The organism is Streptomyces sp. NPDC018000, assembly GCF_044328025.1.
GTDB lineage: Bacteria > Actinomycetota > Actinomycetes > Streptomycetales > Streptomycetaceae > Streptomyces.
Window position 1 is genome coordinate 1 of record NZ_JBIRGM010000013.1, and the last position, 56257, is coordinate 56257.

The window sequence follows — 56257 nt, forward strand, 5'->3', positions numbered from 1 at the left end:
GCCGTCGCCATGGAGAGCGCCACCGCCCCCGCGACAAGGATGATCGGAATCTGCCGGGACACCGCACCGGTCACTTTCTCGACCTTCATACCCGCAACCACCAGACCCACGACCTTGTGCCCGTGATCGAAGATGGGAGCGGTCGCCTGCACCTCGTGGCCGAGCGGGTCCTTGACGCTCTCGACGTACACATGGCCGGCCAGCGCCGGCCCGATGGTGGCGACGACCTTCTTGCCGATCAGCTCCGGCCGGGGATGTGTGTAGCGGATCCCGTGTGTATCCGTCACCACGATGAAGTCGACGCCGACCGCCTTCCGCCCGGCCTCGGTGAGCGGCTGGAGCACCTTGGAAGGATCAGGGGTCTTCAGCGCGGCCAGGACACCAGGTGCGTGCGCGAACGTCTGCGCGACGGCGACCGATCGGTGTCTGGCCTCCGCGTTGCTGTCGCGCTGGGACTGCAGTACGAGCGCCAGCACCGCGGCCGTCACGAGCAGCACCACCACAGCCACCTGCAAGGCGAAGACCTGCCCTGCAAGGCTCTGGGGGTATTTGCCCGTGAGTGACCGAACCGGTGCGTTCCGGAATCGGCCGAAACGTGTCGCCACATTGCCCTTTGTAACACCGTATGCACGAAGATGCGTTCGGCGAGGCCGGCAGTGCCCCTTCGGACGGGAACACGCGCCCGGGCAGCTCGGACAAGTACCGCCGGTCTGCGGACTCAGAGCCTGTCGGGTGACCTTCGTCCGCCCCGGTCAGAGGCCACCCGGCAGACTCTCAGGCCTCACCGCCGGTCTGCGGGACCTCGCAGGCACCGTCGGCGTCGCACACCGCGGCGTCCCCGCCGATCGCGGTCAGCGGCCGGTCCTTCCACGCCTGTTCGAGCGCCTGGGCGAAGACCTCGGCGGGCTGGCCGCCGGAGATCCCGTACCGCCGGTCGAAGACGAAGAACGGCACCGCGTTGGCCCCCAGCTCGGACGCCTCGCGCTCATCGGCCCGCACCTCGGCGGCGTACGCCTCCGCGTCGGCGAGGACGGCGCGCGCCTCGCCGGCGTCGAGCCCGGCCTCGACGGCCAGCTCGATCAGCACGTCAGCGTCGAAGACGGACCGCTCCTCGGCGAAGTTCGCCCGGTAGGCGAGGCCCAGCAGCTCGTCCTGGCGGCCGCGGGCCTTGGCCAGGTGGAGCAGCCGGTGGATGTCGAAGGTGTTGCCGTGGTCGCGGCCCTCGGTGAGGTAGCCGAGCCCCTCGGCCTGCGCGTTGGCCGCGACGTTCGCCTCCATGGCCTGCGCCTCTTCGCGGGTGCGCCCGTACTTCCGCGCCAGCATGTCGATCACCTGCACGGTGTCATCCTTGGCATGCGTGGGGTCGAGCTCGAAGGACCGGTGTACGACCTCGACCTCGTCGCGGTGGGCGAACCCCGCCAGGCCCTTCTCGAAGCGGGCCTTGCCTATGTAGCACCAGGGGCAGGCGATGTCGCTCCAGATCTCGACGCGCATGTCTCTCCTTCTCTCCGTGTACTCGTACGAACGGCTCGGGCAACACGGAGGCACCCTCCGCTGCCGTGCACAACACGGGAACGGACGCCCTCATTCCCCGGCCAAGGCAGCGTGGCAGGCCTCTATTGCCTCTGGGCCGGTGGTCGCACGAGGCCGGCCAGTCCGTCGATCAGGGGGCCTGGTTCGAGGGACGGGTCGAGCGCTCGCTGGAGCAGGTATCCGTCGATGGCTGCGGTGATGGTGACGGCGGCTGCTGTGGGCTCGGCTGCGCCGAGCTCGGTGAGCTATTCGAGCAGCAGAAAATGCACCGCTCCGACGCCTTCCCCGGCCTCACCGCCGAAGCCGTTCTGCGCAACCCGCCGTACGGTGCCCGCGACTGGGGCCACGAGGAGCTGGCGTACGCCCCCGCCGGCCGTACGGACCTGAGCAGCACACATGTTCCGTGGATAATCCATCGATTTTCGGCCGCTTCGGTGCGGCGATGGAACGTGATGGCTGTCCGGAGCTGGTGGCAGCCATGACTCCCGGGCGAGTGGCCCGCAGTGCCGCCATGGGGCCCGCCTACTGCTCCCCCGGGGCCTGTTCGCCGAACAGTTGGGCGGGGATGACGGCCGGGCCGGTCAGCTCGACCACCACGGTCGGATACCAGGCATAACAGGCCAACAGCACCGGCTGCCGGCGGGAATTTTTGGCGCACGATGTGCCATCGCGCGGTGCGGCGTACCACTAGATTGTTTGCGGCACCACGAGACCGACCATGACCTGCCCTCTTTCGTTCACCGACTGGAAAATTGGCAGCCAGTCACCATGCATGGAATTCCTGGTGAACACCGAGTCCAGGCAGGCCGTGATCCGCACCACCGCGGCCGGCAGGGCTGACAACGCCGGACGGCCGCGGCGTTCGCAGTACTTCCTGATCCGATCCGGTTGTCCGGGGACACCCCCCAATGCGGCCGGCCGAGAGTATGAGGCACGTTCTGTGAAGGTTCGTACGAGGCGGTCGAGCACCCTGATCGCCGGTGGATTGGCAGTGGTGTTGCTGACGGGTTGCGGCTCCCAGCACCAGATCTGGCCCTTCGGGTCCAAGGAGCAGATGGTCGTCGGGATGTCCGACGGCATCCTCGCGACGGATCCGGCCGCGGGGTACGACCCGGGGTCCTGGCTGCTGTTCAACAACGTCTTCCAGTCCCTGTTGAGCTTCCCGCCCGGGAGTTCCACCCCTGTGCCGGAGGCCGCCGAGGAGTGCCATTTCTCGGACGGCAGCAAGACCTACACCTGCACCCTGCGCGACGGGTTGAAGTTCAGCAACGGCAACAGCCTCACATCGGCGGACGTCAAATACTCCTTCGACCGGGCGATCGGAATCAACGACCCGGCGGGCCCGGCGCCGCTCCTCTCCACCATCTCGTCGATCAGCACCCCGAGCGAGAAGACCGTCGTCTTCCACCTCAAGGTGCCCGATGCGATATTTCCCAGCAAGATCGCATCGGGTGCCGGTTCCATCGTGGACCGTCATGTCTATCCCAAGAACAGGCTGCTCAAGGGTGGCAAGACGGTTGGTTCCGGCCCCTACCAGCTGGACTCCATCGACAAGTCGAAGGCGGTCTTCTCGGTCTACTCCGGCTATCACGGAACCGCTGAGGTGAAGAACTCCGGCGTGACACTGAAACTCTTCCAGGGCGACCAGCAGGCCCTCAAGTCCTCCCTGGAGAAGGGTGAGGTCGACATCGCATACCGTGGCCTCACCGCCAAGGCGATAGCCGCCCTGGACACCTCGCCCACCGCGGGGAAGGACGGCATCGACGTAGTCCAGGGGAGCAGCGCCGAGGTCCAGCACATGGTCTTCAATATGGCCGATCCCGTGGTCGGCAAGCTCGCCGTGCGCAAGGCCATCGCATATCTGGTCGACCGCAACTCCCTGTTGAGCGAGGTCTACCAGTCCACGGCGACGCCGCTCTACTCGGTCGTCCCGGTCGGCATCACCGGCCACGGCACCTCCTTCTTCGACATGTACGGCGACGGCGCGCAGCCGCGAAAGGCGAGGAATGTCCTGAGGGACGCCGGTATCACCAGCAAGGTGCGACTCACTCTCTGGTCCACCCCGAGTCGTTACGGACCCGCTACCGACGACGAACTGCGGGCCATCGCCGATCAGCTGAACAAGAGCGGACTCTTCGACGCCAGGATGAAAACCGTCCCGTTCGACCAGTACGAGAAGGACATCGCCGACGGCAAGTACGGCGTCTATGTCAAGGGCTGGGTGCCGGACTATCCCGACCCCGACAATTTCACCCAGCCTTTCTTCGGCAAGGGCAACGTCCTGTCGAACAATTACGAGAACAGTGAGATAACCGAACGGATCATCCCGCAGACCTCGTCCATGACCGACCGCGCGAACACCCGGCAGAATTTCATCAAGTTGCAGGACATCGTGGCGCGCGAGCTGCCGCTCCTGCCGCTCTGGCAGGGCACACAGTACGCAGTCGCCCGCGAGAACGTCCGGGGCCTGCAGAAATGCCTGGACACATCGACTGTCTTCCGGTTCTGGGAACTCACCACCGCGTATTAGCCCGCACGTTTCACTTGCGGCGGTGCCCGAGGCAATCACCAGCAGGGGGGCCGCCCGACGCCCGCTCGCATCGCGGAGACCTCTGCCCAGACCGTCTTGCCCGACGGCGGGTACGGATGTACGCCCCAGTCCGCCGCAAGGGCATCGACGATGACCAGCCCCCGGCCTCCTTCAACGGCTTCCCGGGACGCGGAGGGGAGGCGTTCGCCGCACGGATCCGTGACCTCGATCCGCAGCCGTCCGCTCGGGAGGAGGGCGAGCCCGAGGCGAAATCCCCGCCCGTCCAGCCGCCCATGCATGACCGCGTTCGCCGCCAGTTCGGCGACGACGAGCGCGACCGCGTCGGTGCGCTCGCCGTCGCGCGGCCAGCCCCATGCCACCAACTGCTCCACGGCGAGCAGCCGGGCCAGGCGGGCTCCACGGCGGGTCGCACTGAACAGTTGGGTGAACTGTTGTGCGGGGGTCGGCTGTTGGGGAGTTTCGATCTGTACGGATTCACTCGTCACGCCACTCAGCGTGGCCAAGTGACCGTACGCTGACCAGCAACGACAGCGGTACGTAGCGTGCGCGTACCGGTACGCACGGCGACCGGTACCGGTTGTCCGCCGTGACGTGACGGCGCACGCGGTCGGCCCATGGAACGAAAGCGGGCAGCAATGGAGCTGGACGGTGCGATCGGTGGCGACGACGACTCGGAGGAGGCCGCAGACCTGTTCCGCGTGATCGGCCGCCAGGTCCGGCTGTTGCGGGAGCGAGCCTGCCTCACCCAGCGGGAGTTGGGCGACCGGCTTGGGTACAGCGAGGACCTGATCCGGTCGCTGGAACGGGGGCGCAGGACACCGCAGCCGGAATTCCTGGACGCGGCGGACGACCTGCTGGAGGCGGGCGGACTGCTGCGGGCGGCGAAGGAGGACGTGGCACGGGCGAAGGCACGGGCGCGGGTGAGGCATCCGGCGTGGTTCCGGAATTATGCGAAGTTGGAGGCGGACGCGGTCGAGATCAACTTCTTCAGCACGCTGACCTTCCCTGGACTTCTGCAAACGGAGGCCTACGCGAGGACGACTTTTATGTCGCGTCAGCCCCCGCTCGACGAAGCCACGATCGAGCAGCGCGTCACTGCCCGGCTCGCGCGTCAAGAAGTTTTTACCGCGTGGCCATCTCCCATGGTCAGCGCAGTTATTGACGAGTCCGTGCTCCGCAGGTCCGTGGGCGGAGGCGACGTACGCCAAGGGCAACTGAAGCACTTGCAGCACCTCGCGCGGCTGCGGAGCACCACAATCCAGGTACTTCCGATGGACTGCGAAGACCACACCGCGCTGGAGGGCCCATTCATCCTGCTCACTCCCAAAGGACGACAGCAACTCGCCTACGTTGAGGTTCAGAGCGTGAACAGACTGATCACCGACGCGGAGGAGGTACGTACCCTGGCCGCACGATACGGAAGTGTTCGCGGCCAGGCCCTCAGCCCCCACGAGTCCCTGGCGATGATTGAGAAGTTGCTGGGAGAGCGATGAACACGGAACGCAACGTGGCCCCTGGGCTCAACTGGTCCAAGAGCAGCTACAGCGCCGGCGACGGCGGCGAGTGTGTGGAGATCGCTGCCACCGAACACGCGATCCTCGTCCGCGACTCGAAGGACACCTCCCGCCCCCACCTGACACTCGGCCCCACCGGCTGGACGCACTTCGTGCGGTACGCGGCCGGGGCCTGAGCCAAACCACCAGACGCCCGCAAACGAACACCCTCGCCCTCCGGACCGGAGAGCGAGGGTGACGGTGCAGGCGCCCGAGCGTTCAGCTGCCGTCGCGCAGGTCGGCAACTCCCGTCGTGCGGAAGACGATCCGGTCGAAGGCCGCCTCGCAGCCCTCGCCCGTCGGTGACTGGACCAGGAAGCCGACCGACGCCTCGGCCGCCTGCTCCGGCTCGCCGAGGGCGAAGACGCGGACGAAGGTCCACTTCTCGCCGTCGGCCGAGGCGTGGAAGGCGAACGCGTTGCCCGTGCGGCTGAGGCGGAGCCAGCAGCTGTCGCCGTCCACGACGAAGGAGTTGACGTCGTCGGAGTGGCCGCGGGTGACGACCGTGCAGATGGTGGGACGGTCCGGGGAGAGTTCCAGGCAGATCTTGGCCCACTCCCGTTCCGAGACGTGGAGATAGAGCACCCCGGCATCGAAGGCCGCGGCGAAGCCGACCTTCACCCGGGCGATCAGCTGGAAGTCGCCCCGGGGGGCGGGGCCGAGGAGGCGGGGTGCGTCGCTCACGGAGTCGAGGTCGTCGCCGCCCGGCGGTACGAACCGGTCCTGGCGGGCGCCCGCCCGGCCGGTCAATGCGCCGTCCTCGTACGTCCAGTCGCCCTCGGGGCCGAACGGGTGCAGTTCAAAGGGGAGTTCGGGAAGGCGCTGGCTCATGCGCGGCGGCCGTCCACTCGGCGGGGCAGGTTCAGGGGGTTGTCCTCGCGGAGCTCCGGCGGGAGCAGGGCCTCGGGGGTCGTCTGGTAGGTGATGGGGCGCAGCCAGCGTTCGATCGCGGTGGCGCCGACCGAGGTGGAGGTGGAGGTGGTGGCCGGGTAGGGGCCGCCGTGGTGCTGGGCGGGGGCGACGGCGACGCCGGTCGGCCAGCCGTTGACGAGGACCCGGCCGGCCAGCGGGGTGAGGGCCGCGAGGAGTCCGGGGGCGTCGGCGTCGGCGCCGTCCGTGGCGGTCTGGAGGGTGGCGGTGAGGTTGCCGGGGAGCCGGGAGAGGACGGCGGTGATCTCGTCCTCGCAGGCGTAGCGGGCGACGACGGTGACGGGGCCGAAGCACTCCTCCAGGAGCGCGTCGTGCGGGCCCTCGGTGGTGAGGAGGTGTGCCGGTACGGTCAGGAAGCCGGCCGCGACGGTGTGGTCGCCGCCCGCGCCGGGGGTGACCGGGGCCTCCACGTCGGGGAGTTCGGCCCGTGTCCGTACGCCTGCGAGGAAGGCGTCGCGCATCCGGTGGTCGAGCAGGACCCCGGCTTCGGTGTCGCTGACCGTCTCGGTCAGGGACTTCAGCAGCCGGTCGCCGGTCTCACCGGCCGGGACCAGGACGAAGCCGGGCTTGGTGCAGAACTGGCCCGCGCCCATGGTCATCGAGCCCCCGAGCCCGGCGCCGATCTGCTCGCCGCGCTCGGCGGCGGCCGCCTCGGTGACGACGACGGGGTTGAGGGAGCCCAGCTCGCCGTGGAAGGGGATGGGGGCGGGGCGGGCCGCCGCCGCGTCGAACAGGGCGCGGCCGCCGCGTACCGAGCCGGTGAAGCCTGCGGCGGCGACGAGCGGGTGCTTGATCAGCTCGATGCCCGCCTCGAAGCCGTGGACCAGGATCAGTACGTCCTCGGGCAGTCCGACCTGGGCCGCCGCCCGGCGCAGTACGGAGGCGCACAGTTCGGAGGTGGCCGGGTGGTCGGGGTGCGCCTTGACGACGACCGGGCAGCCGGCGGCCAGTGCGCTCGCGGTGTCGCCGCCGGGGACGGAGAAGGCGAGCGGGAAGTTGCTGGCCGCGTACACGGCGACGACCCCGAGCGGGATCTTGTAGCGGCGCAGGTCGGGCCAGGGCGGGGTCCTGGTGGCGTCCTCGTGGTCGATGTGGATGTCGAGGAAGGCGCCCTCGTCGACGACCTCCGCGAAGGCCCGCAACTGGCCTGCGGTGCGGGCGAGTTCGCCGGTGAGGCGGGCCGGGCCGAGTGCGGTCTCCGCGTCGGCGGCCTCGATGACGTGCTGCCCGGCCTCGGTCAGCAGATCGGCCGCGGTACGCAGGAAGGCGGCGCGCACGGTGCGGTCGGCGAGCGAGTCGCGCACCGCGTGGGCGGCCCGGACCGCACGGTCGACTTCCTGCGCTGTAGCCTCCACCGCAACCTGCTCACGCGGGTTCCCGGTGCGGGGGTCGACGCTCCAGACTGGTGCTGCTGCCACCGTGATTCCTTCCGCTCCACTGCCACACATCAGACATTGTTCGGTATTCTGAACAGAGTTCCTCATCGTGAATATAAAGCGACTCTATTTCCGGACCTTCAGTGTTGGCAAGAAGTCGCAGGATTCGTCAGTGGGCTGGAAGGGGCGTAGGGCGATGGCTGCTGCCGAGCCTGGTGGAGCACAGGTCAAGTCCGCGGTGCGGACGGTGGAACTGCTCGAATACTTCGCCGGGCGGCCCGGCATGCACTCCCTCGCGGCGGTGCAGGAGGCCGTCGGCTATCCCAAGTCGAGCCTCTACATGCTGCTGCGCACCCTCGTGGAGCTGGGCTGGGTGGAGACCGACGCGACAGGCACGCGGTACGGGATCGGTGTACGGGCCCTGCTGGTCGGCACCTCGTACATCGACGGCGACGAGGTCGTCGCGGCCGCCTGCCCGACCCTGGACCGGCTCTGTGACGACACGACGGAGACCATCCACCTGGCCCGCCTCGACGGGACGAACGTGGTGTACCTGGCCACCCGGCAGTCCCAGCACCATCTGCGCCCCTTCACCCGCGTCGGCCGCCGGCTGCCCGCCCACTCCACCTCGCTCGGCAAAGCGCTGCTGGCCACCCACAGCGACGAGCAGGTCCGCGAGATGCTCCCCGAGACGCTGCCCGCGCTGACCGAGCGCACCATCACCGACCGCGAGAAGCTCATCGAGGAGCTGCACCTGATCCGCGAGCAGGGGTACGCGGTGGACCGCCAGGAGAACACCCTCGGGCTGTGCTGCTTCGGCGTCGCCATCCCGTACCGCACCCCTGCCCGCGACGCCATCAGCTGCTCCGTTCCGGTCGCCCGGCTCACGCCCGCGCACGAGCAGATGGTGAAGGACGCGCTGTTCGACGCGCGGGACCGGCTGACGCTCGCCACCCGGAGGCTCTGATCATGCACATCGCCCTGCGCGAGGTTCGCGACAGCGATCTCTCATTGTTCTTCGCGTTCATGTCCGACCCGGAGTCGGTCATGACGGCCGCGTTCACGAGCGAGGACCCCACCGACCGGCACGCGTTCGACACCCACTGGCGATGGATCCTGGCCAACGACTCCATAGTGATGCGGACGGTGGTCGTGGACGGTGAGGTGGTCGGCAACACCGGAGCGTACGGGCCGCCGGACGATCGCCAGGTCACCTACTGGATCGACAGGGCGCACTGGGGCCGCGGGCTCGCGACGGCCGCACTGCGGGCGCTGCTCGACGTCGTCCCGGAACGCCCGCTGCACGCACGGGCCGCGGCGGACAACACCGGTTCGCGCCGGGTGCTGGAGAAGTGCGGGTTCGCCGTCACCGGTAAGGACCACGGCTTCTCGCACGCCCGCGGCGAGGAGACCGACGAGCTGCTGTTCACCCTGCCGGGGTGACCCGGGGCAGCGCCCCGGGCCGTCCCGGCCACCCCGGCACGGACGGACCGATCATGAGAAATCGGTGAGAAACAGCACAACCGGGAACACCGCACGGCACCCCGCTCGTCCCCCAACGGGATGAACAAAACGATCAGGCACACCTCGGTCTTCTGTCTGCTCCTGATCCTCGCCCTGCTGTTGCGGGCGACCTGGTTGCAGGCATACCAGGCAGAAGCGCTCGCAGACGACGAACACAACCGGCGGAACACCATCGCGCAGTACGCGCAGCCGCTCGGCGACATCATCGTGGCCGGAAACCCGGTCACCGGATCGAAGAAGACGGAGGACAGCGACCTCGCGTACAAGCGCACCTACACGCAGGGCGAGCTCTACGCACCCGTCACCGGCTACAGCTCGCAGGCGTACGGTGCCACTCAGCTCGAAGGGATCTACAGCCATGTGCTGGACGGCACCGACGACCGGCTGAAGAATCCGATGGACGTGCTGACGAACCAGCAGGCCTCCCCCGGCAACGTTCTGACGACGATCGACCCCGATGTGCAGAAGGCGGGGTACGAGGCGCTCGGCGACGACAAGGGCGCGGCGGTCGCGATCGACCCGGAGACCGGGCGGATCCTGAGCGTGGTCTCCACCCCGTCGTACGACCCGTCGACGATCAGCGGGACGACGGACGGCGACGCCTGGAACAAGCTGCTCGACGACAAGGACAAGCCGCTGGTCAACCGTGCGCTGCGGCAGCCGCTGGCACCGGGTTCGACGTTCAAGCTGGTGGTGGCGTCCGCGGCGCTGGAGGACGGTCTGTACAGCTCCGTCGACGAGCGCACGGACAGCCCCAACCCGTACACCCTGCCCAACACCAGCACTGTCCTGACGAACGAGAACCCCTCGGCCCCGTGCGAGAACGCCACGCTGCGCACCGCACTCCAGTACTCCTGCAACAACGTCTTCGCGAAGGTCGCCGCCGACCTCGGCCAGGACAAGCTCAGGGCGATGGCGGAGAAGTTCGGCTTCAACGAGGAGAAGCTCGATGTGCCGGTCCGGGCCTCCGAGAGCGTCTACCCGTCCGGCATGGACAAGCCGCAGACGGCCCTCACGGGCATCGGCCAGTTCGAGGTCACCGCGACGCCGCTGCAGGTCGCCATGGTCTCGGCCACCCTCGCCAACGGCGGCGAACTGGCCGCACCGCACATGGTGTCCGAGGTGACGGACTCCGAGGGCAATACCTTGAAGGACTTCGCGGACGGGGACACGAAGCGGGTCGTCTCACAGTCCACCGCCGAGCAGCTGCGCAGCGCGATGGTGACCGTCGTCGAAGAGGGAACCGGAACCAACGCCCAGATCACCGGTGCCGAGGTGGGCGGCAAGACGGGTACCGCACAGAACGGCGTGGACAACAGCAAGACCCCGTACGCCTGGTTCACCTCGTACGCGAAGGACAACTCCACCGGCAAGCAGGTCGCGGTGGCGGTGGTCGTCGAGGACTCGGGCGCGGCCCGCTCGGAGGTCGGCGGCAACAGTCTGGCGGCGCCGATCGCCCAGAAGATGATGAAGGCGGCGATCAAGGACTGAGAAGGGCAGGCGCGGAGGCCGGGACTCCGGCCCATGACCTCCGCGCCGCCCACCCCCGCCTCGTCGCGACCGTCATAACTCCTGGAGCACGCGGCGTCCCGGCCGCGCCAAAAGTGCGTCAAGCGGAATAAAGGTAAGGGAACGGCAAAGCCCGGTCGTTCGTTACTCCGTGCATGACCGCTATGACCCCCGGCTCGAACATCCCTCTCTCCGCCGCCCGCGTGGCAGTGGACGTCTCCGCACCGGTGCGGCTCGACGTTTCGGGCCTGCTGCTCACCGCAGACGGCAAGGTGCGCTCCGACGACGACTTCATCTTCTACAACCAGCCCGCCGGCCCCGGCGTGACCTATCGCTCCGGCGGCGGCACGGCGCCGGACGCGATCGTGGTGGACACCACCGCGGTCCCGTCCGGCATCGAGAAGATCGTCGTCACGGCGAGCCCTGATGCGGCGGGCCAGACCTTCCAGGGCATCGAACCCACCGCGACCGTGCGCAACGCCGACGACGGCAGTGTGCTCGCCACCTTCACCCCGCCCCAGCTGGGCACCGAGACGGCGCTCGTGGTCATCGAGGTCTATCTCCGCAACGGCGCCTGGAAGGCCCGCGCGGTCGGCCAGGGCTATGCGAACGGACTGGCCGGTATCGCCACGGACTTCGGTGTCTCGGTCGAGGAGGAGCCCGCCGCCGCGCCCGTCGCACCCACGATGCCCGCCCCCGCGCCCGTCGCACCCTCGATGCCCGCCGCCCCGGTGGACCCGCGGATCGCCGCGCCTCCGGCCCCGCCCGCCCCGCCCGCCGCCGCGCCCGCACCCGCCGCCTCCGGCAAGGTCAACCTCGACAAGGGCCGGGTCAGTCTCCAGAAGAACCAGACGGTCTCCCTGGTCAAGGGCGGCCGACCGCTGCTCTCCCAGGTCAAGATGGGCCTCGGCTGGGAGCCCGCGTTCCGCGGCAAGGACATCGACCTCGACGCATCGGTGATCGCCTACGGCCCCAACCGGAACCACCTGGACAGCTGCTACTTCGGCAAGCTCTCCATCCTCAAAGGCGCGATCAAGCACTCCGGCGACAACCTCACGGGCGAGGGCGCGGGTGACGACGAGGTGATCGTCGTCGACCTGGGCCGGATCCCGGCGGAGGCGACCGGCCTGGTCTTCACGGTCAACTCATTCACGGGCCAGAAGTTCACGGACGTGGCCAAGGCCTACTGCCGGCTGATCGACGCCACCACCGGCGAGGAGCTGGTCCGCTTCGACCTTACGGGCGCCGAGCCGCAGACCGGCGTGATGATGGCCAAGCTGATCAAGCAGTTCTCGGGCGAGTGGGAGATGACGGCCATGGGCGACTTCGTGAAGTCGCGCACCGTCCGAGGCATGGTGAAGCCCGCCGCCCAGGCGCTGTAACTCTGCAAAGGCTCCCGACACGGCTTCAGGGGCACCTGCGCATGCCAGGTGCCCCTGAAGCGAAAGAGCGTGACGGGGACGCGGACGCTGCGCGTGCTCGCCGCCTCTTTCAGAGCTTGGTCAGCTTGGAGTACGGGCTCAGGATCCTCCCCTGCCGCCCCGAGAAGTCAATGAGCACTGCGTCGTTGTCGCCCTCGACCGCAAGGACGCGACCGAGTCCGAACTGGTCGTGCGACACCCTGTCGCCCACATCGAACAATTCGACCGGTGGAGCCGCCTGGGCCGGGCGGTTGAAGGGACTGGAAGGCAGGTGGCGCCGGGATCCGGCTGACTGTTTCATCACCTTGAGTATGCGGCCTGGGAACGCCCGACGCCATGCCCGTCCACTCCTGGGGGCTCACTGACACCGGATTCGTGATCAGCGATCCCAGGGCCAGTAGGCATCCCGGCCCGCTTCCAGCAGCGGCACCATACGGAACGCCGCGTCCGAAAAACCCCCGAAAGTGTGGCGATTGCCGCCTCCTGACGGGGGTGCAGCACGGTGTCAGTGGCGGTTCGGCTGACGCTTCCACGGGCCGGTGATGGCGAGCATGATGCCCGGCGTCTGGATGTTGGCGTACAGCGTCCTGCCATCGGGCGAGAACGTGACACCGGTGAACTCGCTGTACTCAGGCTCCTGTTCGCTGCCGATGTTCAGCTCGTTGCGGGCGATCGGGTACGTGCGGCCGCTGTCGGTCGCCCCGAACAGGTGCTGGATGCCGTTGCCGTCCTCGGCGATGACCAGACCGCCGTACGGCGAGACGGTGATGTTGTCCGGGCCGTCGAAGGCTCCGTCCTTCGACGGGTCGGCGTTCACGCCGAGGAGCACCTTCAGCGTCAGCGTGCGGCGCTTCGGGTCGTAGAACCAGACCTGGCCGTCGTGCTGGGCGGGGCTCTCCCCGCGGGCGAACGAGGAGACGATGTACGCGCCGCCGTCGCCCCACCACATGCCTTCGAGCTTGCGTGCGCGGGTGACCTCGCCGTTTGCGAACTGCTTGCGCACCGAGACGGTCTTCGCGTCACGGTCGGGGACGTCGGCCCAGTCCACGCCGTACACCGTGCCGGTCTTCGTGGCGCGGGACAGGTCGTCGACGAACTTGCCGTTGCTGTCGAAGCACTTGGCGGCCTGGAGGACACCGGCGTCGTCGGCGAGCGCGCGCAGCCGGCCGCGGCCGTGCCGGAAGCCGTGCGGCGGAACCCAGCGGTAGAGCAGTCCGTTGGGGCCCGCGGCGTCCTCGGTGAGGTAGGCGTGGCCGCGCTTGGGGTCGATGACGACGGCCTCGTGGGCATACCGGCCGAGCGCCTTGATCGGGCGCGGGTCGCGGTTGGCGCGCTTGTCGTACGGGTCGACCTCGAAGACGTAGCCGTGGTCCTTGAGCAGACCGTTCTTGCCGGCCTTGTCCTCGGTCTCCTCGCAGGTGAGCCAGGTGCCCCAAGGGGTGGAGCCACCCGCGCAGTTGGTGGACGTACCGGCGATGCCGACCCACTCGGCGGTACGGCCGTCGCGGCGGGTCTCCACGACGGTGCAGCCGCCGGCCGCGACCGGGTCGTAGACGAGGCCCTCGGCCAGCGGCACCGGGTACTCCCAGTCGGCGCGGGTGCCGCTCAGCTCATGGTTGTTGACGAGCAACGTGACGCCGCGCGGGCCCTCGAAGGTGGCCGTACCGTCGTGGTTGGAGGGGGTGCACTCGCCGGACTCCAGCTTGGTGACACCACTGTGGGTGATGACCTTGTAGGAGAAACCGGCGGGCAGCGCGAGGAGGCCCTTGGGGTCATCGATCAGCGGCCCGTAACCGAGGTCGTGGCTGTGACCGTGCCCGTGGTCGTGGTCGTCGTGGCCGTGCTTCGAGTCCTCTGCGGCCAGAGCACCGGGCGCGGTCGCCAGCGCTGCGACGGTACCGGTCAGGGCGATGCCGGCACCGGTGAGGGCGGACTGTCGGGTGAATTCCCTGCGCGTGATGGGCATCACGTACTCCTGGAGCAACTGGGCGGGTTGTTGGCGCGCCCACAGTCGCGCCCCTGTGCCAACACCAGTTGAACTACGGACGACGGCGAGGGGCATCCTTCCTGTGCAGTTGCCCGGAATGGATGCCACGCCCGTCCGTGCTGTCCGCCGCGGACTGCCCTGCTCACACGGCCCGCGCGAGCAGGCAGCCCCACAGGCTCTCAGGCCCTCGTCCGCGACCGCGCCTTGAACGCCGCCTTGCGGGCCTCCTTGGCCTTCTTCTTGTCGCTGTGCAGCCGCCCCATCGCTTCGAGGACGTCCGCCGTCGCCGGGTGCTCCACCCGCCACGCCTCGTCGAAGAAGCCGTTGTGCCGACCTGCCAGGTCCTCGACCAGGCCCTGGAGCTCGTCCAGGTCGCCATCGGCCTCCAGCTGGGCCGCCATCGTGTCGATGGCGAGCCAGAAGATCATCGGCTCCGGCGGTGCGGGTACGTCCGCCGCGCCCAGCTCCGCAAGCCAGACCCGCGCGAGACCGCCCAGCTCGGGGTCGTCCAGCACCGCGCGTACTGCGGGCTCCGCCTCCGCGCCGACCAGGGCGAGCGCCTGCTGGCAGTGAAGGCGGCGCAGAGGCGCCTGCTGGTCCGCGCCGCGTGCCGCCGCGAGGAGTTCGGCCGCGGCGCCGTCCTCGCCACGCCGGGCGAGCCACAGTTCGACCTCGCTGCGGGCCGCCGTCTCGGGGTAGTAAGCGATGCCGCCGAGGAGCACGTCGGCACCCTTGTCCGCGAGGTCGCCGATCGCCGGGGCGTCCACCCCGGCCTCCAGCATCCGGGCCCTGATGCCGTACAGGCCCAGGGGGGTCAGTTTCACCATTCCGTACCGGGTGATGTCCTCGTCGTCGGCCGGCGGGGCGGCGTCCTCGCCCGCCTCGGCCAGCAACGCCTCGTCCACCGGGCGGTATTCGACGATCCCGATGGGTTCGAGAACCCGGAACTGGTCGTCGAGACGCATCATCGCCTCGGACACCTGCTCAAGGATGTCGTCGGTGGGCTCAACCATGTCGTCGGGCACGATCACCGACGCGGCGAGCGCGGGCAGCGGTACGGCCGCCACGTCCGTGCCGATGTCGCCTGCGGTGAGCAGATACAGATTGCCGAGGACCCCGTCGAGGAATTCCGCCTCGGCATCCGGGTCCCAGTCCAGGGATTCGAAGTCGATCGAGCCGTCCTCGCCGACGAGATCGGCGAGGTCCTCGAAGAACGGCGCGGTGGCGTCCGCGTGGACGGCCTCCAGGCCGTCGAGCCAGATCGAAAGGACATCCTGCGGCGAGCCGCCGGTGATCAGTGCCAGGTTCTCACCGGCAGCGACGGTCCCCTCCGCATCCTCCCCCGCGGCCTCCTCCGGGTCCTCGACGTCGACGAGCCCCGCGTCGACCGCGAGCCGCCACGCCTCGCTCGCCTCCGCCGCACCGTCCTCGTCCGCCGTGAGGCCGAGGTGCTCGGCCGCCGCGGGCAACTGTTCCTCGACGAGCTCGCCACCGGCGCCGACCCGGGTCTCCGGGCCGGCCCAGCCGGCGAGCCGGACAGCGCGGGCGAGCAGCGGCGCGGCGAGCGCGTCCCGTGCCAGCTCGGCCTCGGTGTGCAGCCGTACGGGCGGCAGGGTGGGGCGCTCTGCGGACATCAGGTGGTTCTCCTCGGGGACGTACGGGGCGTACGGGTTCAGACGGCCCAAGCGTAGACGCATTTCGTCCGATGCCACCCGGTTCAGTAACGGACAGCGGCATTCCGCCCGGGGAACCTTGACAACTTCCTTGCCCACACCGGGGATTGACGCGCATAGACCTTTACACCCGGGTATGCGGCCGCTCAAGCGCATGTGGACCGCGCTGCGGGCCGGGACCAGCGTCGGACGCCTTTGCCAGGTTCGATCACGCCGGAGCGCGGAGCCCCCTCAACAGTTGAGCATTTCTTTCGCTTCGCTCCAAGAAGAACTAAGTAGACCTTCACAGTCCGGTCGATGGACACTTCAGGGATGACAGCACCCGCAGCTCCCTTCGGCCGCGCGCTCTGCGCGATGATCACTCCGTTCACCGCTTCCGGCGCGCTGGACCTGGACGCCGCCCGAAAGCATGCCGCTTCTCTGGTCGCCGACGGCTGCGACGGTCTGGTGCTCAGCGGTACCACCGGCGAGTCCCCGACCACCACCGACGCCGAGAAGACCGCACTGCTGCGGACGGTCAGGGCGGCGGTCGGCGACGGCGTGCCGATCGTCGCCGGGGTCGGCAGCCCGGACACCCGGCACACCGTGGCTCTCGCCCAGCAGGCCGAACAGGCCGGCGCGGACGGCCTGTTGGTGGTGACGCCGTACTACAGCAGACCGCCGCAGGCCGCCGTCGAGGCGCACTTCCGGTCCGTCGCCGATGCGACCGGCCTTCCGCTGATGCTGTACGACATCCCCGGCCGCACCGGCACCCGCATCGAGCCGGAGACCCTGCTGCGGCTCGCGGAGCACCCACGCATCGTGGCCGTGAAGGACTGCGCGTACGACCTGCTCGGCTCCACGAAGGTGATCGGTGCGACCTCGCTGGCGTACTACTCGGGCTGCGAGGAGCTGAACCTGCCGTTGTACGCGGTGGGCGCGGTGGGCTACGTCAGCACGGTCGCCAATGTCGCGCCCCGGCAGCTGCGGGCGGTCCTGGACGCCTTCGACGCCGGGGACACCGCCGGGGCCGCCCGGCTCAACCAGCTGCTCGTCCCCTTCGCCGACCTGATGATGGCGTCCGGGCTGCCCGGTACGGTCACGGCGAAGGCGCTGCTCGACGCGGGACCGGTCCGGGAACCGCTGCAGCCCGCCGGGCGCGAGACGGCCGACGGGCTGCGCAGGGCGTACGAGGAACTCCTCGCCGCTACCAGCACTAGTGCCGCAACCGGCACTAGTTGTGGCTGTGCAGGACGTCGTTGAGGCCGCCCCAGACCGCGTTGTTCGGGCGGGCCTCGACGGCGCCGGTGACCGAGTTGCGGCGGAAGAGGATGTTCGAGGCGCCGGAGAGCTCACGGGCCTTGACGATCTGGCCGTCCGGCAGCGTGATGCGGCTGCCGGCCGTGATGTAGAGCCCGGCCTCGACGACGCACTCGTCGCCGAGCGCGATCCCGACGCCGGCCTCGGCGCCGATCAGGCAGCGCTCACCGATGACGATGCGCTCCTTGCCGCCGCCGGAGAGAGTGCCCATGGTGGAGGCGCCGCCGCCGATGTCGGAGCCGTCGCCGATCACGACACCTGCGGAGATCCGGCCCTCGACCATGGAGGTGCCGAGGGTGCCCGCGTTGAAGTTGACGAAGCCCTCGTGCATGACGGTGGTACCGGAGGCAAGGTGCGCGCCGAGCCTGACCCGGTCGGCATCGGCGATCCGGACCCCCTTCGGCGCGACGTAGTCCGTCATCCGGGGGAACTTGTCGACCGAGGTGACCTGGAGGTGCAGGCCCTCGGCGCGGGCGTTCAGCCGCACCTTCTCCACGTCGTCGACGGCGACCGGGCCGAGCGAGGTCCAGGCGACGTTGGTGAGGAGGCCGAAGAGCCCGTCCAGGTTCTGGCCGTGCGGCTGGACGAGGCGGTGCGAGAGGAGGTGCAGGCGCAGGTACGCGTCGTGCGCGTCGAGCGGCTTGTCGTCGAGCGAGGCGATGACCGTACGTACGGCGACGATCTCGACCCCGCGGCGGGCGTCCACGCCGATAGCCTTGGCCGCACCCTCACCGAGGAGGTTGGCGGCCTGGTCGGGGGTGAGCCGTTCGGTTCCGGCCGAGCCGGGTTCTGCGGTGAGCTCGGGGGCGGGGAACCATGTGTCGAGAACGGAACCGTCGCCGGCGATGGTGGCGAGGCCGGCGGCGACGGCGCCGGTGGTGCGAGCAGGAGTCGTGTCGGTCATGACACGAACCTAACCGGCGAGGCACCGCCGGAGCCAACCGGTCTCGCCGGACGGTCGCGCGCTGTTCCCGGGAGCCCACGACCACCAGGTCAGCCGGACCGCGCCTGCCGCGAAGAACCTCATTCGCAGCACCCTCCCGATTGGGTTCCCGTTGGGAACTAACCATGACACCATGTCCTGCAGGTCGGTCTCGGCCTCGCCCACGACTGGCAGTGGGAGTCCGGCCAAGGAGGAGTCCATGCCCCAGCGCACCAGCCTGGCCGACGCCGACTGCGCGATTGCCCAGGCGCTCGATGTGGTCGGCGACTGGTGGACCTTGCTGATCGTGCGGGACACGGCGCGCGGGGTGCACCGCTTCGACGCGCTCCAGGAAGAGCTGGGCGTGTCCCGCAAGGTGCTGACCGAGCGGCTGCGACTGCTGGTCGACGCGGGGGTGCTGTCCCGGGAGCCGTACCAGGACCGGCCGCCTCGGTACGAGTACCGGCTCACCCGGCGTGGACGCGCGCTGCTGCCCGCACTGATCGCGCTCCAGGACTGGGGCGACACCTGGGTGATGGGAGAAGGGGAGATGACGGCAACGGCCACGGAGGCGTCGAAGGAGGCGGCCCGGGTTCACGCCTTGGTGGGAACCCGCCTGCCCGAGCTTCAACTGCTGGACTTCGACGGCGTGTTGCGCGACCCGGTCGCCGACACCTCGCACACCGTCCTGTACTGCTTCCCCAGCGCCTACGCCCGCCGGGACGCCTATCCGCCGGGCTGGGCCGAGACCCCGGGGGCCAGCGGATGCACCCTCGAATCCCGTACGTATCGCGACCAGTCGGCCGGGTTCACGGCGGCGGGCGCGACCCTGCACGGGGTTTCCACCCAACGCCCGGACGAGCAGCGGGCGTTCGCGGACGCGGAGCGGCTGCGCTTCCCGCTGCTGTCCGACGCGGGGCTGGAGCTGACTGCGGCGCTGCGACTGCCGACGTTCCGTGCGGCGGGGACCAGCCGGCTGAAGCGGCTGACGCTGGTGGTGGACCGGGACCGGACGATCCGCGAGGCGCTGTACCCGATCACGGACATCGAGGCGAGCGTGCAGGCGGCGCTGACGACGATCCGAAAGGCAAGCCCGTCCGGCGATTGAGGGGCGTTCGAGCCGGAGCCGTCAGCCGGCGACGCGCCCCAACATCTCCCGCGCGTATGCCTCGTCGTACTCCCCTCCGGTGAGCAGCACTTGCAGACAGATCCCGTCCATGAGTGCGATCAGTGCCCGCGCCGTGGCCGGATCGGTCCGCCGGGACAGCAGTTCGGCCGTGCCGTCGGTCCATTCGGCGGCGACGGTCCGCAGTGCGGGTCTGCGGAGGGCTGCGAGGTACAGCTCGTACTCCAGCTCGGCCCGCCCGCGCCCGCCGGAGAAGTACTCACCCAGCAGCCTGGCCAGTTCCTCGGCGAGGTCGGAGGCCGGGTCGGTCAGGATCCCGCTCTCCCGCATGATCTCGGCGAAGTTCTCGTTCGACCGGCGCAGGGCCGCGATCAACAGCTCGTCCAGCGAGGCGAAGTGATACGTCGTCGAGCCGAGCGGTACATCGGCCTCGGCCGCGACGGAGCGGTGACTGAGCCCCGCGATGCCCTTGGTACCGACCACCCGGATCGCGGCATCGATGATGCGGCCGCGCCGATCGGGGTCGTAACGGCGTGTCATCAGCGGGCACCTCCCAGATTCAGCACCACCACCCCTGCGATGACCAGCGCTATGCCCGCCAGCTTGACCAGGTTGGCGGACTCCCCCATGAAGAGGATGCCGATGGCGGCGACCGCGGCGGTGCCGATCCCGGCCCAGATGGCATAGGCGGTGCCCATCGGCAGCGTCTTCAGCGTCTGGGCGAGCAGCGTGAAGGCTGTGAGATAGCCCGCGACGGTGATGAGCGAGGGCCAGAGACGCGTGAAGCCCTCGCTGTACTTCATGGCCGTCGTACCGGCCACCTCCGCCGCTATCGCCGCGGCGAGCAGTCCATATCCCATGTGTACGAGGGTACGCATGGCTGCTCGCACGACAGTACGGCAGCTTTGCGTCACCCGGGACGTTACGGTGTCCCGACCAGCACACAGGACGACAACACACAACGGAGCAGCAGTGTCGCAGTACGCAGGGTGGGGCGGCGGTCCTCCGTACGGCGGAGCACCGTACGGAGGAGCACCGTACGGAGGGCCACCGGGATGGGGCGGCTGGATGCCGCCGCCGAAGCCCGGAGTGATACCGCTGGCACCCCTGAAGCTCGGGGACATACTCGGCGGCGCCTTGAGCACGATCGGACGATACTGGAAGCAGCTGTTCGGCGTCGGCCTGGCCGTGTACGGCGGGGCGCTGATCACCGTGGGTGCGACGGCCCTGATCGGGTACTTTGCGGTCGGTGACCGTCTGCACCGGATCCTCTCTCTCAGCGCCGAGGAGGACCCGTCGTCGAAGGACCTCTCACCGCTACTGATCGCCCTCGGCACCGTCTGGCTGGTAGCCGCGGTCGCATTCGTGATCAGCACAGCCATGATGTACGCGACCGTTGCCGCGGTCCTGCAGGAGGCCGTACTGGGCAGGCCGACCACTTTCTCCGTCATCTGGCGCCGGGCCTGGGCCCGCGTACCGGCACTGACCGGAACGGTGGCCCTCACGGCTCTGATCGCAGTGATCCCCGTGGCACTGGCGGTGATCGGCTTCTTCGCCTTCGTGATCGGCGCGTTCACGCTGGCTCACGGGTCAAGCGTCGTGCTGTGGACCTCGCTCGGCTTTCTGGGCGCCCTGGTCACCGCTCCTCTGGCGGCGTGGCTCTGGGTGAAATTCAGTCTGGCCCCCTCGGCCGTGGTTTTCGAGGGCCAGCGCCCGATGGCGGCGCTGCGTCGCTCGTCGCAGCTGGTGCGCGGCGACTGGTGGCGGATCTCCGGGATCAGCCTGCTGGCCTATGGCATGGCGGCCGCGACGAACTACATCATCCAGGTCCCGTTCTCGTTCCTCGGAATGTTCTCCGGCTTCATCGGTGGCTCGCCCCTGGACGACGACCCGAACCCCACGGCGATCGCCTTCGCCATGAGCGGCTATGTGGTGATCCTCTTTCTGAGCCAGCTCATCGGCCAGTTCGTCTCGGCAACGTTCCCGCAGCTGGTGACCGGACTCCTCTACGTCGACCGGCGCATGCGTACGGAGAACCTGGGACCGGTCCTCGCCGAGGCGGCAGCCGTACCGCCGCAGTACAACCCCTAAGGGCTGTCCCGCGCCTCCCTCAGTCGATGAGCCCGAGTAACAGTCGATGAGCGAATAACACCGCTGAACGGCCCCCGGCAGAAGCCGGGGGCCGTTCAGCGGTGCAGATGGCTCAGACGTTGAAGCCGAGCGCGCGCAGCTGCTCGCGCCCGTCGTCCGTGATCTTGTCCGGGCCCCACGGCGGCATCCAGACCCAGTTGATCCGCAGCTCGTTGACGATACCGTCGGTCGCGGACTTCGCCTGGTCCTCGATGACATCGGTCAGCGGGCAGGCCGCGGACGTCAGGGTCATGTCGATGGTGGCGATGTTGGCGTCGTCGACGTGGATGCCGTAGATCAGGCCCAGGTTGACGACGTCGATGCCCAGTTCGGGGTCGACGACGTCATACAGGGCCTCGCGGACCTCCTCCTCGGAGGCCGGCTTGGTCGCCGGGCCCTCGCTGGATGTCACCGTGTTCTCGCTCATGCCGTCTTCCCTTCGGACAGCGCTTTCGCCGTCGCGTCCTTCCACGCCATCCAGCTCAGTAGCGCGCATTTGACCCGGGCCGGGTACTTCGAGACACCGGCGAACGCGACGGCGTCCTCCAGTACCTCCTCCATCGCATCGTCCGGCTCCAGCTGGCCCTTCGACTGCATCAGTTCCAGGAAGGTCTCCTGGATCTTCTGCGCCTCGCCCAGCTCCTTGCCGACCAGCAGGTCGTTCAGCACGGACGCGCTGGCCTGGCTGATGGAGCAGCCCTGACCCTCGTAAGACACATCGGCGATGGTCTCGCCGTCGTACTTCACCCGGAGAGTGATCTCGTCGCCGCACGTCGGGTTGACGTGGTGCACCTCGGCGTCGCCGTCCCGCAGGCCGCGCCCGTGGGGGTGCTTGTAGTGGTCCAGGATCACTTCCTGGTACATGGAATCAAGCTTCACCAGTCAACCCTCAGCCGCTGTGCCTATTAACCGAAAAAGTTCCGTACGTGTTCCAGACCGTCCACCAGGGCGTCGACCTCGGCGGGCGTGGAGTACAGGTAGAACGACGCTCGCGTCGTCGCAGGAATTCCGTACCGCAGACAGACCGGCCGTGCGCAGTGGTGTCCGACCCGGACCGCGATGCCCTGCTCGTCGAGTACCTGGCCCACGTCGTGGGGATGGATGTCGCCGAGCGTGAAGGAGATCGTGGCGCCGCGGTCCTCGGCCGTGGCAGGACCGATGATCCTGAGGTCCGGGACCTCCAGGAGCCGCTTCACCGCGTACTCGGTGATCGCGTGCTCGTGCTGGTAGATCTTCTCCATGCCGATAGCCGAGAGGTAGTCCACGGCCGCGCCGAGGCCGACGGCCTGGGCGATCGGCGGCGTACCGGCCTCGAACTTGTGCGGCGCGGGGGCGTACGTCGACGAGTGCATCGACACGGTCTCGATCATCTCGCCGCCGCCGAGGAACGGCGGCAGGTCCTCCAGGAGCTCCTGCCGGCCCCAGAGCACGCCGATGCCGGTCGGTCCGACCATCTTGTGACCGGTGAAGGCCACGAAGTCGGCCTGCAGCGCCTGCACGTCGAGCACCATGTGCGGGGCGGCCTGCGAAGCATCGACGCAGACCAGCGCGCCGACCTGCTGGGCACGGCGGATGATCTTCTCGACCGGGTTGATCGTGCCCATGATGTTCGAGACCAGGGTGAAGGAGACGATCTTCGTCTTCTCCGTGATGATCTCGTCGATGTTGGACAGGTCGAGGCGGCCGTCGTCGGTGATGCCGAACCACTTCAGCTTCGCGCCGGTGCGCTGCGAGAGCAGCTGCCACGGCACGATGTTGGAGTGGTGCTCCATCTCCGTGATGACGATCTCGGTCTCGTGGTCCACCCGGTAGGGCTCATCGGCCCAGCCGAGCATGTTGGCCACGAGGTTGAGCGACTCGGAGGCGTTCTTGGTGAATATCACCTCGTTGCGGCTGGGCGCGTTGATGAAGGCGGCGATCTTGTCGCGGGCGCCCTCGTACAGCGCCGTGGCCTCCTCGGCGAGCACATGCACGCCACGGTGCACGTTGGCGTTGTGCCGCTCGTAGTACCCGTTCAGGGCGTCCAGAACCTGGCGCGGCTTCTGCGAGGTCGCCGCGTTGTCCAGATAAACGATCTTCTTCCCGTCGTGGACCGTCCGATCCAGCAGGGGGAAGTCCTTGCGGATCGCCTCGGTGTCGAGGAGGCCCGGCAGCTGTGTCACGCGGAAGCGCCACCCTTCACATATGCCTCGTAGCCCTCGTTCTCCAGCTTGTCGGCGAGCTCGGCGCCGCCGGACTCGGCAATGCGGCCGTTGGCGAAGACGTGCACGAAGTCGGGCTTGATGTAGCGGAGGATCCGCGTGTAGTGCGTGATCAGCAGGGTGCCGACCTCGCCGGTCTCGCGGACCCGGTTGACACCCTCGGAGACGATACGCAGGGCGTCGACGTCCAGACCGGAGTCGGTCTCGTCGAGGATCGCGACCTTCGGCTTGAGGAGCTCCAGCTGAAGGATCTCGTGGCGCTTCTTCTCACCACCGGAGAAACCCTCGTTGACGTTGCGCTCGGCGAACGCCGGGTCCATCTGGAGCCGGCCCATCGTCTCCTTGACCTCCTTCACCCAGGTACGCAGCTTGGGTGCCTCGCCGCGGACGGCGGTGGCGGAGGTACGCAGGAAGTTGGAGACCGAGACACCGGGGATCTCGACCGGGTACTGCATCGCGAGGAACAGACCGGCGCGGGCGCGCTCGTCGACGGTCATCTCCAGGACGTCTTCGCCGTCCAGAGTCACCGAACCGCGGGTGATCGTGTACTTGGGGTGACCGGCGAGGGAGTACGCAAGGGTGGACTTGCCGGACCCGTTGGGGCCCATGATGGCGTGGGTCTCGCCCTGCTTCACGGTCAGGTCGACGCCCTTGAGGATCTCCTTCGTGGCGTTGTCGGCCTCGACGGAGACGTGCAGGTCGCGGATTTCAAGCGTTGCCATGGGTGACTCAGGACTCCTGGGTGACGGAGACGAGCACATCGTCCCCTTCGATCTTGACGGGGTATACGGGGACGGGGCGCGTCGCGGGAAGGCCGGACGGCTTGCCGGTGCGGAGGTCGAAGCTGGAGCCGTGCAGCCAGCACTCGATCATGCAGTCCTCGACCTCTCCCTCGGACAGTGAGACGTTCGCGTGCGAGCAGATGTCGTTGATCGCGAACACCTCGCCCTCGGTACGGACGACGGACACCGGGATGCCGTCGAGCTCCACCCGCTTCGGGGTGTCGTCCTCCAGCTCACTCAGCGCGCAGGCTTTGACGAAGGCCATCAGACGGAAGCCTTCAGCTCGGTCTCGATCTTGTCGAGCAGCCGCGCCTCGACGTCCGGCAGACCGATCTGCTGGACGAGCTCGGCGAAGAAGCCGCGCACGACGAGCCGGCGGGCCTCCTCGGCCGGGATGCCGCGGGACATCAGGTAGAAGAGCTGCTCGTCGTCGAAGCGGCCGGTCGCGGAGGCGTGGCCGGCGCCGACGATCTCGCCGGTCTCGATCTCCAGGTTCGGTACCGAGTCGACCCGCGCGCCGTCCGTCAGGACGAGGTTGCGGTTCATCTCGTAGGTGTCGGTGCCCTCGGCCCTGGCCTGGATGAGTACGTCACCGATCCACACCGCATGTGCGCCGTCGCCCTGGAGCGCGCCCTTGTAGGCGGCGTTGGACTTGCAGTGCGGGGTGTTGTGGTCGACCAGGAGGCGGTGCTCCTGGTGCTGGCCCTTGTCGGTGAAGTACAGGCCGAAGAGCTCGGCCTCACCGCCGGTGCCCGCGTAACTGACGCGCGGGTGGAGACGGACGAGGTCACCGCCGAAGGTGACGACGATCGACTTGAACGAGGCGTCCCGGCCGACCAGCGCGTTGTGCTGGCCGACGTGGACTGCGGCCTCGTCCCAGTCCTGCACGGAGACGACGGTGAGCTTCGCGCCGTCACCGAGGACGTAGTCCACGTTGGCTGCGAGCACCGTGTCACCGGTGTGGTCGATGACGACGACGGCCTCGGCGAAGGCTCCGAGCTCGACAACCTGGTGGCCGTAGGCCACGCCGCCCTCGCCGTGCACCGAGATGCGGATCGGCTCGGTGAGCACGGCCTCCTTGGCGACCGTGACGACGGACGCCTGCTCGAAGGACGAGTACGCCTGGGCGGCTACGCGGTCCACCGGGGTTCCGGCCTTCCCGAGCCGGGAGTCGTCGCGGCCGACGGTCTCGACCGTGACGCCCTCGGGGGCCTCGATCGCGACCTTCACACCGCCACCGGTGACAAGGGCCGTGCCGTCGTGCAGCCCGCGCAGCCGCTCCAGCGGCGTGAACCGCCACTCCTCCTCACGGCCGTGCGGGACCGGGAAGTCCGCGACGTCGAAGGACGGGGGCGCGCTCATGCGCGTGGCGACGGTCGACTCGGCGGCCACCGCGATGGACCCGGTGGTGGTGGACCCCGCCGGAATGTTCTGAGCCTCAGCCATGGCTGTCGTAGTGCTCGCTTTCTCTGTGAAAAGTCGGGGGATTCGGTCGTCAGGCCGTGCTGGGCCGTGTCAGCCGACCGAGCCCTCCATCTGCAGCTCGATCAGCCGGTTGAGCTCGAGGGCGTACTCCATCGGCAGCTCCTTCGCGATCGGCTCGACGAAGCCGCGCACGATCATCGCCATCGCCTCGAACTCCGTCAGGCCACGGCTCATCAGGTAGAAGAGCTGGTCCTCGGAGACCTTGGAGACGGTCGCCTCGTGACCCATCGACACGTCGTCCTCGCGGACATCGACGTACGGGTAGGTGTCGGAACGCGAGATCGTGTCGACCAGCAGCGCGTCACAGAGCACGTTGGACTTCGCGCCCGGCGCGCCCTCACCGATCTCGATCAGACCGCGGTAGGAGGTGCGGCCACCGCCGCGCGCCACCGACTTGGAGACGATGTTGGAGGAGGTGTTCGGCGCCATGTGGACCATCTTGGCGCCGGCGTCCTGGTGCTGGCCCTCGCCCGCGAAGGCGATGGACAGAGTCTCGCCCTTGGCGTGCTCGCCCATCAGGTAGACGGCCGGGTACTTCATGGTGACCTTGGAGCCGATGTTGCCGTCGACCCACTCCATGGTCGCGCCCTCATAGGCCACGGCGCGCTTGGTGACCAGGTTGTAGACGTTGTTCGACCAGTTCTGGATCGTCGTGTAGCGGCAGCGGCCGCCCTTCTTCACGATGATCTCGACGACCGCGGAGTGCAGCGAGTCGGAGGAGTAGATCGGGGCGGTGCAGCCCTCGACGTAGTGGACGTAGGCGTCCTCGTCGACGATGATCAGCGTCCGCTCGAACTGGCCCATGTTCTCCGTGTTGATACGGAAGTAGGCCTGCAGCGGGATGTCGACGTGGACACCCTTGGGCACGTAGATGAACGACCCACCGGACCACACGGCCGAGTTCAGCGAGGCGAACTTGTTGTCGCCGACCGGGATGACGGTGCCGAAGTACTCCTTGAAGAGCTCCGGGTGCTCCTTCAGCGCGGTGTCGGTGTCGAGGAAGATGACGCCCTGCTCCTCCAGGTCCTCACGGATCTGGTGGTAGACGACCTCGGACTCGTACTGCGCGGCGACACCGGCGACCAGGCGCTGCTTCTCCGCCTCCGGGATGCCGAGCTTGTCGTAGGTGTTCTTGATGTCCTCGGGCAGGTCCTCCCAGGACTCCGCCTGCTTCTCCGTGGACCGCACGAAGTACTTGATGTTGCCGAACTCGATGCCCGACAGGTCGGAGCCCCAGTTCGGCATGGGCTTCTTGTCGAAGAGTCGCAGGCCCTTGAGGCGCAGCTTCAGCATCCACTCGGGCTCGTTCTTCTTCGCCGAGATGTCGCGGACGACATCCTCGGAGAGCCCGCGCTTGGCTGCGGCGCCTGCCGCGTCGGAGTCGGCCCAGCCGAATTCGTACGTGCCCAGACCTTCGAGCTCAGGGTGGGCAGTCTCCGTAGGGAGCGTCATGCGGGGTTCCTCCCGGCCGTGCTTGCAGATGCTGAATGGGTGGTCTTCGGTGCTGAGTGGCCGCTGCGCGGAATGTACGTCGTGCACACACCGTCACCGTGGGCGATGGTGGCCAGACGCTGCACATGCGTCCCGAGGAGGCTGGAGAAGAACTCCGTCTCCGCCTCGCACAGCTGCGGATACTGCTCGGCGACATGGGCGACCGGGCAGTGGTGCTGGCACAGCTGCTCGCCCTGCTGCGGGCCGGGCGCACTACGCGCCATGGCAGCGTACCCGTCTGCGGACAAGGCCTTGGCCAGCGCCTCGGTGCGCTGCTCGGGGCCTGAGGCCTCGATCGCCGCACGGTACGCCTCGGACTGGGCCGCGATCCTGGCCCGGGCGAAAGCGACGACCGCTTCGTCACCCGAGGTCTCGGCGATCCAGCGCAGCGCGTCCGCGGCGAGCTTGTCGTAGGACTGGTCGAAGGCGTCCCGCCCGCAGTCGGTGAGGACGAACACCTTGGCCGGGCGGCCTCTGGTCCGCGCCCCGTACACCCGCTGCTCGCGGGCCTCGACGACGCCGTCGGAGACGAGGGCGTCGAGATGGCGGCGGACCGCGGCCTGGGTGAGGCCGAGGCGCTGCGCCAGTTCGGCGACGGTGGACGGGCCGTGGTCCAGGATGGAGCGCGCGACCCGGTTGCGCGTCGAGCGCTCGCCGGTCGCGAGTTCCTCCAGCTGTGATCCCCGCCTGACCTCGCCGTATTTCACAACGCCATTGTTGCGTAATTCATCGGGCTCTGACAACCACGGTCCGAAACGATCTACGGTGCAGTTCGTCACTTAGGGTCACCTAATTCAGCCCCGGAAGACGGCCCCTTTCCGCCCCTGCCTAGACTTACCGGCCATGAAGAGCGAGCCCGCCCACCCCCCGTCGAGCCGCTCCGCGACGCACCTCGCTGTCGAGGTCCGCGGCCTGGTGAAGCGGTACGGCTCCAAGACCGCTGTGGACGGCCTCGACCTGTGTGTACGCACCGGCGCGGTCACCGCCGTCCTCGGTCCCAACGGCGCCGGCAAGACCACCACCATAGAAACCTGCGAGGGCTACCGCCGCCCGGATGACGGGACGGTGCGGGTCCTCGGCCTCGACCCGGTCGCCGACGCCGCGAAGCTCCGCCCCCGTATCGGTGTGATGCTCCAGTCGGGCGGCGTCTACTCCGGTGCACGCGCCGACGAGATGCTCCGCCACATGGCGAAACTCCACGCCGATCCGCTGGATGTCGACGCCCTCATCGAGCGCCTCGGCCTCGGCAGCTGCGGCCGTACGACCTACCGCCGGCTCTCCGGCGGCCAGCAGCAGAGGCTCGCCCTGGCGATGGCCGTCGTCGGCCGCCCCGAGCTGGTCTTCCTGGACGAGCCGACCGCCGGCCTCGACCCGCAGGCCCGCCGCTCCACCTGGGATCTCGTACGGGAGCTGCGCGCCGACGGCGTATCGGTCGTCATCACCACACACTTCATGGACGAGGCCGAGAAACTCGCCGACGACGTCGCCGTCATCGACGCGGGCAAGGTCATCGCCCAGGGCAGCCCCGAGACGCTCTGCCGCGGCGGCGCCGAGAACACCCTGCGCTTCACCGGCCACCCCGGTCTCGACCTCGGCTCCCTCCTGAAGGCGCTGCCCGACGGCACGGAAGCTGCCGAGGTCGCTCCCGGCATGTACCGCATCACCGGCGACATCGACCCGCAGCTGCTGGCCACCGTCACCTCCTGGTGTGCACAGCACGGAGTGATGCCGTCCGGCATCTCCGTGGAGCGTCACACCCTGGAGGATGTCTTCCTGGAACTGACCGGCAAGGAGCTGCGCGCATGAGCGCCGGTACGTACACCCCGCAGCCGGGTGCCGCCCCCCTGGCCCGCATGATCACCGCGCAGACCGCACTGGAGACGCGGATGCTGCTGCGCAACGGCGAGCAGCTGCTGCTGACGGTGATCATCCCGACGCTGCTGCTGGTGCTGTTCAGCGCGGTCGACATCGTGGACACGGGGGCGGGCAAGTCCGTCGACTTCCTGACGCCGGGCATTCTCGCGCTCGCCGTGATGTCGACGGCCTTCACGGGCCAGGCCATCGCCACCGGTTTCGAGCGGCGGTACGGGGTGCTCAAGCGGCTCGGTGCCTCGCCGCTGCCCCGCTGGGCGCTGATGACCGCCAAGACGCTTGCGGTACTGGTCACCGAGGTGCTGCAGGTGGTGCTGCTCACGGTGATCGCGTTCGCGCTGGGCTGGTCGCCGCACGGCAACCCTTTCGCCGTCCTGATGCTGCTCGTGCTCGGGACCGCGGCCTTCTCCGGGCTCGGGCTGCTGATGGCCGGGACGCTGAAGGCGGAGGCGACGCTCGCCGCGGCCAATCTGGTCTTTCTCCTGCTGCTGGTCGGCGGCGGGGTCATCGTGCCGCTGGACAAGTTCCCGGACGCGGTGCAGTCGGTGCTGGGGCTGCTGCCGATCGCGGCGCTGTCCGACGGCCTGCGCGATGTGCTCCAGCACGGCGCGTCGATGCCATGGAGCGACCTCGGCATCCTCGTGGTGTGGGCGGTGCTCGGGCTGGGCGCGGCGGCCAAGCTCTTCCGCTGGGAGTAACGACCTGGGGGCCGACCGGTCCGAACGCACGCGTCCATCGACGGTTCGGGGTAACTCGTCCCCCTCGTGAAAGCTTGCACAAGCCGCCGCCTACGATGGTGCGCGTGCCCAAGCTGACCCGAGCCGAAATCGCTCAAGCCGCGCGGAACCCGCTCTCCTTCATCGCCGACCGGTGGACTCCGTCCCCCCGCACGGTCCGCCGTGCGGCCATGTCGGCCGTCGTCATGGCCGTGCTCATCGTCGTGACCGGCGGCGCGGTACGGCTGACCGGATCCGGACTCGGCTGTCCGACCTGGCCCAAGTGCACGGAAGAGAGCCTGACGGCGACACGCGAGATGGGCATCCACGGCGCCATCGAGTTCGGCAACCGGATGCTGACGTACGTCCTGTGCGCGGCGGTCGGGTGGGCGATCATCGCCGCCCGGTCCGCGAAGCCCTGGCGCCGCAGCCTCACCCGGCTCGGCTGGGCGCAGTTCTGGGTGGTCATGGGCAACGCGGTGCTCGGTGGCATCGTGGTGCTGGTCGGCCTCAACCCCTACACCGTCGCCGCGCACTTCCTGCTCACCACGGCGCTGCTCACCGTCGCGCTGGTGACCTGGCAGCGGGTCCGTGAGGGCGACGTGGCGCCCCGTCCGCTGGTGGGCAAGGCGGTCTCCCAGCTGGCCTGGCTGCTCGCGGTCGCCGCGGGGCTGCTGATCACGGTCGGCACGGTCGTCACGGGCGCCGGACGGCACGCGGGCGACTCCAGCGACGTCCCCCGCATTCCGGTCGACTGGAAGCTGGTCTCGCAGCTGCACGCCGATCTGGCCTGGGTCGTGGTGGCGCTGGCCGTCGCGCTCTGGTTCGTACTGAAGGCCGTGGACGCACCGGTCGGCCCTCTCCACCGGGCCCGTGATCTCTTCCTGGTGCTGATGGGGCAGGGCGTGATCGGTTACGTCCAGTACTTCACGAACACCCCCGAGATCCTCGTCGGCCTGCACATGCTCGGCTCATGCCTGGTGTGGATCGCGGTCGTGCGGGTGCTGCTGTCGCTGCGGGAGCGCCCGGTCGCCGTCGCCGCGGTGCCCGGCCCCGCCGCCGAGCAGCCGGAGCCGGCCGCGGCGGGCTGAGCCGAGCCCGGGGAGAACCCCCGGGCACCCGCCGGCTGCCCCGCGCATACGCCGATCGCCGGCCGGGCCCGACTTCGGGCCCGGCCGGCGATCGGCGTATGCGCGGGTACGCAGGGACGAGGGTCCGTCCGGTCAGGCCCTGTTGGACGGGCCGCCCACCTGGATGCCCGCCATCCGCGTCCACTCGTAGGGACCCGTGTGGACCTTCGCGGCGAACTCGCCGTCGAAGGATTCGTGCATCGTGATCCCGGCCTTCCGAGTGGCGCTCTCGGCGATCGCGTAAGACGGGGCGACCAGATCGCCCCAATCGCCGTCCTCGCCCACGAGAACGATGCGGGTTCCCATCTGCCCGATGTAGGCGAGCTGTCCTTCCGCGCCGCCGTGCGCCTTGGAGAAGGCGCCGATCTGCTTGGCGAGCTTCGCCGCCCTGCGCTCCGCGCGGGCCACCTGCTTGCCGCTCTCAACCTGGGTCTCTGCCGTCTCTGCCATGCTCAGGATGCTACCGACGGGTAGGCCAACGTGCGACGGGCGGGGCACGTGGCATGAACCACGTACCCCGCCCGACGGCAGGAGTCGATGAGGCAGAACTGCCTCAGGCAGCGGGACTACCTCAGGAAGGGGTCGACCGCCACAGCGACGAAGAGCAGCGAGACATAGGTGATCGACCAGTGGAACAGCCGCATCTCCTTGAGCTTTCCGCCGGTCACCCCAGCCTTGGCCCGGCCGAGCAGGGCGTGTGCCTCCCAGAGCCAGAGGCCGCCGGTCAGCAGCGCCACCACCGTGTAGAACCAGCCGGTGTAGCCGAGCGGGGTGAGCAGCAGCGAGACGGCGACCATCACCCAGCTGTAGACGACGATCTGGCGGGCCACCACCCGGTTGGAGGCGATGACCGGCAGCATCGGGACACCGACGCGGGCGTAGTCGTCCTTCACCTTCATGGACAGCGGCCAGTAGTGCGGCGGCGTCCAGAAGAACATCACGGCGAAGAGGATGATCGCGGCCCAGGACATCGAGTTGGTCACGGAGGACCAGCCGATGAGGACCGGCATGCAGCCGGCGATACCGCCCCATACGATGTTCTGCGAGGTGCGGCGCTTCAGCAGCATCGTGTAGCCGACCACGTAGAACAGCAGCGCGCCGAGCGCGAGCGCGGCAGACAGCCAGTTGACGAGCAGTCCGAACCAGACGGTCGAGATCACCGCGAGGGCGAACCCGAAGGCCAGGCACTCACGCGGGCTCACCATGCCGGTGACCAGCGGACGCTGCGACGTACGGTCCATCAACGCGTCGATGTCGCGGTCGATGTACATGTTCAGTGCATTGGCACCACCTGCGGAGAGGTATCCCCCGATGGTGGTGGTGAGCACGAGCCACAGGTCGGGCACACCCTGAGCGGCAAGGAACATCACCGGAACAGTGGTGATCAGCAACAGCTCGATGATCCGAGGCTTGGTCAGCGCCACGAATGCCTTGACACGGGCCCCGAACGGGCGATGGCCCCCTGGACTGGGAGTCAAGGCGACCCCTGCGGGTCGGGACTCGACGGCCGTCACGCACACCCCTGACAGAGAAATCCCAGCAAGCTCCGGGCGTGAAGGCCCAGTAAAGACTTGCGCGAACCAGACCACTGTAGACGTTGGGGACAGGCCGCCCTTCGCGGGGGTGGGGTCGTGTTGAAGTGGCGTGGAAGCACAGCGTCCGGCTCGTCGGAGCGACTTGGGAGCGAGAGTCACCCTCCCGTGGGTGGCGCACGAACAAAAGCGGCACACAAGTAAAGGGACACGCTCATCAGAGGGCGCATAAGTAAGGGGAGGCGCTCATCGGAGGGCCCAGAAGTGAGTCGTCGCGCTCATACGGGAGGCGAACTCCCCAGGCCGCCTGCACCCTGGAAAGCAGCCGGAAAATGGTTGTTCCGACGAGGGTAGGCTCGACAACGCCCGGTGCGGTCACAGTCACCGGTTTACAACAGTGGAGAGGAGCCCTGACTCAGGGTGAGCACCAAGCCGACCACCACAGACCTCCAGTGGACCGAATTGGACCAGCGGGCCGTGGACACTGTCCGCGTCCTTGCCGCCGACGCCGTACAGAAGGTCGGAAACGGCCACCCTGGCACGGCGATGAGCCTGGCTCCCGCCGCGTACACCCTCTTCCAGAAGGTGATGCGGCACGACCCCGCCGACGCCGATTGGACCGGTCGCGACCGGTTCGTGCTCTCTGCGGGTCACAGCAGCCTGACCCTCTACATCCAGCTCTACCTGGCGGGGTACGGCCTGGAGCTCGATGACCTCAAGGCTTTCCGTACCTGGGGCTCGAAGACCCCCGGTCACCCGGAGTACGGCCACACCAACGGCGTCGAGACGACCACGGGCCCGCTGGGCCAGGGCGTCGCCAATGCGGTGGGCATGGCGATGGCCGCCCGCTACGAACGCGGCCTGTTCGACCCGGAGGCGGCCCCCGGCACCTCTCCGTTCGACCACATGGTCTGGGTCATCGCCGGCGACGGCTGCCTCCAGGAGGGCATCTCCGCGGAGGCGTCCTCGCTGGCCGGCCATCAGAAGCTCGGCAACCTGGTCCTGCTGTGGGACGACAACCACATCTCCATCGAGGGCGACACGGAGACCGCGGTCTCCGAGGACACCCTGAAGCGGTACGAGGCGTACGGCTGGCACGTCCAGCGCGTCGACCAGCTGCCCAGCGGCGACCTGGACCCGGCGGGTCTGTACAAGGCGCTGCAGGCCGCCAAGGCCGAGACCGAGCGCCCCTCGTTCATCGCGGCCCGCTCGATCATCGCCTGGCCCGCCCCGAACGCCCAGAACACCGAGGCCTCGCACGGCTCGGCGCTCGGCGACGAAGAGGTCGCCGCGACGAAGAAGGTCCTCGGCTTCGACCCGGAGAAGTCCTTCGAGGTCTCCGACGAGGTCATCTCCCACACCCGCGAGGCGCTGGACCGCGGCCGCGAGGCCAGGGCCGAGTGGGAGAAGGCGCTCGCAGCCTGGCGCACCGCCAACCCGGAGCGCGCCGACGAGTTCGACCGGATCTCCGCCGGCGAGCTGCCCGCAGGCTGGGAGGACCGGCTTCCGGTCTTCGAGCCGGGCAGGAGCGTCGCCACCCGCGCCGCCTCCGGCAAGGTGCTCCAGCAGCTCGGCGAGGTCATCCCCGAGCTGTGGGGCGGCTCCGCCGACCTCGCGGGCTCGAACAACACCACGATCGACAAGACGTCGTCGTTCCTCCCGGCGGGCAACCCGTTGCCCAGCGCGGACCCGTACGGCCGCACGATCCACTTCGGTATCCGCGAGCACGCGATGGCCGCCGCCATGAACGGCATCGCGCTGCACGGCCACACCCGCATCTACGGCGGCACCTTCCTGGTGTTCTCCGACTACATGCGCAACGCCGTGCGCCTCTCCGCGCTGATGCACCTGCCGGTGACGTACGTGTGGACGCACGACTCGATCGGTCTCGGCGAGGACGGCCCGACCCACCAGCCGGTGGAGCACCTGGCCTCGCTGCGCGCCATCCCGGGCCTGAACATCGTCCGCCCGGCCGACGCCAACGAGACCTCCATCGCCTGGCGCGAGATCCTGCGCCGCTACACCAAGGTGTTCGGCAAGGGCACCCCGCACGGTCTGGCGCTGACCCGCCAGGGCGTCCCGACCTACGAGGCGAACGAGGACGCGGCCAAGGGCGGCTACGTGCTCTTCGAGGCCGAAGGCGGCGACGCCCAGGTCCTCCTGATCGGTACGGGCTCCGAGGTGCACCTCGCCGTCGAGGCACGCGAGGAGCTGCAGGCCGCCGGCATCCCGACCCGTGTGGTGTCGATGCCGTCGGTCGAGTGGTTCGAGGAGCAGGACCAGGCTTACAAGGACAGCGTTCTGCCGCCTTCCGTGAAGGCCCGGGTCGCGGTCGAGGCCGGTATCGCCCTGACCTGGCACCGGTACGTCGGTGACGCCGGCCGGATCGTCTCGCTGGAGCACTTCGGTGCCTCGGCCGACGCCAAGGTCCTCTTCCGCCAGTTCGGCTTCACGGGCGAGCACGTCGCCGCCGCCGCGCGGGAATCTCTCGCCGCCGCCGCACGCTGACGCCGTTATACGACTAGTAGGAGATGCAATTCTCATGACAGACGCACTCAAGCGCCTCTCCGACGAGGGCGTGGCGATCTGGCTCGATGACCTGTCGCGCAAGCGGATCACTTCGGGCAACCTGACCGAGCTGATCGACGAGCAACACGTCGTGGGCGTCACCACCAACCCGTCGATCTTCCAGAAGGCGATCTCGCACGGGGATGGTTACGAGCAGCAGCTCACCGACCTCGCCACCCGCAAGGTCACCGTCGACGAGGCCATCCGTATGATCACGACGGCCGATGTACGGGATGCCGCGGACATCCTGCGTCCTGTCTTCGACGCCACGGACGGCCAGGACGGCCGGGTCTCCATCGAGGTCGACCCGCGCCTGGCCCACCACAGCGCTGCCACCGTCGCCGAGGCCAAGCAGCTGGCCTGGCTGGTGGACCGGCCCAACACGCTCATCAAGATCCCGGCGACGAAGGCCGGTCTCCCGGCGATCACCGAGGTCATCGGCAAGGGCATCAGCGTCAATGTCACGCTGATCTTCTCGCTGGAGCGCTACCGCGAGGTCATGGACGCCTACCTGGCGGGCCTGGAGAAGGCGAAGGCCGCGGGCCTGGACCTGTCCAAGATCCACTCGGTGGCCTCGTTCTTCGTGTCCCGCGTGGACACCGAGATCGACAAGCGGCTCGACGCGGTCGGCACCGACGAGGCCGAGGCGCTCAAGGGCAAGGCGGCGCTCGCCAATGCCCGGCTCGCCTACCAGGCGTACGAGGAGGTGTTCGGCTCCGCCGACGGATCGACACAGCCGTCGGACCGCTGGGCCGCCCTGGACAAGGCGCACGCCAACAAGCAGCGTCCACTGTGGGCCTCGACCGGTGTCAAGAACCCCGCATACAAGGACACCCTGTACGTCGACGACCTGGTCGCCCCCGGCACGGTGAACACCATGCCCGAGGCCACCCTGGACGCCACGGCGGACCACGGACAGATCACGGGCGACACCATCGCCGGCACCTACGAGCAGGCCCGCGCCGAGCTCGACGCCGTCGCGAAGCTCGGGATCTCCTACGACGACGTCGTCCAGCTCCTCGAGGACGAGGGTGTCGAGAAGTTCGAGGCGTCCTGGATCGACCTGCTCAACTCGACCGAGGCAGAGCTCAAGCGCCTCGCTCCTTCGGAGGGCTGACCACCTTGTCTGGTGTTCCCGGAGCCAACCCGCTTCGTGACCCGCAGGATCGACGGCTCCCGCGCATCGCGGGACCGTCGGGCCTGGTCATCTTTGGGGTCACGGGTGATTTGTCCCGTAAAAAGCTGATGCCCGCCGTCTACGACCTGGCCAATCGCGGCTTGCTGCCGCCGGGCTTCTCACTCATCGGCTTCGCGCGCCGCGAGTGGCACGACGAGGACTTCACAGAGGAGGTCCACGACGCCGTCAAGCAGCACGCGCGTACGCCGTTCCGTGAAGAGGTCTGGCAGCAGCTCATCCAGGGGATGCGCTTCGTCCAGGGCAACTTCGACGACGACGACGCCTTCGAGACGCTGAAGGCCACGATCCAGGACCTCGACAAGGCACAGGGCACGGGCGGCAACTTCGCCTTCTACCTGTCCGTGCCGCCGAAGTTCTTCCCCAAGGTCGTCCAGCAGCTCAAGAAGCACGGTCTTGCCGATCAGAAGGAGGGCTCCTGGCGGCGTGCCGTCATCGAGAAGCCCTTCGGCCATGATCTGAAGAGCGCGCAGGAGCTCAACCAGCTCGTGCACGATGTGTTCCCGCCCAACGAGGTCTTCCGGATCGACCACTACCTGGGCAAGGAGACGGTCCAGAACATCCTGGCGCTGCGGTTCGCCAACACGATGTTCGAGCCGATCTGGAACAGGTCGTACGTCGACCACGTCCAGATCACGATGGCCGAGGACATCGGCATCGGCGGCCGGGCCGGCTACTACGACGGCATCGGCGCCGCCCGTGACGTCATCCAGAACCACCTGCTCCAGCTGCTGGCACTGACCGCCATGGAGGAGCCCGGTTCCTTCCACCCGAAGGCCCTGGTCGCCGAGAAGCTCAAGGTGCTCACGGCGGTGGAGCTGCCGGAGGACCTGGGCAAGCACACGGTGCGCGGCCAGTACGTGCACGCGTGGCAGGGCGGCGAGGAGGTGCCCGGCTACCTGGAAGAGGACGGCATCGACCCCAAGTCGACGACCGACACCTACGCCGCGATCAAGCTGACGATCAACAACCGCCGCTGGGCGGGCGTGCCGTTCTACCTCCGTACCGGAAAGCGGCTCGGTCGCCGGGTCACGGAGATCGCGGTCGTCTTCAAGCGCGCTCCGTATCTGCCCTTCGAGTCCGGTGCGACCAAGGAGCTGGGCGGCAACGCCCTGGTCATCCGGGTCCAGCCGGACGAGGGCGTCACCGTGCGGTTCGGCTCCAAGGTGCCCGGCACCTCCATGGAGGTCCGGGACGTCACGATGGACTTCGCCTACGGCGAGTCCTTCACGGAGTCCAGCCCGGAGGCGTACGAGCGGCTCATTCTCGATGTGCTGCTCGGCGACGCCAACCTCTTCCCGCGGCACCAGGAGGTCGAGCTCTCCTGGAACATCCTCGACCCGATCGAGGCGTACTGGGACAAGCACGGCAAGCCCGCGCAGTACCCGGCGGGCACCTGGGGTCCCGCCGAGGCGGACGAGATGCTTGCACGAGACGGACGGAGCTGGCGCCGGCCATGAAGATCGATCTCACGGAGACCACTTCCAGCAAGATCAACCAGGCGCTGGTGTCGGCCCGCCGTGCCATCGGCACTCCGGCCATCGGCATGGTGCTGACCCTGGTGATCGTCACCGACGAGGAGAACGCGTACGACGCTCTCAAGTCGGCCGGCGACGCCTCGCGCGAGCATCCCTCGCGGATCATCGCGGTGATCAAGCGGGTCAGCCGCTCGCCGCGCAGCCGCCGGGATGCCCGGCTCGACGCCGAGGTGCGGGTCGGCTCCGACGCGGGCACCGGCGAGACCGTCGTCCTGCGTCTCCACGGCGAGCTGGCCAACCACGCCCAGTCGGTGGTCCTGCCGCTGCTGCTGCCGGACGCCCCGGTCGTGGTCTGGTGGCCCGAGGATGCGCCCGACGACCCGGCGAAGGACCCGCTGGGCGCGCTCGCCCAGCGCAGGATCACGGACGCGTACTCGGCGGAGCACCCGAGCGACGAACTCGCGGTGCGCGGCCGGTCGTACACCCCGGGCGACACCGATCTGGCCTGGACCCGCATCACGCCCTGGCGCTCGATGCTGGCGGCGGCGCTCGACCAGCAGCACGTCGAGGTCGTCTCGGCGACGGTCGAGGGCGAGTCGGAGAACCCGAGCTGTGAGCTGCTCGCCATGTGGCTGGCGGACCGGCTCAAGGTTCCGGTGGAGCGCACCCTGTCCGACGGCCCCGGTCTGACGGCCGTGCGGATGGAGACCAAGAACGGCGTCATCGTCCTGCACCGGCCGGACGGTTCGCTGGCCACGCTCTCGATGCAGGGCCAGCCGGATCGAGCGGTGGCGCTGAAGCGGCGGGACACCGCCGAGTTGCTCGCCGAGGAGCTGCGGCGCCTGGACCCGGACAACACCTACGAGGCGACGGTGAAGTTCGGCGTGGAGAAGCTCGGCGGACGGGCGGAGCCGAAGCCGGCCGAGCCCGCTGCCGCCCCTGCCGCCCCCGCCGCCGGGAAGAAGACCGCGGCCAAGAAGGCGGCGAAGTGAGCGCCCCTCAACTTGTCGTGCACCGCGACAAGGAGCTGATGGCGCTGGCCGCCGCGGCCCGGCTGATCACGAAGATCGTGGACGCCCAGGCCGCACGCGGTCACGCCTCGGTGGTGCTCACCGGCGGGCGCAACGGCAACGGCCTGCTGGCCGCGCTCGCCGACGCGCCCGCCAGGGACGCGATCGACTGGTCGCGGCTCGACCTGTGGTGGGGCGACGAGCGCTTCCTGCCGGAGGGCGATCCGGAACGCAATGTCACGCAGGCCCGCGAGGCCCTGCTGGACTCGGTGCCGCTTACCCCGTCCCGGGTGCACGCGATGCCCGCTTCGGACGGACCCTGGGGCAACGACGCCGACGCGGCAGCGGCCGCGTACGCCGATGAACTGGCCGCGGCGGCAGGCCCGGAGGACCACGGTCCGGTGCCGACGTTCGATGTGCTGATGCTGGGCGTCGGCCCGGACACGCATGTCGCGTCGCTCTTTCCGGAACTGCCCGCGGTACGGGAGACCGAGCGCACCGTCGTCGGTGTGCACGGCGCCCCCAAGCCGCCGCCCACCCGCGTCTCGCTCACGCTGCCCGCGATCCGGGCGGCGCGCGAGGTGTGGCTGCTCGCCGCGGGCGAGGACAAGGCGGAGGCCGCGGAGATCGCGCTCTCGGGCGCCGGAGAGATCCAGGCCCCGGCGGCCGGAGCGTACGGACGCAGCCGCACCCTGTGGCTGCTGGACGCGGCGGCGGCCTCGCGACTGCCGCGAGCACTGTATCCGCCGGCCTCTCCCTGAACAGTCGTCAGTACCGTTGTACGCAGGCCCGGTTCGCTCTTCGGAGCGGCCGGGCCTGCGGCGTGAACAGCTCGGCCCATGGCGCGTATCGGACGCACGGCTGACCCGGCCCTGTTCTCCCGAAGCTGCCGCGAAGTGACAAGTAGCTCTCTGTAGCGGATCTGGGGTGTGCTTGTCAGCGTTTTCGATCTTCTGGGTTCATCGGGGGCCGTGCTCAGCGACCTTGGTCCGGTCATGACGACCGGAAGGAGCCCGGGGTGCGCCAGGAGTGGGAGCCGGAGGACCTGATCGAGGTCTGGACGCTGCTGGAGGAGGACCAGGAGCGGCTGCGGAACAAGTCGGGGGCGAACCGGTTGGGGTTCGCGCTGCTGCTGAAGTTCTTCGAGGTGGAGGCCGGTTCCCGGAGAACGCTGAGGAAATCCCGGCGCCGGCGGTGGCGTACGTCGCCCAGCAGGTGAAGGTGTCGGCGGAGGAGTGGGCCGCGTACGACTGGGCGGGGCGGGCGATCAAGCGGCACCGGGTGGAGATCCGGGGCGCGTTCGGGTTCCGCGAGTGCACGGAGGCGGACCAGGCCCAGCTCGCCGAGTGGCTGGCGGTGGAGCTGTGCGGGATGGAGCTGTTGAGGGACCGCTTGGCGGAGGCGGTGGTGGCCCGCTGCCGCAAGAACCGGCTGGAGCCGCCGACGCCGGGGCGTATCGCACGGCTGGTGGGGTCGGCGGTCAGCACCTTCGAGGAACGGTTCTGCGCGACCACGGTGGGTCGGCTGTCCGCAGCGACACGGTCCCGGCTGGACGATCTGATCGACGAGGACGCCGGCGCGAATGAGGACAGCGCGGGCGGCGGGGGCACGTTCTTCACCGAGTTGAAGGCCGACCCGGGCGCGCTGGGGCTGGACAGCCTCCTGGCGGAGGTGAACAAGCTCCAGCGGGTGCGGGCGCTGGAACTGCCGCCGGAGCTGTTCGGGGACGTTTCGGAGAAGCTGGTCGCCGCCTGGCGGGCACGGGCGTCGAAGGAGTACCCCTCGGACCTGCGAGCGGCGGCGGGCCCCGTGCGCTACACGCTGCTGTCCACGCTGTGCCATGTGCGGGAGACGGAGATCACCGATTCGCTGGTGGAGCTGTTCATCCAGCTCGTGCAGAAGATCAACACGCGGGCGGAGAAGAAGGTCGAGGGCGAGTTCAACAAGGAGATGAAGCGGGTCCGGGGCAAGGAGGGCATCCTGCTGCGATTGGCTGAGGCGGCCGTGGCGGATCCGGGCGGCACGGTCCGCAAGGTGATCTATCCGGTGGCCGGGGAGTCCACGCTGAAGGCGCTGGCGGCGGAGGCGGCGGCGAACGAGGCACGCTACCGGGCCCGGGTGCGTACGGTGCTGCGCTCGTCGTACTCCAATCACTGGCGGCGGATGCTCTCGCCGCTGCTGGGCGCGTTGGAGCTGAAGTGCAACAACACCGCCTACCGGCCGGTGATGGACGCCATCGACCTGCTCAAGCGGTACCTGGACCAGCCCATCGCCAAGGAAGGCGCGTTCTTCGACGAGGCGGAGAAGATCCCACTCGCGGGGGTGGTGCGCGAGGAATGGCGCAAGGCGGTGGTGGACGAGCGCGGCCGGGTCGAGCGCATCCCGTACGAGCTGTGCGTGCTCGTCTCGCTGCGGGACGCGCTGCGGCGGCGGGAGATCTGGGTGTCGGGGGCGAACCGGTGGCGGAACCCGGAGGACGATCTGCCGCCGGACTTCGAGGACAACCGCGATGTGCACTACGACGCGATCCGCCAGCCGCAGGACCCGGAGAAGTTCATCGGGGCCTTGGAAAAGCGGCTTCGCGAGGCTCTGACCCGCTTCGACACCGCGCTGGAGCTGGGCACCACGGGCGGGGTGGGCGTCGTGCGCCGGCACGGCGAGCCGTGGATCAAGGTCTCGCCGCTGGGCAAGCAGGAGGAGCCGGAGAACCTGGTCGCTTTGAAGGCTGAAATTGAACGCCGTTGGGGCACCATCGACCTGATCGACATCCTCAAGGAGGCCGAGTTCGCCACCGGTTTCACCGGCGAGTTCGCCTCGGTCGCCACGCGGGAGGCGGTCCCGAAGGCGGTGTTGCGGCGCCGGCTGCTGCTGGTGCTGTTCGCGCTGGGGACGAACATGGGGATCAAGCGGGTCGCGGTCACCGGCAAGCACGGCGAGAGCGAGGCCGTTCTGCGCCGGGTACGGCACCTGTTCGTCAACCGGGCCAACCTGCGCTCGGCGCTGGTGCGGCTGGTCAACGCCACCTTCGCCGCCCGCGATCAGACTTGGTGGGGCGAGGGCACCGCGTGTGCCGCGGACAGCAAGAAGTTCGGTTCTTGGTCGAGCAACTTCATGACCGAGTGGCACCAGCGGTACCGCGGCCCCGGGGTGATGATCTACTGGCACGTCGAGAAGAAGTCGCTGTGCGTCTACAGCCAGCTCAAATCCTGCTCGGCTTCTGAGGTCGCCGCGATGATCGAGGGCGTGTTGCGGCACTGCACGGACGTGGAGATCGACCGGCAGTACACCGACACGCACGGCGCCTCCATCGTCGGGTTCGCCTTCACCCACATGCTCGGCTTCAACCTGCTCCCGAGGCTGAAGAACGTCGGCTCCGCGCGGCTGTACCGGCCGGCGGCCGGAGAGGACGAGAAGTGGCCGCACCTGGCGCCGGTGCTGTCGACCAAGACGATCGACTGGGACCTGATCCGCCAGCAGTACGACCAGATCGTGAAGTACACCACCGCCCTGCGCCTGGGCACCGCCGAGGCCGAGCAGGTCCTGCGCCGCTTCACCCGAGGCGGTCCCAAGCACCCCACCTACCGGGCGATCGAGGAACTCGGGCGGGCGGTACGTACGGCGTTCATCTGCGACTACCTCGCGGACGCCGGCCTGCGCCGCGAGATTAACGACGGCCTCCAGGTCGTGGAGAACTGGAACTCCGCCAACCACGACCTGTTCTACGGCAAGGACGGCGACCTGACCGGCTCCGACAAGGAATCCCAGGAGGTCTCCATGCTCGCCCTGCACCTGCTCCAGTCCGCGCTGGTGCACGTCAACACTCTGCTCCTCCAGGACATCCTGAGCGAGGAGAAGTGGCAGAAGCGACTCACCGACGCCGACCGACGGGCCCTGTCCCCGCTGTTCTGGACCCACGTGAACCCCTACGGCCGGTTCGAGCTGGACATGAACTCCCACCTCGACCTCGCCGCCGCGGTGGCCACGCTGCCGAGCCCCCGCACTCCGTCCGAGGCGGAAACCGCACGGTCGGCGGCAGCCGGTGCGGCCAGGTCGGCAACCTGAAGACCACAGGCCCGGCGGCGCCGGCGGGCGGCTGGCGTTGACTCGTGCTACGGGGCTGTGAGGGTGTCGAGCCGGGCGGCGAGATGGGGGTGCGCGGCGATTAGGTGGGGGTGGGCGGCGGTCAGGGGGGCGATGAGGTCGGCGGGATCGTCGTGGGCGAGGGCCGCGTGGAGTTCGCTGAGCGAGCGGCGGGCCGCGGCGGGCAGGTCGGTGAGTGCGGTGATCTGTCCGGCGAGACGGCGCAGGTCGGCGGCGTTGCGGCGGGCCCAGACGGCGGTGGTGCGGTCGGCGGCACGGGCCTGGCGGGTGGCCGTCACGCGCTGTTCGCCGGTGGTCCCGGCAGGGCCGGGGCGGCCGCGGAGGTAGCGGCGCTCGGCGGCCTGGCGGCTGGCGACGCCGAGGGGCGGGGCGAGGTCGGCCCAGCTGGCGCCCGCGTCGCGGGCGGTTTCGATCAGGCCGGTCTCCCATCCGGCGAGCTGCTCGCGGACCTGCCGCAACAGCATCAGTGAGGCCAGGGCCTGCTCCGGGCCCGGCCCGGCATCGAGAGCGTTCGGGGCCTCCTGCTGGGCTTCGCGCAAGGCGTCGTCTATGGCGTTGAGGGCCGCCACGGCGGCGAGGAACGACGCCGGGCTGTGGGCGTCGGTGCCGGTCGTGGACGGCTGGTCGGCCGGGGTCACGGCCACCTCCCGGGGGTGGTCATCGAGCTGACGACATCATGTTTGTCATCCATTGGATGACATGTTACAACGGTGTCAGTGAGGCGCATTGGCAGTAACTGCCTGAACCTGCTGGAGGTGTTTTCACGATGTTGATGCGCACTGACCCCTTCCGTGAGCTGGACCGGCTGACGCAGCAACTGCTGGGCCCGGGGACCTGGTCGAGGCCGTCGGCGATGCCGATGGACGCCTACCGCGAGGGCGACGAGTACGTGGTGGCCTTCGACCTCCCCGGTGTCACCGCAGACGCGATCGACATCGACGTCGAGCGGAACATGCTCACCGTCAAGGCCGAGCGCCGACCGGTGGCGAAGGCCGACGACGCGCAGATGGAACTGTCCGAGCGGCCGCTGGGCGTCTTCTCCCGCCAGATCGTGCTCGCCGACACCCTCGACACCGAGCACATCCGGGCCGACTACGACGCCGGCGTGCTCACCCTGCGCATCCCGATCGCCGAGCGCGCCAAGCCCCGCAAGATCTCCATCGGCGTCGGGACCGGCCACAAGGAGATCTCCGGCTGACACCGGCCGGACCAGTGCGGAGGACGGGCACCTGATCTCCCCCTCCATCCCGCCCTCCGCACCCCGTGGGCAGTTTGAAGAACAAGAAGGGGGTGGCGGCCGAGATGACTCTGCGACGCGAAGCGTTCCTCGACCAGGTCAAGGAACGCGGCAAGTACGGCACTGTAGAGGAAGCCGAACGCGCGGCCCGCGTGGTGCTCGCCCTGCTCGGCGCACACCTGGTCGGCGAAGTCCGCGCCCAGCTCGCGGCACGCCTGCCGGAGGAATTCTCCCTGATCCTGCTCAACCCGCTGCAAAGCGCCGAACCGCTGCCGCCGGAGCGGTTCGTGCGGGCGACCGCGGCCTGGATCGAGGGCGCCACCAAGCAGACCGCGACCTGGGACGTCAGCGCCGTGCTGTCCACCGTCGCCGACACCGCCGGCGACGGCCTCCTCAAGGAGATCCTGCTCCAGCTCCCCACCGGCTACGACCTGCTCTTCGGCCACCCCCAGCCCACCTGACCGCCGGTGCCGCACACCGGCACCATCCAACCCTTGCTTGACGAAAGGCATGCACCACAGTGATCACCGACGTGCGCATACCGCTTGAGCCCCAGCAACCGTACGGGACGGCGTATGAGCAGATCCTGGAGAAGGTCCGCTACGAAGGCGCCTACCCCACCCGCGAGCGAGCAGACGAAGCCGTCCGCCTGGTCCTTTCGGGGCTGGGACGCCAGCTGGCCGGCGACGAACGCGTCGAGCTGGCCGCCTGCCTGCCCCTGGAGGCCGCACGTGTCCTGACCGCACAGATCCCAGACCTCCAGCCGCTGACCGGCTGGGCCTTCGTCAAGGACCTCGCCGCACGCTCCGGCGCCTCCCTGGCCACCACCCGCTGGGACACCGGCTCCGTCTTCGCCGCCGTCGCCGCCCACGCCGGCCCCAACCTCGTCACCCGCATCCTCCACCAGCTCCCCACCGGTTACGCCCTGCTGTTCGGCCAAGCCGAACTCAACCCGGCCTCGTAAAACGGGCACCAGGCGCCCGGAGCCGCAACAGGGCCCACCCCGGTCCACCGGGCCGGCTCGCTTGGTGAAGTCCCCCGATCCGCGCGATCGGGGGACTTCCGCCTTTGCTGCTCACCGTCCCGGCCCGTCGGCCGCTCCTCGTTCGCGCCCCCGGACGAGCCGGGCGCACTGATGCACGAGCCCGGGAAAGATCGCTCACTGCCGCCCAACCGACGTCTGACGGTGCGTGATGACCGTCGCGCACCGTGATTCTCATAAACGATCCTTTGCGCGAGCAAGATCAACAGCAAACCACCGAACCTTCGCCGGACCCGGATTCGTTCTCAGAACCCGTTCTCACTCAAAAGTGGGACGGACCCCCTTCTGAGACTTGCATTGTGCGAAAATCCGGGGCCATGACGGACCCTCAGCACCCTTCCCCGACCGACCGGTCGGACGTGGACGACGTCGAACAGCACGCCTGTCCGAAGTGTGACGCGCAGCCCGGCTCGCCGTGCCGCTCGCGCGGTGGCGCGGTCGCCTCCGCCTACCACACCCGCCGATTCACGATGGTGCCCCGGCTGAAGAAGGCGTTGCGGGTGCCGACCAAAGCCGACCGCGGACCGGGCCGGCCGTGGCGGCCGGGCACCCCGCCGCCGGCACCGATCGACCCGGACCTGCCGAGCGCGGACATCCGCATCGGGTACGCACGCTGCTCGACCCTCGGGCAGGAACTCAACTCCCAGTCGACGCGCTCAGCAAGCACGGCATCCCGAGGGGCGAAATCTTCAGCGAGAAGATCAGCACCCGGGTGCGGGTTCGCCCCAAGTTCGAGGAGGCACTGAGGACGGCGCGAGGGGTCAAGGCGCACGCCCCGCACTGCCGGGTCATCTTCACCGTCTACGAGATGAAGCGGCTCGGCCGGGACGCCGCCGAGCTGACGGCGCTCGCCAACCACCTCACCGCGCACGGCCTGGTGCTGGAGATGCTGGCCGGACCCCTGCCCGGCATCTACGACCCCACCGGTCCGGGGAAGCTGCTCTTCGCGTTCTTCGCAGCGATGGCGGAGACCGAGCGGGAGAACATCCGGGAGTCGACCCTGGAAGGGCTCGACACCGCGGCCCGCAAGAGCAAGCACGGCGGCCGGCCGCCAGTCATCACCGAGGACATGCTGCACACCGTGCTCCGCAGGCGGGCGAACGGCGAATCCGTCGAGCAGATCCAGCCCGACCTGATCATCCCTACGGGCAAGCGCAAGGGGCAGAGCCCGTCCGTCGCCAGCATCTACCGTGCACTCGCCGAGCACGAAAAACGGGTGGCGTACCCCGAAGCTATCGAACAGGCCCGCGCCGACTTCGCCGCCCTCACCGGCAGCGAGGTGCCTGAACCTCGCGCAGAAGCCAAGGCCCTAACGACACGCTGAGCTACTTGTGACTTCGCGGCAGCTTCGGGAGAACAGGGCCGACCCGTCGCCGTCACCGGGCCTGCGGGGTGCGCTCCAGGAAGGGCTCCAGCAAGCCGGGGACGGCCTCGGACGCGAAGTCGAGGCCCTCGCTCACGTCCGCGTCGTGCGCCGTGTAGGCGCCCGCTCCGGCGGCCGTCGTCGCGGTGAGGCTGAGCACCCCGGACCGCCGCTGGAAGTACGTCTGCTTGACCGTCCAGCCGATGACACCGGCCCGTTCCAGCGCGGCGGTCGAGCGCCGGACCGTGCCGGACCGGACCACCAGGTAGTCGCCGCTGATGGCGTGTCCCAGACCGCGGTACGCGTCCCGGGCGAGGAACACCCCGACGGGCAGCCCCACGACGGCGCAGGCGAGCGCGATCCGGAGCAGGACGGGTGTCAGCAGCACACCCAGAAGGGTCAGGACGAGCACGCAGGCGGAGACGGCCCACAACGCCCGGCGCAGTCGGCGGCCGCCGGCCGCGAGGGGGTGCCCGGTCAGCGGGGCGCCGGTCGGGGACGTGGTCTCGCGCAGGACTTCGGCGGCGACCGTGTCGGCGACGGGCCGGGGGGCGGCGGGCAGCAGGGTTTTGTGGTCACCGTGCTGCTCCTCGTAGTCCTTGGCCAGTCCGGTGGTGATCGCGTCGACCCGGGCGGCGCCGAACAGCCGGATGCCGAGCGGTTCGACGAGCTCCACGCCGCGCAGCCGCTCCTCCTCGATGGAGACGGACCGGGAGGTCAGCAGGCCGCGTTGGATGCGCAGGGTGCCGCCGGGTTCGCGTTCCAGCCGGTAGCGCCACCACATCTCGACCCACAGGCCGAGCGCGCCGACAACGCCGGCGGCCACCGCGGCGACGGCAAGGATCAGGATCACGGCGAGCAGTGAGGTGTCCCGGAACCGGTCGCCGATCCAGTCGATCACCTGCCCCTGGGCCCCGAACCAGTCGCTGACCTGCATCACCGCGCCGGCCGCCGCACCGCCGAGCGCGGGGGCGACGAACGAGACGGGTGCGTAGCGGATCCAGCGCGGGTCGAGGGCGACGAGCTCGCCCTCGCGATGGCTGCCCAGGGTGCCGGTGTCCGCACGTTCCAGCAGTTCACGGCGGAGCCGTTCGCCCTCGGGCCTGGGGACCGGGTCGAGTTCCAGGGTGGATTCGTCACCGGAGTGCTCGCCGGTGCCGATCCGAACGGCGACCAGGCCGAGGATCCGTTGCAGCAGATGGGCGGTGAGGTCGACGCTGCGGATGCGTTCCCGGGCCAGCGATCGCTTCTTGAGCAGCAGCAGCCCGGTGTGGAGCTCGACCCGTTCGGCGCCGATGCGGTAGCGGGTGCGGCGCCACCGTATGTAGTCGCCGGCCGCGGCGCAGCCGATCAGCACAACCGAGCCGGCCAGCACCCAGCCGACCGCGTGCCCGAACCCGAGCCGCCTGGAGAGAGCGAGTGTGGTGGGCGCGGCCGCACCGGCTGCCACCCCGGCCGTGACGAGTGCGCTGACAAGGACCGTACGCCGGTCCAGCCGCCGCCAGTCGGCAGCGGTGGCCGCCTTGTGGCCGGTGATGCCGCTCCGGCCCTCGTCGTCCGGGGAAACGGCCGCCTCGGGGCTCATGTGGCATCCCCGGGGGTGTCCTGGGTGATCCGGGTCAGCCGCTCGGCCAGCTCGGCCGCCAGTTCGTGGCCCAGTCCCTCGATCCGCACCGCGCCCTTGGACGATGCGGTGGTCACGGTGACCGTGGCGAGCCGGTAGAGCTGTTCGAGCGGTCCGCGCACGGTGTCCACGGTCTGGATCCGGGACATCGGGGCGATCCGCCACTCCTGCCTCAGGACGCCGGTTCTGACGTACACCGCTTGGTCGGTGACCTCCCAGCGATGGGTTCGGAACCACAAGCGGGGGAAGAGGGCGGCGCAGCCGACGCCGAGGACCGCGAGGATCGCGGCGGGCAGCAGCAGCCAGAAACGGGCCGGCTCGATGAACGCGCCCAGCGCTGCCAGCACGACCACCGGCGCGGCGGTCAGCAGCAGCCACTGGGCCCGCCACCAGCCGACGGCTCTCGGGTCCAGTGTGTTGTTCGGCGGCCTCAGCCGCACCGCCCGCTCCCCCGTGGTCATCGGCTCAGCGCCCTCTGCGGGCGCGGTACGCCCGGACGAGCGCGGCGGTCGAGCTGTCCAGCTGCTCGCCCTCCTCCGCCGAGGCGGCGGCTGATGCGGACGTCTCGGTCAGCACCGGCTCGATCTTCTTGGCGAGGACCTTGCCCAGTTCGACGCCCCACTGGTCGAAGGAGTCGATGTTCCAGATGGCGCCCTGGACGAAGACCTTGTGCTCGTACAGCGCGATCAGCTGACCGAGGACGGACGGGGTCAGTCTGTCGGCCAGGATCGTCGTCGTCGGGTGGTTGCCCTGGAAGGTCTTGTGCGGCACCAGCTCCTCGGCGACGCCCTCGGCGCGGACCTCGTCCGGCGTCTTGCCGAAGGCCAGCGCCTGGGTCTGGGCGAAGAAGTTGGCCATCAGCAGATCGTGCTGGGCGACCAGACCGGGCAGCAGGTCGGCGACCGGCTCGGCGAAGCCGATGAAGTCGGCCGGGATGACCTTGGTGCCCTGGTGGATCAGCTGGTAATAGGCGTGCTGCCCATTGGTGCCGGGGGTGCCCCAGACGACCGGTCCGGTCTGCCAGTCGACCGGATTGCCGTCCCGGTCCACGGACTTGCCGTTGGACTCCATGTCCAGCTGCTGCAAGTACGCGGTGAACTTGGACAGATAGTGGCTGTACGGCAGCACGGCATGCGACTGCGCGTCGAAGAACGCGCCGTACCAGACGCCCAACAGGCCCAGCAGCAGCGAAGCATTGTCCTCGGCGGGGGCGGTGCGGAAGTGCTCGTCGACGAGGTGGAAGCCGTCGAGCATCTCGCGGAACCGCTCCGGGCCGATGGCGATCATCAGCGAGAGTCCGATGGCGGAGTCGTACGAGTAGCGGCCGCCGACCCAGTCCCAGAACTCGAACATGTTGGCGGTGTCGATGCCGAAGTCCGCAACCTTCTCGGCGTTCGTGGACAGCGCCACGAAATGCTTGGCGACCGCTTCCTGACCGGCCTTCAGGCCGGTCAGCAGCCACTCGCGGGAGGAGGTGGCATTGGTGATGGTCTCGATCGTGGTGAAGGTCTTCGACGCGATGATGAAGAGCGTCTCGGCCGGGTCGAGATCGCGCACGGCCTCGTGGAGGTCGGCGCCGTCGACGTTCGACACGAAGCGGACGGTGAGCGAGCGGTCCGTGAAGGAGCGCAGCGCCTCGTACGCCATGGCGGGGCCGAGGTCGGAGCCGCCGATGCCGATGTTGACGATGTTCTTGATGCGCTTGCCGGTGTGACCGGTCCACTCCCCCGACCTGATGCGGTCGGAGAAGGCGGCCATCTTGTCGAGTACGGCGTGCACGGCGGGCACCACGTTCTCACCGTCGACCTCGATCACCGCATCGCGCGGGGCTCGCAGCGCGGTGTGCAGGACTGCGCGGTCCTCGGTGGTGTTGATCTTCTCGCCGCGGAACATCGCGTCCCGCAGCTCGGCCACGCCGGTGGCCCCGGCGAGCTCGCGCAGCAGCCGGAGCGTCTCGTCGGTGGCCAGGTGCTTGGAGTAGTCGACATACAGATCGCCGACCCGCAGGGTGTATCCGCTGCCGCGGTCCGGATCGTCCGCGAAGAGCTGCCGCAGATGCGTCGTCCCGAGCTGCTCGCGGTGCTCGCCCAGAGCGGTCCACTCGGACATCTGGTTGAGCCTGGTTCGGCTTGGTGTATTCATCCCGGATATCAGCCCACTTCGTCTTGTGCCTGCGGATGCCCCGCTGCCGTTCCAACTTAATTGATCAGAGGAGTTGACGAGGCAATGGCGAGCTGCGGCACAGCGAAAGCAGTCCGGCCGGACACCCAGTGAGGTGTCCGGCCGGTGCACAACAACTTGTGCGGTGACACTAGATCTCGCCCCGGAGTTTTGCCAGGGCCTCGGCGAGGATGGCCTCGCCGTCCGCATCACTGCGCCGCTCACGTACGTACGCGAGGTGCGTCTTGTACGGTTCGGTGCGCGGCGGGTCCGGCGGGCTGTCCCGGTTCTGGCCGGCCGGGAAACCACAACGCGGGCAGTCCCAAGTCTCCGGTACCTGCGCGTCACTGGCGAAGCTCGGCTGCGTCTCGTGCCCGTTCGAGCACCAGAAGGAGATGCGAAGGCGCGGCGCGGACTCGCCCCGCTCGGCCTCCCCCATCGGCCCCGCTCCGACCCGGCTTCCCCGGATCGCGTTGCCACTTGCCACGGTCGTAACTCCCTGCGTGATGGTGCTCGAAGATGCCCCAGTCTACGTAAGGCCCAACGCGCGTCCAGTGAAAGGAGTTACACCCTCACCGGGAATCGCATACGACGGGTCAGTTGTCCAGCTTGATCAGCAGACCAAGCGCAACAATGCACGCGAACCAGGCCAGACCGATGAACACGGTGATCCGGTCGAGGTTCCGCTCGGCGACCGAGGAGCCGCCCACGGATGACTGCATGCCGCCACCGAACATGTCGGAGAGGCCGCCGCCCTTTCCCTTGTGCATCAGCACCAGCAGCATCAGCAGCAGGCTGAAGACGATCAGGGCGATCTCGAACGCCAAAATCACGGCTGGTCCCTACTTTCCGGAATTCTCTGGACTGCATGTGCGAACAGCGGGGGCCGGGATGCTGCACCCTCCTCGGCCCCCGCAAGGGTACGACGGATCCGCGCTACCGCATACTCACTGGTCGCGGAAGCGGACGATCTTGACGAACTCGTCGGGGTCCAGTGCGGCGCCGCCGATCAGCGCGCCGTCCACATCGGGCTTCGACATGATCTCGGCCACGTTCCCGGACTTCACCGAGCCGCCGTACTGGATACGGACCGTGTCCGCCAGTTCCTGCGAGTACAGCTCGGCGAGGCGGCTGCGGATCGCCCCGCAGACCTCCTGGGCGTCGTCGGAGCCGCAGACCTTGCCGGTCCCGATCGCCCAGACCGGCTCGTACGCGATCACGATCGACTCGGCCTGGTCGGCGGGGATGTCCTTGAGACCACCGTCGACCTGCGCAAGCGTGTGCGCGACGTGGTTACCGGCCTCACGGACCTCCAGCTCCTCGCCGACGCAGAGGATCGGGGTCAGACCGTGCTTGAAGGCGGCCTTCACCTTGGTGTTGCAGATCTCGTCGGTCTCGCCGTGGTACTGGCGGCGCTCGCTGTGGCCGACGGCGACATAGGTGCACTTCAGCTTGGCGAGCATCGGGCCGGAGATCTCACCGGTGTACGCGCCGGAGTCGTGCGCCGAGATGTCCTGGGCGCCGTACTTGATCTTCAGCTTGTCGCCGTCCACCAGGGTCTGCACGGAGCGCAGGTCGGTGAAGGGCGGCAGGACGACGACCTCAACGGCGTCGTAGTCCTTGTCGGCCAGGGCGAAGGCGAGCTTCTGGACGTGTGCGATGGCCTCGAGGTGGTTGAGGTTCATCTTCCAGTTGCCCGCCATCAGCGGGGTACGGGTACTCATGAAAGGTCAGTCCTCCAGTGCGGCGAGGCCGGGAAGCGTCTTGCCCTCGAGGTATTCGAGGCTGGCACCGCCACCGGTCGAGATGTGTCCGAATGCGTTCTCGTCGAAGCCCAGGATGCGGACGGCCGCGGCGGAGTCTCCGCCGCCGACGACACTGAAGCCCGAGGAGTCGACGAGGGCCTGAGCGACGGCCCGGGTGCCCTCGGCGTAATCAGGGTGCTCGAAGACGCCCATCGGGCCGTTCCAGAAGACGGTGACGGCGTCGGCGAGCTTCGAGGCGTACAGCTTGTTGGTCGCGGGGCCGTTGTCCAGGCCCATGAAACCGGCCGGGATGGCGTCCGCGGGCACGGTGCGGTGCTCGGTCGGGGCCTTGGTCTTGAGGTCCGGGAACTGCTCGGAGACCACGACGTCGACGGGGAGCACGAACTCCACGCCCTTCTCCTCGGCCCGCTTGAGGTACTCCAGCACCGCGGGGATCTGGTCCTCCTGCAGGAGCGAGCTGCCGACCTCGTGACCCTGGGCCTTGAGGAAGGTGTACGCCATGCCGCCGCCGATGAGGATGCGGTCGGCGCGCTCCAGCAGGTGGTCGATGACGCCGAGCTTGTCGGAGACCTTGGAGCCGCCGAGAACGACGGCGTACGGGCGCTCGACGTTCTCGGTGAGCTTCTTCAGGACGCCGACCTCGGTGGCGATCAGGTCACCGGCGGCGTGCGGCAGCCGGGCCGGGAGGTCGAAGACCGAGGCGTGCTTGCGGTGTACGGCTCCGAAGCCGTCGCCCACGTATACATCGGCGAGTTCGGCGAGCTGGTCGGCGAACGCCCCGCGCTCGGCGTCGTCCTTCGACGTCTCACCAGGGTTGAAGCGGAGATTCTCGATGACGGCGACCCGGCCGTCGGTGAGCGCGGCGACGGTGGCGCGTGCGGACTCGCCGACCGTGTCGGTCGCGAACGCCACGTCGCTGCCGATGAGTTCACCGAGACGGGCCGCGGCGGGCGCCAGGGAGAAGGCGGGGTCAGGGGCGCCCTTGGGGCGGCCCAGGTGCGAGGCGACGACGACCCGCGCTCCGGCCGCCGCGAGCTTCTCCACGGTCGGCTGGACGGCTCGGATACGGCCGTCGTCGGTGATGGTGGTGCCGCTCAGCGGCACGTTGAGGTCGGCGCGGACGAATACGCGCTTGCCGGTGACCCCTTCGACGAGAAGTTCGTCGATCGTCTTCATCTTGCTGGACTCCTTGGGAGGGCGAGAAAACATGCAACGGGGCTCGAACAGCGCGGCGTTGCGCTGTTCGAGCCCCGTGCTCACATCGATGTGCCTGCCGTTTCGACGGTCAGAGCTGGCTGCCGACGAAGACGGTCAGGTCGACGAGGCGGTTGGAGTAACCCCACTCGTTGTCGTACCAGCCGATGACCTTGACCTGCGAGCCCTCTGCCATGGTCAGCAGGGAGTCGAAGGTGCAGGAGGCCGGGTCCGAGACGATGTCCGAGGACACGATCGGGTCCTCGGTGTAGAACAGCTTGCCCTTGAGCGGGCCTTCCTCGGCGGCCTTCTGGAAGGCGGCGTTGACCTCGTCGCGGGTGACCTCGCGACTCAGCGTGATGACCAGGTCGGTGACCGAACCGGTCGGGACCGGGACACGCATGGCCATGCCGTCGAGCTTGCCCTTGAGCTGCGGGAGCACCAGAGCGGTGGCCTTGGCGGCACCGGTCGTGGTCGGGATGATGTTCTCCGCGGCGGCGCGGGCGCGACGCAGGTCGGAGTGCGGGAAGTCCAGGATGCGCTGGTCGTTCGTGTACGCGTGGACCGTCGTCATGAGGCCCTTGACGATGCCGAAGTTCTCGTCCAGAACCTTGGCCATCGGCGCGACACAGTTGGTGGTACAGGAGGCGTTGGAGATGACGTGGTGGTTGGCCGCGTCGTACTTGTCCTCGTTGACACCCATCACGATCGTGATGTCCTCGTTCTTGGCCGGAGCCGAGATGAGGACCTTCTTGGCGCCACCCGCGATGTGCTTCTCGGCGTCGGCCTTCTTGGTGAAGATGCCGGTCGACTCGACGACGATGTCGACGCCCAGCTCACCCCAGGGGATGTCGGCCGGGTTACGCTCGGAGAGCACCTTGATGGTGTGGCCGTCGACGGTGATGCTGTCGGCGGTGTGGCTCACCTCGGCCTTGAGGCGACCCAGAATGGTGTCGTACTTCAGGAGGTGTGCCGTGGTCGCGGTGTCACCCAGGTCGTTGACAGCCACAATCTCGATGTCCGCACCCTGCTCCAGCAGCGCCCGGAAGTAGTTGCGGCCGATGCGGCCGAAGCCGTTGATGCCTACGCGGATCGTCACGAACCGATCTCCTCGTTAGGTACGCGGGGTTTGAACCCCGGCGAGTTGTATGAGATGTCCCCGACCGACTCCGACCCTACCCCTCCGATGCCCCTGGAGTGACATCGAGCGGGGCCGGAAGAGCCGCGGAGAACCGCACTTCCCAGTAGGAGTACGGGCCTCCGGACACTCGGCCGTACCTGCACCAATGGCTACGGAGCGTCAACACTCCTGAGAATGCCGCGCGTTCTGTATTTGGCCGGATTCATGGCACCGCGGGTCAGCCCACCAGGCCGTCGGCGAGCTCCTCACTGAGGGTGGATTCCGTGCCCGGGATACCCAGGTCCTGGGCCCGCTTGTCGGCCATTGCCAGCAGTCGGCGGATCCGGCCGGCGACCGCGTCCTTGGTCAGCGGCGGGTCGGCGAGCGCGCCCAGCTCCTCCAGGGAGGCCTGCTTGTGCTCCATGCGCAGCCGTCCGGCCGCCGCGAGGTGCTCGGGCACCTCCTCGCCCAGGATCTCCAGCGCGCGCCCCACCCGGGCGCCCGCGGCGACCGCGGCCCGCGCGGAACGACGCAGGTTGGCGTCGTCGAAGTTGGCGAGCCGGTTGGCGGTGGCGCGGACCTCCCGGCGCATCCGCCGCTCCTCCCAGGCCAGCACCGACTCATGGGCGCCGAGCCGGGTGAGCAGGGCACCGATCGCGTCGCCGTCACGGACGACGACCCGGTCCACCCCGCGCACCTCGCGGGCCTTGGCCGCGATGGAGAGCCTGCGGGCCGCGCCGACCAGCGCGAGCGCCGCCTCCGGGCCCGGGCAGGTCACCTCCAGCGAGGAGGAGCGGCCCGGCTCGGTGAGTGAGCCATGGGCCAGGAAGGCCCCGCGCCAGGCGGCCTCGGCATCGCAGGTGGCCCCCGAGACCACCTGCGGGGGCAGGCCGCGGATGGGCCGGCCACGGCCGTCCACCAGGCCGGTCTGGCGGGCCAGCTGATCGCCGCCCGCCACCACCCGTACGACGTAGCGGGAGCCGCGCCGCAGCCCGCCGGGAGCCATCACGATCAGTTCGGAGCTGTGCCCGAAGATCTCGAGAATGTCCCGCTTCAGCCGACGCGCCGCCATTGCGGTGTCCAGCTCCGCCTCGATCACAATCCGGCCGCTCACCAGGTGCAGCCCACCCGCGAACCGAAGAATCGCCGAGACTTCTGCCTTCCTGCAGCAGGTCCGGGTCACGGGAAGCCGAGAGATTTCGTCCTTCACCGCCGGCGTCATCGCCATGGGCCGATCCTTCCATGCATCCGAAAAATACGGTCGTACGCGGCGGCCAACAGCTCCGGATCATGGATCGGAACGCCGTCGGGTGAGGCCACCGGCGCCAGCTCGACCGCGGCGCCGAGCCGCTTGGCGGCATCGGCGAGGGACTCGCGATCGGGCACGGCTGCTTCGTCGGCCAGCACCACGTCCATGGCGAGTTTAGGGGCGTGTCGTCCCAAAACCTCCAAATGACGCTGCGGAGAGAAGCCATCAGTTTCGCCGGGTTGCGGTGCGAGGTTGAGCGAGAGGACCTTGCGGGCCTTGGTCTCGATGAGCGCGTCGAGCAGTTCCGGAACAAGCAGATGCGGGATCACGGAGGAGAACCAGGACCCCGGGCCGAGCACTACCCAGTCGGCGTCCAGGACGGCGGCGACGGCCTCGGGAACGGCCGG

The 56257-nt window shown here is 68.9% G+C and carries 56 protein-coding genes and 1 pseudogene (1 of these 57 cut by a window edge); 25 read left to right on the top strand and 32 right to left on the bottom strand.

Annotated features, from left to right (window positions below):
* Positions 1-605 (bottom strand): annotated as a pseudogene (locus tag ACH4EW_RS23405) (histidine kinase); the annotation flags it as partial.
* Between the two features lie 169 nt (positions 606-774).
* Complete coding sequence (locus ACH4EW_RS23410) at positions 775-1494, bottom strand: DsbA family oxidoreductase (RefSeq protein WP_398259867.1); 720 nt, start codon at positions 1492-1494, stop codon at positions 775-777.
* Between the two features lie 65 nt (positions 1495-1559).
* Here ACH4EW_RS23410 and ACH4EW_RS23415 point away from each other — a divergent pair, with 65 nt between their 5' ends.
* Entirely contained in the window at positions 1560-2015 is a 456-nt protein-coding gene (locus ACH4EW_RS23415) for a hypothetical protein (protein ID WP_398259869.1), read from the top strand.
* 458 nt (positions 2016-2473) lie between these two features.
* Positions 2474-4063: an ABC transporter substrate-binding protein gene (locus ACH4EW_RS23420; protein WP_398259871.1), complete on the top strand. Its 1590-nt coding sequence runs from the start codon at positions 2474-2476 to the stop codon at positions 4061-4063.
* A gap of 35 nt (positions 4064-4098) precedes the next feature.
* On the opposite strand, the gene ACH4EW_RS23425 is transcribed toward ACH4EW_RS23420, so the two are convergent.
* Positions 4099-4569 carry an ATP-binding protein gene (locus ACH4EW_RS23425; RefSeq protein ID WP_398259873.1) on the bottom strand — a complete coding sequence of 157 codons (471 nt, stop codon included), beginning with the start codon at positions 4567-4569 and terminating at the stop codon, positions 4099-4101.
* 129 nt (positions 4570-4698) lie between these two features.
* On the opposite strand from ACH4EW_RS23425, the gene ACH4EW_RS23430 reads away from it, so the two are divergent.
* Positions 4699-5577 carry a helix-turn-helix domain-containing protein gene (locus ACH4EW_RS23430; RefSeq protein WP_398259875.1) on the top strand — a complete coding sequence of 293 codons (879 nt, stop codon included), beginning with the start codon at positions 4699-4701 and terminating at the stop codon, positions 5575-5577.
* Positions 5574-5774: a DUF397 domain-containing protein gene (locus tag ACH4EW_RS23435; RefSeq protein WP_398259877.1), complete on the top strand. Its 201-nt coding sequence runs from the start codon at positions 5574-5576 to the stop codon at positions 5772-5774. The genes ACH4EW_RS23430 and ACH4EW_RS23435 overlap by 4 nt, the downstream gene beginning before the upstream one ends.
* An 82-nt stretch (positions 5775-5856) precedes the next feature.
* Here ACH4EW_RS23435 and ACH4EW_RS23440 read toward each other — a convergent pair whose 3' ends face one another.
* Positions 5857-6468: a DUF1349 domain-containing protein gene (locus ACH4EW_RS23440; protein WP_398259879.1), complete on the bottom strand. Its 612-nt coding sequence runs from the start codon at positions 6466-6468 to the stop codon at positions 5857-5859.
* Entirely contained in the window at positions 6465-7985 is a 1521-nt protein-coding gene (locus ACH4EW_RS23445) for an aldehyde dehydrogenase (NADP(+)) (protein ID WP_398259881.1), read from the bottom strand. Before ACH4EW_RS23445 ends, ACH4EW_RS23440 begins: the two co-directional genes overlap by 4 nt.
* A 154-nt stretch (positions 7986-8139) precedes the next feature.
* On the opposite strand from ACH4EW_RS23445, the gene ACH4EW_RS23450 reads away from it, so the two are divergent.
* From ACH4EW_RS23450 to ACH4EW_RS23465, 4 genes are all read left to right on the top strand, one after another.
* Complete coding sequence (locus ACH4EW_RS23450; RefSeq protein ID WP_398259882.1) at positions 8140-8910, top strand: IclR family transcriptional regulator; 771 nt, start codon at positions 8140-8142, stop codon at positions 8908-8910.
* Positions 8911-8912: 2 nt separating this feature from the next.
* A complete protein-coding gene (locus ACH4EW_RS23455) occupies positions 8913-9386 on the top strand; it encodes a GNAT family N-acetyltransferase (protein WP_398259884.1) in 474 nt (157 codons plus the stop codon).
* A 120-nt stretch (positions 9387-9506) separates the two neighbouring features.
* Positions 9507-10958 (top strand): peptidoglycan D,D-transpeptidase FtsI family protein, encoded by a 1452-nt coding sequence (locus tag ACH4EW_RS23460; protein WP_398259886.1) that lies wholly within the window; start codon positions 9507-9509, stop codon positions 10956-10958.
* Positions 10959-11131: 173 nt separating this feature from the next.
* On the top strand, positions 11132-12358 hold the full coding sequence (locus ACH4EW_RS23465; protein ID WP_398259888.1) for a TerD family protein: 1227 nt from the start codon (positions 11132-11134) through the stop codon (positions 12356-12358).
* 109 nt (positions 12359-12467) lie between these two features.
* Here the strand turns inward: ACH4EW_RS23465 and ACH4EW_RS23470 are convergent, their stop codons facing one another.
* The 3 genes from ACH4EW_RS23470 to ACH4EW_RS23480 all read right to left on the bottom strand — a co-directional run bounded on the left by ACH4EW_RS23470 (position 12468) and on the right by ACH4EW_RS23480 (position 16018).
* Positions 12468-12698 (bottom strand): hypothetical protein, encoded by a 231-nt coding sequence (locus ACH4EW_RS23470; protein ID WP_037711258.1) that lies wholly within the window; start codon positions 12696-12698, stop codon positions 12468-12470.
* Positions 12699-12902: 204 nt separating this feature from the next.
* Positions 12903-14363, bottom strand: coding sequence for an alkaline phosphatase PhoX (locus ACH4EW_RS23475; protein WP_398259891.1), 1461 nt, complete (start codon positions 14361-14363; stop codon positions 12903-12905).
* A gap of 200 nt (positions 14364-14563) precedes the next feature.
* Positions 14564-16018, bottom strand: a complete 1455-nt coding sequence (locus ACH4EW_RS23480) for a hypothetical protein (RefSeq protein WP_398260119.1) — start codon at positions 16016-16018, stop codon at positions 14564-14566.
* A gap of 351 nt (positions 16019-16369) precedes the next feature.
* Between ACH4EW_RS23480 and dapA the strand changes: the two genes are divergently transcribed.
* A complete protein-coding gene (gene dapA / locus ACH4EW_RS23485) occupies positions 16370-17299 on the top strand; it encodes a 4-hydroxy-tetrahydrodipicolinate synthase (protein ID WP_398259893.1) in 930 nt (309 codons plus the stop codon).
* Here the strand turns inward: dapA and dapD are convergent.
* Complete coding sequence (gene dapD / locus ACH4EW_RS23490) at positions 17271-18260, bottom strand: 2,3,4,5-tetrahydropyridine-2,6-dicarboxylate N-succinyltransferase (protein WP_398259895.1); 990 nt, start codon at positions 18258-18260, stop codon at positions 17271-17273. The two genes, dapA and dapD, sit on opposite strands and share 29 nt — an antisense overlap.
* A gap of 238 nt (positions 18261-18498) precedes the next feature.
* Here dapD and ACH4EW_RS23495 point away from each other — a divergent pair, with 238 nt between their 5' ends.
* On the top strand, positions 18499-19386 hold the full coding sequence (locus ACH4EW_RS23495) for a winged helix-turn-helix transcriptional regulator (RefSeq protein ID WP_398259897.1): 888 nt from the start codon (positions 18499-18501) through the stop codon (positions 19384-19386).
* A gap of 21 nt (positions 19387-19407) precedes the next feature.
* Here ACH4EW_RS23495 and ACH4EW_RS23500 read toward each other — a convergent pair whose 3' ends face one another.
* Both ACH4EW_RS23500 and ACH4EW_RS23505 read right to left on the bottom strand, forming a co-directional pair.
* Positions 19408-19944: a TetR/AcrR family transcriptional regulator gene (locus ACH4EW_RS23500; RefSeq protein ID WP_398259899.1), complete on the bottom strand. Its 537-nt coding sequence runs from the start codon at positions 19942-19944 to the stop codon at positions 19408-19410.
* Positions 19944-20264, bottom strand: coding sequence for a DMT family transporter (locus ACH4EW_RS23505; protein WP_398259901.1), 321 nt, complete (start codon positions 20262-20264; stop codon positions 19944-19946). The genes ACH4EW_RS23500 and ACH4EW_RS23505 overlap by 1 nt, the downstream gene beginning before the upstream one ends.
* A gap of 277 nt (positions 20265-20541) precedes the next feature.
* Between ACH4EW_RS23505 and ACH4EW_RS23510 the strand changes: the two genes are divergently transcribed.
* On the top strand, positions 20542-21495 hold the full coding sequence (locus ACH4EW_RS23510; RefSeq protein ID WP_398259903.1) for a hypothetical protein: 954 nt from the start codon (positions 20542-20544) through the stop codon (positions 21493-21495).
* Positions 21496-21607: 112 nt separating this feature from the next.
* Here ACH4EW_RS23510 and ACH4EW_RS23515 read toward each other — a convergent pair whose 3' ends face one another.
* The 8 genes from ACH4EW_RS23515 to ACH4EW_RS23550 form a co-directional block, all read right to left on the bottom strand.
* Complete coding sequence (locus ACH4EW_RS23515; RefSeq protein ID WP_398259905.1) at positions 21608-21961, bottom strand: metal-sulfur cluster assembly factor; 354 nt, start codon at positions 21959-21961, stop codon at positions 21608-21610.
* Positions 21958-22413: a Fe-S cluster assembly sulfur transfer protein SufU gene (sufU, locus tag ACH4EW_RS23520; RefSeq protein ID WP_148834121.1), complete on the bottom strand. Its 456-nt coding sequence runs from the start codon at positions 22411-22413 to the stop codon at positions 21958-21960. The genes ACH4EW_RS23515 and sufU overlap by 4 nt, the downstream gene beginning before the upstream one ends.
* Before the next feature lie 26 nt (positions 22414-22439).
* On the bottom strand, positions 22440-23696 hold the full coding sequence (locus ACH4EW_RS23525; protein ID WP_398259908.1) for a cysteine desulfurase: 1257 nt from the start codon (positions 23694-23696) through the stop codon (positions 22440-22442).
* Positions 23693-24457 (bottom strand): Fe-S cluster assembly ATPase SufC, encoded by a 765-nt coding sequence (gene sufC, locus ACH4EW_RS23530; RefSeq protein WP_351205385.1) that lies wholly within the window; start codon positions 24455-24457, stop codon positions 23693-23695. Before sufC ends, ACH4EW_RS23525 begins: the two co-directional genes overlap by 4 nt.
* Positions 24458-24464: 7 nt before the next feature.
* A complete protein-coding gene (locus tag ACH4EW_RS23535) occupies positions 24465-24782 on the bottom strand; it encodes a bifunctional 3-phenylpropionate/cinnamic acid dioxygenase ferredoxin subunit (RefSeq protein WP_093899509.1) in 318 nt (105 codons plus the stop codon).
* Complete coding sequence (gene sufD, locus ACH4EW_RS23540; protein WP_398259911.1) at positions 24782-25963, bottom strand: Fe-S cluster assembly protein SufD; 1182 nt, start codon at positions 25961-25963, stop codon at positions 24782-24784. The genes ACH4EW_RS23535 and sufD overlap by 1 nt, the downstream gene beginning before the upstream one ends.
* Before the next feature lie 69 nt (positions 25964-26032).
* Entirely contained in the window at positions 26033-27454 is a 1422-nt protein-coding gene (gene sufB, locus ACH4EW_RS23545) for a Fe-S cluster assembly protein SufB (RefSeq protein ID WP_398259913.1), read from the bottom strand.
* Positions 27451-28200, bottom strand: coding sequence for a helix-turn-helix transcriptional regulator (locus ACH4EW_RS23550; RefSeq protein ID WP_398259915.1), 750 nt, complete (start codon positions 28198-28200; stop codon positions 27451-27453). Before ACH4EW_RS23550 ends, sufB begins: the two co-directional genes overlap by 4 nt.
* Before the next feature lie 136 nt (positions 28201-28336).
* On the opposite strand from ACH4EW_RS23550, the gene ACH4EW_RS23555 reads away from it, so the two are divergent.
* From ACH4EW_RS23555 to ACH4EW_RS23565, 3 genes are all read left to right on the top strand, one after another.
* Positions 28337-29299, top strand: coding sequence for an ABC transporter ATP-binding protein (locus ACH4EW_RS23555; RefSeq protein WP_398259917.1), 963 nt, complete (start codon positions 28337-28339; stop codon positions 29297-29299).
* A complete protein-coding gene (locus ACH4EW_RS23560) occupies positions 29296-30063 on the top strand; it encodes an ABC transporter permease (protein WP_398259919.1) in 768 nt (255 codons plus the stop codon). The genes ACH4EW_RS23555 and ACH4EW_RS23560 overlap by 4 nt, the downstream gene beginning before the upstream one ends.
* Before the next feature lie 95 nt (positions 30064-30158).
* On the top strand, positions 30159-31172 hold the full coding sequence (locus tag ACH4EW_RS23565; RefSeq protein WP_398259921.1) for a heme A synthase: 1014 nt from the start codon (positions 30159-30161) through the stop codon (positions 31170-31172).
* Positions 31173-31304: 132 nt separating this feature from the next.
* Here ACH4EW_RS23565 and ACH4EW_RS23570 read toward each other — a convergent pair whose 3' ends face one another.
* Both ACH4EW_RS23570 and ACH4EW_RS23575 read right to left on the bottom strand, forming a co-directional pair.
* Complete coding sequence (locus tag ACH4EW_RS23570) at positions 31305-31661, bottom strand: hypothetical protein (RefSeq protein WP_398259923.1); 357 nt, start codon at positions 31659-31661, stop codon at positions 31305-31307.
* Positions 31662-31777: 116 nt separating this feature from the next.
* Complete coding sequence (locus ACH4EW_RS23575) at positions 31778-32731, bottom strand: heme o synthase (RefSeq protein ID WP_398259925.1); 954 nt, start codon at positions 32729-32731, stop codon at positions 31778-31780.
* Between the two features lie 432 nt (positions 32732-33163).
* Between ACH4EW_RS23575 and tkt the strand changes: the two genes are divergently transcribed.
* The 7 genes from tkt (at position 33164) to ACH4EW_RS23610 (ending at position 43056) form a co-directional block, all read left to right on the top strand.
* A complete protein-coding gene (gene tkt / locus ACH4EW_RS23580) occupies positions 33164-35251 on the top strand; it encodes a transketolase (protein WP_398259927.1) in 2088 nt (695 codons plus the stop codon).
* 34 nt (positions 35252-35285) lie between these two features.
* A complete protein-coding gene (tal, locus tag ACH4EW_RS23585; protein ID WP_398259929.1) occupies positions 35286-36428 on the top strand; it encodes a transaldolase in 1143 nt (380 codons plus the stop codon).
* Positions 36429-36433: 5 nt separating this feature from the next.
* Positions 36434-37966 carry a glucose-6-phosphate dehydrogenase gene (gene zwf, locus ACH4EW_RS23590; protein ID WP_398259931.1) on the top strand — a complete coding sequence of 511 codons (1533 nt, stop codon included), beginning with the start codon at positions 36434-36436 and terminating at the stop codon, positions 37964-37966.
* A complete protein-coding gene (opcA, locus tag ACH4EW_RS23595; protein WP_398259933.1) occupies positions 37963-38976 on the top strand; it encodes a glucose-6-phosphate dehydrogenase assembly protein OpcA in 1014 nt (337 codons plus the stop codon). The genes zwf and opcA overlap by 4 nt, the downstream gene beginning before the upstream one ends.
* Entirely contained in the window at positions 38973-39755 is a 783-nt protein-coding gene (gene pgl, locus ACH4EW_RS23600) for a 6-phosphogluconolactonase (protein WP_398259935.1), read from the top strand. Before opcA ends, pgl begins: the two co-directional genes overlap by 4 nt.
* Before the next feature lie 257 nt (positions 39756-40012).
* The gene (locus ACH4EW_RS23605; RefSeq protein WP_398259937.1) at positions 40013-40213 is read left to right on the top strand and encodes a hypothetical protein; all 201 of its coding nucleotides are present in this window, start codon (positions 40013-40015) and stop codon (positions 40211-40213) included.
* A complete protein-coding gene (locus ACH4EW_RS23610; RefSeq protein WP_398259938.1) occupies positions 40189-43056 on the top strand; it encodes a Tn3 family transposase in 2868 nt (955 codons plus the stop codon). Before ACH4EW_RS23605 ends, ACH4EW_RS23610 begins: the two co-directional genes overlap by 25 nt.
* A gap of 47 nt (positions 43057-43103) precedes the next feature.
* On the opposite strand, the gene ACH4EW_RS23615 is transcribed toward ACH4EW_RS23610, so the two are convergent.
* Positions 43104-43733 carry a type III effector protein gene (locus ACH4EW_RS23615; RefSeq protein ID WP_398259939.1) on the bottom strand — a complete coding sequence of 210 codons (630 nt, stop codon included), beginning with the start codon at positions 43731-43733 and terminating at the stop codon, positions 43104-43106.
* A gap of 128 nt (positions 43734-43861) precedes the next feature.
* On the opposite strand from ACH4EW_RS23615, the gene ACH4EW_RS23620 reads away from it, so the two are divergent.
* The 4 genes from ACH4EW_RS23620 (at position 43862) to ACH4EW_RS23635 (ending at position 46698) form a co-directional block, all read left to right on the top strand.
* A complete protein-coding gene (locus ACH4EW_RS23620) occupies positions 43862-44293 on the top strand; it encodes an Hsp20/alpha crystallin family protein (protein WP_398259941.1) in 432 nt (143 codons plus the stop codon).
* Between the two features lie 104 nt (positions 44294-44397).
* On the top strand, positions 44398-44793 hold the full coding sequence (locus tag ACH4EW_RS23625) for a DUF2267 domain-containing protein (RefSeq protein WP_398260121.1): 396 nt from the start codon (positions 44398-44400) through the stop codon (positions 44791-44793).
* Between the two features lie 59 nt (positions 44794-44852).
* Positions 44853-45296, top strand: a complete 444-nt coding sequence (locus ACH4EW_RS23630) for a DUF2267 domain-containing protein (protein ID WP_398259943.1) — start codon at positions 44853-44855, stop codon at positions 45294-45296.
* A gap of 613 nt (positions 45297-45909) precedes the next feature.
* Complete coding sequence (locus tag ACH4EW_RS23635) at positions 45910-46698, top strand: recombinase family protein (RefSeq protein WP_398259945.1); 789 nt, start codon at positions 45910-45912, stop codon at positions 46696-46698.
* Between the two features lie 52 nt (positions 46699-46750).
* Here the strand turns inward: ACH4EW_RS23635 and ACH4EW_RS23640 are convergent, their stop codons facing one another.
* From ACH4EW_RS23640 to yvcK, 10 genes are all read right to left on the bottom strand, one after another.
* Positions 46751-48322 (bottom strand): PH domain-containing protein, encoded by a 1572-nt coding sequence (locus tag ACH4EW_RS23640; protein ID WP_398259947.1) that lies wholly within the window; start codon positions 48320-48322, stop codon positions 46751-46753.
* Entirely contained in the window at positions 48319-48822 is a 504-nt protein-coding gene (locus tag ACH4EW_RS23645) for a PH domain-containing protein (protein WP_398259949.1), read from the bottom strand. Before ACH4EW_RS23645 ends, ACH4EW_RS23640 begins: the two co-directional genes overlap by 4 nt.
* Positions 48823-48826: 4 nt before the next feature.
* Entirely contained in the window at positions 48827-50503 is a 1677-nt protein-coding gene (pgi, locus tag ACH4EW_RS23650) for a glucose-6-phosphate isomerase (protein WP_398259951.1), read from the bottom strand.
* 169 nt (positions 50504-50672) lie between these two features.
* The gene (locus tag ACH4EW_RS23655) at positions 50673-51008 is read right to left on the bottom strand and encodes an RNA polymerase-binding protein RbpA (RefSeq protein ID WP_398259953.1); all 336 of its coding nucleotides are present in this window, start codon (positions 51006-51008) and stop codon (positions 50673-50675) included.
* A 109-nt stretch (positions 51009-51117) separates the two neighbouring features.
* Positions 51118-51354, bottom strand: coding sequence for a preprotein translocase subunit SecG (gene secG / locus ACH4EW_RS23660; protein ID WP_398259955.1), 237 nt, complete (start codon positions 51352-51354; stop codon positions 51118-51120).
* Between the two features lie 114 nt (positions 51355-51468).
* Positions 51469-52245: a triose-phosphate isomerase gene (gene tpiA, locus ACH4EW_RS23665; protein ID WP_398259957.1), complete on the bottom strand. Its 777-nt coding sequence runs from the start codon at positions 52243-52245 to the stop codon at positions 51469-51471.
* Between the two features lie 6 nt (positions 52246-52251).
* Positions 52252-53463, bottom strand: coding sequence for a phosphoglycerate kinase (locus tag ACH4EW_RS23670; RefSeq protein ID WP_398259959.1), 1212 nt, complete (start codon positions 53461-53463; stop codon positions 52252-52254).
* Positions 53464-53572: 109 nt separating this feature from the next.
* Complete coding sequence (gene gap, locus ACH4EW_RS23675; protein ID WP_398259961.1) at positions 53573-54580, bottom strand: type I glyceraldehyde-3-phosphate dehydrogenase; 1008 nt, start codon at positions 54578-54580, stop codon at positions 53573-53575.
* A gap of 259 nt (positions 54581-54839) precedes the next feature.
* Entirely contained in the window at positions 54840-55829 is a 990-nt protein-coding gene (whiA, locus tag ACH4EW_RS23680) for a DNA-binding protein WhiA (protein WP_030919772.1), read from the bottom strand.
* Positions 55820-56257 carry the 3' end of a uridine diphosphate-N-acetylglucosamine-binding protein YvcK gene (yvcK, locus tag ACH4EW_RS23685; RefSeq protein ID WP_398259964.1) on the bottom strand. It continues 597 nt past the right edge of the window, so 438 of the gene's 1035 nt are visible here — the last part of the coding sequence; its start codon lies beyond the right edge, outside the window; it ends in the stop codon at positions 55820-55822. Before yvcK ends, whiA begins: the two co-directional genes overlap by 10 nt.

Excerpts from the sequence above, each read along its gene's own strand:
- ACH4EW_RS23410 (WP_398259867.1), bottom strand. The coding sequence starts at position 1,494 with ATGCGCGTCGAGATCTGGAGCGACATCGCCTGCCCCTGGTGCTACATA.
- ACH4EW_RS23430 (WP_398259875.1), top strand. The coding sequence starts at position 4,699 with ATGGAACGAAAGCGGGCAGCAATGGAGCTGGACGGTGCGATCGGTGGC.
- ACH4EW_RS23435 (WP_398259877.1), top strand. The coding sequence starts at position 5,574 with ATGAACACGGAACGCAACGTGGCCCCTGGGCTCAACTGGTCCAAGAGC.
- ACH4EW_RS23440 (WP_398259879.1), bottom strand. The coding sequence starts at position 6,468 with ATGAGCCAGCGCCTTCCCGAACTCCCCTTTGAACTGCACCCGTTCGGC.
- ACH4EW_RS23450 (WP_398259882.1), top strand. The coding sequence starts at position 8,140 with ATGGCTGCTGCCGAGCCTGGTGGAGCACAGGTCAAGTCCGCGGTGCGG.
- ACH4EW_RS23455 (WP_398259884.1), top strand. The coding sequence starts at position 8,913 with ATGCACATCGCCCTGCGCGAGGTTCGCGACAGCGATCTCTCATTGTTC.
- ACH4EW_RS23460 (WP_398259886.1), top strand. The coding sequence starts at position 9,507 with ATGAACAAAACGATCAGGCACACCTCGGTCTTCTGTCTGCTCCTGATC.
- ACH4EW_RS23465 (WP_398259888.1), top strand. The coding sequence starts at position 11,132 with ATGACCGCTATGACCCCCGGCTCGAACATCCCTCTCTCCGCCGCCCGC.
- ACH4EW_RS23470 (WP_037711258.1), bottom strand. The coding sequence starts at position 12,698 with ATGAAACAGTCAGCCGGATCCCGGCGCCACCTGCCTTCCAGTCCCTTC.
- ACH4EW_RS23475 (WP_398259891.1), bottom strand. The coding sequence starts at position 14,363 with ATGCCCATCACGCGCAGGGAATTCACCCGACAGTCCGCCCTCACCGGT.
- ACH4EW_RS23480 (WP_398260119.1), bottom strand. The coding sequence starts at position 16,018 with ATGTCCGCAGAGCGCCCCACCCTGCCGCCCGTACGGCTGCACACCGAG.
- dapA (WP_398259893.1), top strand. The coding sequence starts at position 16,370 with ATGACAGCACCCGCAGCTCCCTTCGGCCGCGCGCTCTGCGCGATGATC.
- dapD (WP_398259895.1), bottom strand. The coding sequence starts at position 18,260 with ATGACCGACACGACTCCTGCTCGCACCACCGGCGCCGTCGCCGCCGGC.
- ACH4EW_RS23495 (WP_398259897.1), top strand. The coding sequence starts at position 18,499 with ATGCCCCAGCGCACCAGCCTGGCCGACGCCGACTGCGCGATTGCCCAG.
- ACH4EW_RS23500 (WP_398259899.1), bottom strand. The coding sequence starts at position 19,944 with ATGACACGCCGTTACGACCCCGATCGGCGCGGCCGCATCATCGATGCC.
- ACH4EW_RS23505 (WP_398259901.1), bottom strand. The coding sequence starts at position 20,264 with ATGGGATATGGACTGCTCGCCGCGGCGATAGCGGCGGAGGTGGCCGGT.
- ACH4EW_RS23515 (WP_398259905.1), bottom strand. The coding sequence starts at position 21,961 with ATGAGCGAGAACACGGTGACATCCAGCGAGGGCCCGGCGACCAAGCCG.
- sufC (WP_351205385.1), bottom strand. The coding sequence starts at position 24,457 with ATGGCAACGCTTGAAATCCGCGACCTGCACGTCTCCGTCGAGGCCGAC.
- ACH4EW_RS23535 (WP_093899509.1), bottom strand. The coding sequence starts at position 24,782 with ATGGCCTTCGTCAAAGCCTGCGCGCTGAGTGAGCTGGAGGACGACACC.
- sufD (WP_398259911.1), bottom strand. The coding sequence starts at position 25,963 with ATGGCTGAGGCTCAGAACATTCCGGCGGGGTCCACCACCACCGGGTCC.
- sufB (WP_398259913.1), bottom strand. The coding sequence starts at position 27,454 with ATGACGCTCCCTACGGAGACTGCCCACCCTGAGCTCGAAGGTCTGGGC.
- ACH4EW_RS23555 (WP_398259917.1), top strand. The coding sequence starts at position 28,337 with ATGAAGAGCGAGCCCGCCCACCCCCCGTCGAGCCGCTCCGCGACGCAC.
- ACH4EW_RS23560 (WP_398259919.1), top strand. The coding sequence starts at position 29,296 with ATGAGCGCCGGTACGTACACCCCGCAGCCGGGTGCCGCCCCCCTGGCC.
- ACH4EW_RS23565 (WP_398259921.1), top strand. The coding sequence starts at position 30,159 with ATGGTGCGCGTGCCCAAGCTGACCCGAGCCGAAATCGCTCAAGCCGCG.
- ACH4EW_RS23570 (WP_398259923.1), bottom strand. The coding sequence starts at position 31,661 with ATGGCAGAGACGGCAGAGACCCAGGTTGAGAGCGGCAAGCAGGTGGCC.
- tal (WP_398259929.1), top strand. The coding sequence starts at position 35,286 with ATGACAGACGCACTCAAGCGCCTCTCCGACGAGGGCGTGGCGATCTGG.
- opcA (WP_398259933.1), top strand. The coding sequence starts at position 37,963 with ATGAAGATCGATCTCACGGAGACCACTTCCAGCAAGATCAACCAGGCG.
- ACH4EW_RS23620 (WP_398259941.1), top strand. The coding sequence starts at position 43,862 with ATGTTGATGCGCACTGACCCCTTCCGTGAGCTGGACCGGCTGACGCAG.
- ACH4EW_RS23625 (WP_398260121.1), top strand. The coding sequence starts at position 44,398 with ATGACTCTGCGACGCGAAGCGTTCCTCGACCAGGTCAAGGAACGCGGC.
- ACH4EW_RS23640 (WP_398259947.1), bottom strand. The coding sequence starts at position 48,322 with ATGAGCCCCGAGGCGGCCGTTTCCCCGGACGACGAGGGCCGGAGCGGC.
- ACH4EW_RS23645 (WP_398259949.1), bottom strand. The coding sequence starts at position 48,822 with ATGACCACGGGGGAGCGGGCGGTGCGGCTGAGGCCGCCGAACAACACA.
- pgi (WP_398259951.1), bottom strand. The coding sequence starts at position 50,503 with ATGAATACACCAAGCCGAACCAGGCTCAACCAGATGTCCGAGTGGACC.
- tpiA (WP_398259957.1), bottom strand. The coding sequence starts at position 52,245 with ATGAGTACCCGTACCCCGCTGATGGCGGGCAACTGGAAGATGAACCTC.
- ACH4EW_RS23670 (WP_398259959.1), bottom strand. The coding sequence starts at position 53,463 with ATGAAGACGATCGACGAACTTCTCGTCGAAGGGGTCACCGGCAAGCGC.
- whiA (WP_030919772.1), bottom strand. The coding sequence starts at position 55,829 with ATGGCGATGACGCCGGCGGTGAAGGACGAAATCTCTCGGCTTCCCGTG.